We start from the raw sequence: 57,671 nt of genomic DNA, 5'->3' as shown, positions 1-57,671 counted from the left end.
TCCTGCGCCGGGGCGTTGAGCAGCGTCTCGTAGTCGTAGGTCCACGGCTCGTAGTAGTCGTTGATGCTCGGCATCTTGGGGTTGGAGAAGATGTTCAGCAGCTTCGTGAGCCGGCCGCCGGCCTTGAGCCTCAGCCGGCCGTTCGCGGTGACCTCCCAACCGCCCTTCCACACCTCCTGGTCCTCATAGCCGCGCGGGTAACCGAGCCCGGGCCGGGTCTCCACGTTGTTGAACCAGACGTACTCCGTGCCCTGCCGGTTGGTCCACGCCTGCTTGCAGGTGACCGAGCAGGTGTGGCACCCGATGCACTTGTCCAGGTTCATGACCATGGCCATCTGTGCCATGACGCGCATGTTCTCTCTCTTCCTCAGGTCGGTCTGTCGTGCGTCGGGCGGTTCAGTAGGTCACCGGGGCGGTGCGCCGGCGGATCACCGTGACCTCGTCACGGTTGCTGCCGATCGGCCCGATGTAGTTGAAGAAGTAGGAGAACTGGGCGTAGCCGCCGACCATGTGGCTCGGCTTGAGCAGGATCCGCGTGAGGCTGTTGTGGATGCCGCCCCGCTTGCCGTCGGTCTCGGTCAGCGGGACGTCGATGAGCCGGTCCTGGGCGTGGTGCATGAAGACCGTGCCCTCGGGCATCCGGTGGCTGACGACAGCCCGGCAGGCGACGACGCCGTTGCGGTTGACCGCCTCGATCCAGTCGTTGTCGCGCACCCCGATCTTGGCGGCGTCCACGTCGGACATCCAGATCGTCTGGCCGCCCCGGGAGAGCGAGAGCATGAACAGGTTGTCCTGGTACTCGCTGTGGATCGACCACTTGCTGTGCGGAGTGAGGTAGCGGACCGCGACCGCGACCGCGCCCTCGTGCTCGCTCTGCCGGCCGACGGGGTCCTCGCCGAAGAGCGTGGTCATGTTCAGCGGCGGACGGTAGGTCGGCAGCGACTCCCCCATCCCCTGCACCCAGTCGTGGTCGAGGTAGAAGTGCTGTCGCCCGGTCAGGGTGTGGAACGGCTTGGAGCGCTCGATGTTGATCGTGAACGGTGCGTAGCGCCGCCCACCGCTCTCCGAGCCGGACCACTCCGGGGAGGTGATGACCGGCACCGGCGCCGCCTGGGTGTCAGCAAAAGTGATCTGCTTGCCCTCGTGCTCCGCAGAGAGGTCGTGCAGCTGGGTGCCGGTCCGCTTCTCCAGGAACCGGAAACCCTGCGTCGCCAGGTGGCCGTTGCTGACACCGGACAGGTGCATGATCGCGTCGGCGACCTGGATGTCGGTCTCGATCCTCGGCTGCCCGTCGGCGACGCCCCCGTGGACGGTGCCGTTGCGCTGGCGCAGGATGTCGACCTCGCGGCCGACCTCGTACTTGACCCCCTTGGTCAGCATCCCGACCTTCTCCAGCAGCGGGCCGATCGAGGTCATCTTGTCGTAGACGGCGGTGTAGTCGCGCTCGACCTCGGCGACCACCGGCATCGTGCGGCCCGGCACGGGCTCGACCTCGCCGGTGCGCCAGTCCTGCACCCGGCCGTGCACGGTCGCCATCGCCTCGGGGGTGTCGTGCCACAGCGGCTTGGTGACCACGTCCTTGCGGGTGCCCAGGTGGTCGACCGCCAGCTCGGAGAACCGCCTGGCGATCGCCTTCCACGCCTCCCAGTCGCTCTTGGCCTGCCACGGCGGCGCGATGGCCGGGTTGAAGGAGTGGATGAAGGGGTGCATATCCGTGGTGTTGATGTCGTGCTTCTCGTACCAGGTCGCGGCCGGCAGCACGACGTCCGAGAACAGCGTCGAGCTGGTCATCCGGAAGTCGAGGGTCAGCAGCAGGTCGAGCTTGCCCTCACCGGCCCGCTCGGGCCAGACCACGTCCAGCGGCCGGTGCTCCGGTGAGGCCTCCACCGCCCGCACCGCGTTGTCGGTGCCGAGCAGGTGCTTGAGGAAGTACTCGTTGCCCTTGGCGGACGAGCCGAGGAGGTTGGACCGCCACAGCGAGAGGATCCGCGGGTAGTTATCCGGGTTCTCGGGGTCCTCGACCGCGAACCGCAGCGTGCCGTCCTTGAGCTGGCTGGCCACGTACTCACCGGCGGCCATACCGGCCTCGGCGGCCTCGTCGGCCACCTGCAGGGAGCTGCGGTCGAACTGCGGGTAGGACGGGACCCACCCCAGCCGGACGGCCTGGGCGAGCAGGTCCATGGTGGAGCGCCCGGTGAAGGCGCCGGTCGAGCCGTTGACCGCGTCGGCGTCGAAGGTGTCGTAGCGGTACTGGCTGGTGTGGACGTACCAGTAAGACGTCTGGTTCATGTGGCGCGGCGGCCGCACCCAGTCCAGCGCGAAGGCGAGGTGCTGGAACCCCATGATCGGGCGGACCTTCTCCTGGCCGACGTAGTGCGCCCAGCCACCGCCGTTGCGGCCCTGGCAGCCGGTGATCGAGGTCAGGACCAGGAGGGCGCGGTAGATCTGGTCGGAGTGGTACCAGTGGTTGATGCCCGCGCCCATGAGGATCATGCCCCGACCCTGGGTGTCGATCGCGTTCTGCGCCCACTCGCGGCCGATCCGGATGATCTGCTCGACAGGGACGCCGGTGATCTCGGCCGCCCAGGCGGGGGTGGCGGGGGCCGATGGGTCGTCGTAGCCGGACGGCCAGACACCGGGCAGCCCGTCGCGGCCCACGCCGTACTGGGCGAGCATGAGGTCCAGGACCGTGGTGACCAGCCGGTCGCCGACCCGGCGGACCGGCACGCCGCGACGCTCCAGCACCTGCTGGCCCTCAAGGTTGTCGAAGCGCGGCAGCGCCACCTCGACCGCCTCGCCGGTGTCGCTGTAGAGCGAGAGCACCGGGCGGATGTCGCCCAGGTCGAGGTTCCAGCGGCCCTCGCCCTCCTCACCGAACCGGTGGCCGATCGAGCCGTTCGGGATCGCGACCTCACCGGTCGCCCCGTCGAGGACCGCCGGTTTCCACATGGCGTTCTCGCTGCCGGACTCGGGGTGGTTCTCGAGGTCGCCGGCGACGAGGAACTTGCCGGGACGAAAAACTGCTCCGTGCTCACTCCGCTCGCCCGTTCCCTCTGTTCCGGTGAACGAGGCTCCTTCGTCGCCGTCCACCGGGTCGAGGGTCACGAGGTAGGGCAGGTCGGTGAAGTGCTGGTTGTAGTCGGTGAAGAACTCGACCTGGCGGTCCACGAAGAACTCACGCAGGACGACGTGCCCCATACCCAAGGCGAGCGCACCGTCGGTGCCGGGGGCAGAGGCGACCCACTCGTCGGCGAACTTGACGTTGTCGGCGTAGTCGGGCGCCACCGCGATGACCTTCTGGCCGCGGTAGCGCGCCTCGACCATCCAGTGGGCGTCGGGGGTGCGAGTGAGCGGGACGTTGGAGCCCCACATGATCAGGTACCCGGCGTCCCACCAGTCGCCGGACTCGGGGACGTCGGTCTGGTCGCCGAACATCTGCGGCGAGGCATTGGGCAGGTCGGCGTACCAGTCGTAGAAGGACAGCATCGGCGCGCCGATGAGCTCGTGGAAGCGGGCGCCGGAGGCGTAGGACACCGGCGACATCGCCGGGATCGGGGAGAATCCGGCGATCCGGTCCGGGCCGAAGCGCTTGACGGTGTAGACGTGCGCAGCGGCAACCAGGTCCACGACCTCCTCCCAGGTGGCCCGCACCAGACCGCCCTTGCCGCGCGCCGCCTTGTAGGCCTGTGCCTTCTCCTCGTCCTGGACGATCGAGGCCCACGCCAGCACCGGGTCGCCGTACTGCTGACGGGCGGCTCGGAACATCTCCAGCAGGGTGCCGCGCACGTAGGGGTAGCGCACCCGGGTCGGGCTGTAGGTGTACCAGGAGAAGGCCGCCCCTCGGGGGCAGCCCCGCGGCTCGTACTCGGGACGGTCCGCGCCTGCCGAGGGGTAGTCGGTCTGCTGGGCCTCCCAGGTGATGATCCCGTCCTTGACGTAGACCTTCCAGGAGCAGGAACCGGTGCAGTTGACGCCGTGCGTGGAGCGAACCACCTTGTCGTGGCTCCAGCGGTCACGGTAGAAGGAGTCGCCGCTGCGTCCGCCCTCCAGGCTCAGTGTCCGGCGATCCTCCGAGACCCGTCCCCGGGTGAAGAACCTGCGGGTACCGACCAAGGCATCGCTGAGCGGGCCGTCGAGGCGGGCAGAGGTGGTGTCGCTCATGCAGGGTCTCCTGGTGCGTCGGCGGGGATGTCGGTCGGGGTCGCGGGGTCGTCGGCCGGAACGGCGCGCGCAGAGGCCTCCCAGCGCGCGGGTCCGGGCTCGATGGGCTCGCCCGGCGGAGTACGGTCGCGCAGCAGCACCGCATGGCAGGTGGCAGAGGCCACGAACGGACGCAGGCTGACGCCAGCCTTGGCCTCACCGGCCACCTCGAGGGCACCCTTCAGCAGCCCCCGGTGCACGCCGCAGACGACCTCAGGAATCTCTCGGGCCAGGTCGAGGAAGGGGCAGTCACGTAGCGTGATGCGTACGTCCCCCTGCCGGCCGGACATCTCCAGGTCGGGGGTGTAGCCCCACTCCTGGAGCAGGTCGACCACCGCCCCCACCTTGCCCACCCACTCACCCGTGGTGCGGGCGGGCTCGGCCAACGGCTCGGCGCCGTCGGCGCCCAGGCGTTGGCGCACCCACAGCGCCCCTGCTTCTTCCGGGGTGGGGCTCTCACCCTTGGCGGGGTCCAGCGCGCTGGCCAGCACAGTCGCCAGGACCTGGTAGGGGCCCTCGATCGCCGGCTCCGGTCCCACCTGCTCTACTGCCGAGGCGACGTAGCGCTTGGCTGGACGGCCGGCACCGCCGCTGCGCACGACGTGGGTCTCCACCAGGCCGCCGTCGACGAGCTGGTCGAGATGGAAGCGCACGGTCGAGCTGTGCAGCCCCAGCTCCTGGCCGAGCTCGGCGGCCGTGAGTCCGGTGTCACGGGTGGGGCGGCCGGGCACCGCCAGCGGTGGCAGGGCCCGGAGCTGTTCGACGATCGAGCGCCGGACGGCGGACACCATCAGCGAGTCGTGCCCGCGAGACGACCAGCCGAGCTCGGTACCGGACATGAGGACTCCTTTTATCGGAGGTTGCCCGCTCAATCTAAGCCACGTGTAGCGCCCTGCGCAATCACCACCGCCGAAGACGCGATGAACCGAGAAAGTCCTGGTAGACGGGCTATTACGACATCCCGTCGTGTTCGAATTCCGTGTCACGCACGCCGCACGCCAGATCGTGCACCTGGACCTCCTACAGGGTGTAGGGTCGCCCTGTCTTCATTGTGATGAGCGCGATCCTCCAATTAGGAGAGCCCATGAGCACCACTGCTCCCCTGGCTGACCCGATGTCGGCCAAGCGGTCTGGCGCCAACCGGGTCATGTGGACCTCTACGGTGGCGTTCACGCTGATGTTCGCCGTGTGGCTGATGTTCGGGATTCTGGGCAAGCCCATCCAGGAGGAGTTCGGGCTCACGGACACCCAGCTCTCCTGGGTCAGCGCGCTGGCCGTGCTCAACGGGGCGATGTGGCGCCTGCCGGCGGGGATGCTGGCGGACCGCATCGGTGGTCGCAAGGTGATGACCGCCATTCTCGTGATCACTGCGGTGCCGGCCTTCCTGGTCAGCCGGGCCGACAGCTACGCGATGCTGCTGGTGCTGGCGTTCCTCGTCGGCTTTGCGGGCAACGCGTTCAGCGTGGGCATCGCCTGGAACGCCGCTTGGGCACCGCGCGAGCGGCAGGGCTTCGCGCTCGGGCTCTTCGGTGCCGGCAACGTGGGCGCCTCGGTGACCAAGTTCATCGGCCCCCCGATCATCGCAGCCACCGCCGGCACCACGGTGGTCCTGGGCCTGCAGGGCGGCTGGCGGCTCATCCCCGTCGTCTACGCGGTCCTGCTACTCCTGATGGCGGCGGCGCTGTGGGTCCTCACCCCCGCCCGGGACAGGATGCCCGGGGCCACTAAGCCGATGCGAGAGATGCTCGCGCCGCTGTCGCAGGTGCGCGTGTGGCGGTTCAGTCTCTACTACGTGGCGGTGTTCGGCGCCTATGTCGCGCTGTCCGCCTGGATGCCGCTCTACTACATGAACAACTTCGGCGTCTCGCTGGCCGCGGCCGGCCTGCTCACCGCGGTCTTCATCTTCCCTGCCTCCTTGCTGCGGCCCGTCGGCGGCTGGTTCTCCGACCGATGGGGTGCGCGCCGGGCGATGTACGGCACGTTCTTCCTCATGCTGCTGACCTCCGGCATCCTCATGATGCCCAACGGGCACGTCGTCATCAACCACGCGGACGGGACTCAGACGGAGCACCTGGGCTACGCGATGCATGTCGTCCCCTTCACCGCCCTCCTCTTCCTGCTCGGATGTGCCATGGGCGTGGGCAAGGCCGCGGTCTACAAGCACATCCCCGAGTACTTCCCCGGCAGCGTCGGACCCGTTGGCGGCCTCGTCGGCATGCTCGGTGGCTTGGGCGGCTTCTTCCTCCCGCCGCTGTTCGCCTACACCACGGCCTGGTCCGGCTTCCCCACGTCCACCTTCTTCGTCATCTTCCTGCTCACCGCCGTCTGCCTGGTCTGGATGCACCTGACGGTCGTGCAGATGCTGCACGAGCGCTCGCCCGAGCTGTCCGTCGACATCGAGGCACCAGCGCCCGCGCCTGAGCCTGCGCCGGCGGCAGGCCCCGCCGCCGCGCCCACCGACGCCCGTACCGGCACGACCCTGGAGGAGACCCGCGCATGAGCACCGTCGACGACCGCCGCACCGGAGGGGAGTGGCTGCAGTCCTGGGACCCCGAGAACGAGCAGACCTGGGACAAGGGCCTGGCCTGGCGCACCCTGTGGATCACCACGTTCTGCCTCACGCTCGCCTTCGTGGCCTGGTTCCTGCCCAGCGCCATCATCCCCAAGCTCAACGGCCTGGGCTATGAGTTCACCAAGGGCCAGCTCTACTGGATGGCCGCCATGCCCGGGCTGTCCGCCGGCCTGTTCCGCCTGGTGTGGATGGTCCTCCCGCCCGTCATGGGCACGCGCAAGATGGTCAGCCTCACCTCACTGCTGCTCATCGCCTCAACCCTGGGCTGGGGTGTACGGGTCCAGGAGCCCTCCGCGCCCTACTGGGAGCTGATGGTCCTGGCTTTCCTGGCCGGCATCGGCGGTGGCGCCTTCTCCGGCTTCATGCCCTCGACCTCCTACTTCTTCCCGAAGAGGATGCAGGGCACGGCTCTGGGGCTGCAGGCCGGGATCGGCAACTTCGGCGTCTCTCTCGTCCAGCTGCTGACCCCCTACCTCATCGCCATCGGCGCCCTAGCGGTGTTCGGCGGCAACCAGCAGCTTCAGGTGCCGGGTCAACCACCCACTGAGGTCTGGTACCAGAACGCGGCGTTCGTGTGGATCCCGCTCATGGTTGTCGGGGCCGCCCTCGCCTGGACGATGCTGAAGTCGGTACCGATCAAGGCCAACATCCGCCAGCAGTTCGACATCTTCTCCAACCAGGACACCTGGTGGATGACGCTGCTCTACATCATGACCTTCGGGACCTTCTCGGGACTGTCCGCGCAGTTCGGCCTGCTCATGGCCAACCTCTACGGCATCGGCAACGAGGCCATCGTGCGCGGGACCGGACCGGACGCCGAGCTGCTCGTCAGCGGCTACGACGTGCCCGACGTCGTCGCGTTCGTCTTCCTCGGCCCGCTCATCGGCGCCGGCGCCCGAGTGCTGTTCTCTCCGCTCACCGACCGGATGGGCGGCGCCGTCTGGACGCTGATCTCCGGACTGGGGCTCATCGCCTCGATCGCGGTGACCATCCCGGCGCTGACCCCGGACACCAGCTCGGCCGAGGCGCTCAGCGGCGACTTCCGGCACTTCCTCCTCGGCATGCTCGCCATCTTCCTCTTCGCCGGCATCGGCAACGCCTCGACCTTCAAGCAGATGCCGATGATCTTCGAGCGCCGGCAGGCGGGCGGGGTCATCGGGTGGACTGCCGCGATCGCCGCCTTCGGCCCGTTCCTCTTCGGGGTCGGCCTGACGATCATGAGCCCGACCCTCTTCTACCTGATCGGCATCGCCTGGGCCGTGATGTGCGTGGCGATCACCTGGATGCGCTACGCCCGCCCAGGCGCCCCCAAGCCCGGCTGACCGGCCGCCGCCCCACCTGCCTCACCCTTCCCACCACCGTCCACGCGCGAACACCGGAGGATTCCCATGACCCACACCGAGCTCCGCCTCACCCAGGTCCGCGAGGGCGGCTGCGGCTGCACCGACGAGGGAGTGGCCATCAGCTGGGACTACCGGGTCCGCGGCCCCGAGGCCTGGACGTTGCGGTTCACCCGCGCCTCCTGAGGATGTGCACCTACTGCGGTTGCGAGTCGATCGGGGTCATCGGCCGGTTCATGGCCGAGCACACCGAGATCATCAACGCCTCCGGCGAGCTGCGCCGGGCCTGCGAGGGCCGCAGCGCCCCGCAGGTCGTGGCGGCCGTCGACCGGGTCGAGGCGCTGCTGCACCCGCATACCCGCGACGAGGAGACCGGGTTGTTCGCCGTGCTGCGCCGCCAGGAGGAGTTCACCGAGCACATCGACAGCCTCTGCGCCGAGCACACGACGCTCGACGCGCAGCTCGAGGCGATCCGGCGGGCCGAAGCCGACGCCGACCCCGTGCTCGTCGACACCTTCCTGCACGACCTGCGCCACCACATCGACCGGGAGGACAACGGCCTGTTCCCCGCCGCGGCGATCGCTCTGGATTCTCCCGACTGGGCCGAGGTCGACGAGGCGACGCCGGCACCGGCGCCGCCGGAACTGGCACCGGCACCACCAGCCAGGTCATGGGAACAGGTCCCGGACCGATGATGAGCACGGGCAGTAGCCTGACCGACCGGAGCCCACGCTGGGCCCCGGTGCTCATCCTCGGCGGCGGGCTGGCCCTCGTGGCCGGCCTCGACGCCGCGCTCACCCTGTCCGGTCTGCCCGCCCCCGTCGGCAGCGCGCGGCTCGCGGTCCTGCACGGGCCACTCATGGTGCTGGGCTTCCTCGGCACCGTCATCGCCCTCGAACGGGCCGTGGCGTTGCGCACGACCTGGCCCCTGCTCGCGCCTGCCCTGCTCGGTGCCGGCGCCCTCGCCCTGATCCTGCTGCCCCAGCCCCTGCTCGGACGCCTGCTGCTCGTGCAAGGCATGCTGCTGCTCGTCGTGGTCTACCTCGCGCTGTGGCGGCGCAACTGTGACCTGCTCGTGTCGGTGCAGGCCCTCGGCGCGGTGCACGCCGCTGCGGCCGGGCTCCTGCTCACCCGCGTAGAGGTGGCGACCGTGGTGCCGCTGCTCATCGGCTTCGTCGTGCTGACCATCGGCGCGGAACGCGTCGAGCTGGCCCGTCTGGCGATGCCGGGCGGTGCCGAGGCCACCCTGATCGCCCACGCCGCAGGTCTCACCGGCGCCGCCCTTGCCGCCGTGCTGTGGCCGGCGACGGGTGGGCGCCTGCTGGGCGTGTCGCTCCTGTTCCTGACCGCCTGGCTCGTGCGGCACGACGTCGCCCGCCGGCTGGTCCGCACGAGCGGCCTCCCGCGCTTCGCGGCCGCCGCGCTCCTCACGGGCTACGCGTGGCTGGCGGTCGCCGGGCTGGGCCTGGTGCTCCTGGGGTCGCCGGCCGTCTCCGCCGCCGGCTACGACATCGTGGTCCACACCACCTTCCTCGGTTTCGCGATGTCGATGATCCTGGCCCACGCCCCGGTGATCCTGCCCGCCGTGCTCCGGGTCCGCCTGCCCTACACGGCAGCGATGTGGGGCCCGCTGGTCCTGCTGCACGTCACCCTGCTCGGCCGGGTCCTCACGGTGGGCGTCGGCACGACGGCCGGCTGGCACGCCGCGCTCGTCGGCAACGTCGCGGCCGTCCTGCTCTTCGTCGCCGTCACGGTCCTCACTGCGGCCGGCGCACGGCGCCGCCCGACCGGGCGCGCACGCCATACCAGACACCCCTCCCCCACGACCGAGGACCACGCGCCCGCATGTCCGCCCTGACCAGCCCTGCAGCCACCACCCCACGACCCACCGGTCCCGCCCGCCCGGGCGGCGCACGCGGCCGGTGGCCGCTGCGCGACTACCCCGGCGTGCTGTGGATGGTGCTGGCGGTTGCCACGACCCTGGTGCACCCCTTCGTGCCCGGCTCGCGCTGGCTCATGGTGCACCTGGTGCTGCTCGGCGCCCTGACGCACTCGATCATGGTGTGGAGCACCCACTTCACCCAAGCGCTGCTGAAGACCGCGCCCGGCCTCGACGACCGGCGCCAGCAGAACCGCCGCCTGGTGCTGCTCCTGGTCGGCACCACGACCACCCTGATCGGCGTGCCCACGGCGCAGTGGTGGGTCACCGCGACCGGGGCGGCCCTGGTCACCGCCGCCGTCGTCTGGCACGGCGTCCAGCTCTTCCGCCGGTTGCGCGCGGCGTTGCCGGGCCGGTTCCGAGTGACGGTGCGCTACTACCTCGCGGCCGCGGTCTGCCTGCCGGTCGGCGTCGCCCTGGGCGCCACCCTCGCGCTCGGACTCGACGACTCGACGCACGGGCGCATCCTGCTGGCGCACATCACCGTCAACATCCTGGGCTGGGTCGGGCTGACCGTCACCGGCACCCTGCTCACCCTGTGGCCGACGATGCTGCGTACCCCCATCGGGCCCGACGCGGAGCGGCGCGCGCGACAGGCTCTTCCCGGGCTCTCCGGAGCGATCGCGCTGCTCGTGGCGGGCGCCCTGGCCGACCTGCGCTGGGTCACCGTCGCCGCGCTCGGCCTGTATGCCGTGGCGCTGGTGTGGTGGGCCTCCGCGGTCCTCACGCCGGCCCGGACCGCACGCCCGCGCGAGTTCGCCCCTGCCTCGGTCGGTCTGTCGCTGGTCTGGTGGCTGGCCGGCATCATGGTCGTCCTCGTGCGGCTGTCGACCACGCACAGCTGGGCCGAGTTCACCGCCGGCTTCGGCACCACCACCGCGATCCTCGTCGTGGGGTTCGCGGCCCAGCTGGTGCAGGGGGCGTTGTCCTACCTTGTCCCGTCGGTGCTCGGCGGTGGCAAGACGGTCGTGCGCGCCGGTCAGGCGTGGTTCGACCGCTGGGGCACGGCGCGGCTGGTCGTCATCAACGGCGGCCTGCTTCTGTGCCTGCTGCCCGTCCCGAGCATGGTGCGGGTGATCTTGTCCGCCCTCGTCGTCCTCGCCCTCGCGGCCTTCGTCCCGCTGATGCTCGGGGGGATCCACGCCGCGGTACGCGCCAAGAAGGAGGTGGAGGCGGCCCGGGCCCGGGGGGAAAGCCCTGGCCGGGCAGCCCCGACGCCCGGGACCCCCGCCGGCGCGCCGGACCGGATGCCCTCGGTCTGGTCCGGCGGGCAGCTGGTGGCCGCGGTGTCCACGCTCGTGATGGCCGTGTCGGTCGGCGTCGCGCTCGACCCGGCCGCAGCCGGGCTGCCGGCAGGCACACCGGCCGGTGGGGCCGCCGAGGTCGTGGCGACCGGCAGCACCACCACCGTGCTGGTAGCCGCGGTCGACATGCGCTTCGAGCCCGCCCGCATCGAAGTGCCCCGCGGCGACCGCCTCGTCATCGAGCTGACCAACACCGACCCCACCAACGTGCACGACCTGCAGGTGCTCGGCGAGCGCACGCCCCGCCTGGCACCCGGAGAGTCGGCCACGCTCGACCTGGGGGTCGTCGGGGAGTCGGCGCAGGGCTGGTGCACCATCGTCGGCCACCGGCAGATGGGCATGGTCCTGGACGTCGTGGTTGCCGGGGAGGACGGGGCGCCCGTCGCCTCGGTCGACCACACAGGGCACGACGCCGAGGGTGCCGACGCCGCCGGCCCAGCCGTGGTGCACCTGAACCCCCAGGCCTCAGTGGCCGCCCCGGCCGACCCGGTCCTGTCGCCGGTGACGACGACCGCGGGCACCACGCACCGGCTCACCCTGCGGGCGACCGAGGAGGAGCTCGAGGTCGCTCCCGGTATCACCCAGGTCCGCTGGACCTTCAACGGGCAGGTGCCGGGGCCTACGTTGCGCGGCAATGTAGGCGACGTCTTCGAGGTGACCCTCGTCAACGACGGCACGATGGGTCACTCGCTCGACTTCCACGCCGGGGCACTGGCCCCCGACGAGCCGATGCGCACCATCCCACCCGGGGAGTCCCTCGTCTACACCTTCACCGCGCATCGGGCCGGAATCTGGATGTATCACTGCTCGACCATGCCTATGACCAGCCACATCTCGGCCGGCATGCACGGTGCGGTCATCATCGAACCTACTGAGGGTCTGCCGCCGGTGGATCGGGAGTACCTGATCGTCCAGTCCGAGGTGCACCTCTCCCCCGCCACGGGTCAACAGGGCGCGCCCGCGGCCGAGGTCGACGCCGTCGCGGCCGCCGCGGACCGGCCGACCTTCGTCACCTTCAACGGCATCGCCAACCAGTACGACGAGCACGTCCTGCACGCCGAGGTGGGTGACCGCGTGCGCCTGTGGGTGCTGGACGCCGGCCCGAGCCGGTCGACCTCCTTCCACGTCGTCGGCGGCCAGTTCGACACCGTCTACGCCGAAGGGACCTGGCGCCTCGGGGGCCCCGAGGGCCCGGCCGAGGGCGCAGGGGCGCAGACGCTCGGCCTGCTGGCGGCGCAGGGCGGCTTCGTCGAGCTGACCTTGCCCGAGGCGGGGTCCTACCCGTTCGTCTCCCACGCCATGGCCGACGCCGAGCGCGGTGCCCACGGGGTCATACAGGTCTCTGCGCGGACCGGGAGCTAGGGGCACCCGGCTTGGCACGACGGCTTCTCCCGCGCGGGGCAGCCGGGCACCCTCCCTCTTCTGCGACCCGCCCGCCTCCAAGTCGTCGACCGCGCCGGGATTGACGGCACCACCGGCCGCAACGACGACCTCCTGGGCCTCGACCCTGACGCAAGCCCCGCCTACCGATCGGACACACCGGTCGCGCTCTCACGACGGCAACCCACGCCACGACGCGGCTCGCGCCACGGATCGTGGCGGCTCGGGGTTGAGGTGGGACGCCTGCACAGCGTGAGACACACGTGAGTGGAGGCGGCGGAGCTCGACCTTCAGCCTCTTTACCTGTGCAGATGCTAGAGAGCATGCCGTATGACAGCACCGTGACCCACCCTGAGGAGCACGCGTTCACACTGGCACCGGCGCGAACAGCCGCCTGATGCCCGGCCCACGACGCTGGACATCAACCGACCAGGCAACCAGGTTGTGTACCTACCCCCTGTCACCGATCGGTGCGGCAGTCACAGGTGGCGCCGAGCCCCGATGCCGACCGGGTTGCCGAAGACGTCATCGAGCGCGGGCGTGGCCTTGCGGACCTTGACGACGCCGCGGCCCGGTGCCTGCCCGGTCACTCTGCGATCCGTGCGCCGAGATGCACGCAAGATGCACGCCGGACCATGAAGTAGGCGATAAAAAAAGACCCCAGACCTGCGTATTCGCAGGCCAGGGGCCTCGTGGCTCGTCAGAAGTGAGGTGGACGTGAAGGGACTCGAACCCCTGACCTCTCGCGTGTGAAGCGAACGCTCTAACCAACTGAGCTACACGTCCGGACGTGCCCGCGGGCACGAGGAGGCAGTCTAACCTCCCCGTGCCCGAGCGGCGAAATCGCCTCAGCTGGTGCTGGCGGCGGTGTAGACCTGCTGCTCGACGTCACCGAAGTAGGGGCCGTACATGACGTCCCTCTCCCCTTGGTAGCCGAAGGAGTTCACCGAGTTCAGCACGCCTCCGGTGATCCAGCCGCCGCCGCTGGAGCCCCCGGTCATCGAGCACGGCAGCCGGTGATCGGTGGTGCCCCGGGTGTCTTGCCCGGCGACTCCGGAGCAGCGCCACAGCTCCTGACCGTCGTAGGGGTTGGCGGCCGGGTAGCCGAAGGCGTCGAAGGCGAGGCCGTAGCCCTGGTTGAAGGCGATCGGGTAGTCGCCGGTGACGTCGGTCAGGCTCTGGCCACCCTGCTCGGCCATGACGGCGAAGCCCACGTCGTGGTTGAAGTCGCCGCTGTTGACCCAGGCCCCGGGGGCGACGAGCGACTCGGCCACCCAGGTGCCGTAGGGCCGGTCACCGTTGTCGTAGGCCGGGACGAAGGCGAAGTTCGTGGCGTAGGCGCCCGGGCCCTCGTTGAGGCAGTGGCCGGCCGTGGTCACCACGTCGCCGTTGACGCTGTCGGTCGCCGTGCCGGAGCACACGTAGTTGGCGCCCCCGAGGGTGAAGAACACCTTGCCGAGCTCGGCCTGGGCGGGCGCCCGCACGGCCTGCGCCGAGCTCGTCGACCCGCCCGGCTTGCCCTTGCCGCCGGGCTTGGCCATCTCGCGCGGGATGGCGTTCTTCATCCGCTCCGGGGTCCAGTAGGCCCGGACCTCGGCCTGCGCCGACCTCGTGGAGGCTGCAGCGTGCTTGGCCACGGCCTGGTCCTGACCGTCGCCCTCACCGTTGCCGGGTGCGGCTCCCGCACCGGTGGCACCGACCATGGACAGGGCCACGGCGCCGGTGCCGATGAGGGCCAGGGTGCGCTTTCCAGCAGGACGCATACGTCTACTCCTTGTGAGAGGGACGGACGCCGTCGCTGGCGTCCTCTCTCGAAAGTAGCCACGTCACGCTGAAGTTGTAACCGCTTACAGGTCAAGTCTCCGTCAAGGTTGGGTCAAGGATCGAGGGTCCGCGCCGCCCGCTCGGCGAAGACGCGGAGGGCCCGCTGCGCCATCGGGCCGGGCTGTTCCCCCAGGTCACGGGGCGCCAGCCCGGGCACGGCCAGCTCCTCCCCGCTGGTCAGCAGCACCGGGTCGTGCACGTCCAGCCGGTGCAGCGCGGTGAGGTCGCGGATGCTGCTCGACAGCCAGATCTCGTCGGCCTCGGCCAGCGCCGACAGCGGCAGCGGCTCCTCGACCACCTCGACCCCGTCCTCGCGCAGCCACTCGACGACCAGCCCGCGGGTGACCCCGGCCAGCGGCCCGGAGCCGAGGTCCGGGGTGCGCACGGTGTCGCCGGTCACGACGAAGACGTTCGTGCCGGTCCCCTCGCACAGCATCCCCGCGGTGTTGGCCAGGATCGCCTCGGAGTGCCCGCGCGCCTTCGCCGCCGCCAGCGCCACGACGTTCTCCGCGTAAGACGTCGACTTCACCCCGGTCAGCGCCCCCCGCTCGTTGCGGACCCACGGCACCACGAGCGCCGAGGTCGTCGCAGGGATGGGGTCCTGCTCGACCGCGGTGACGACATACGTCGCCGCACCCGGGACCCGGTCGCTGCCGAGCGGCCCGAGCCCGGCGGTGACGGTGTAGCGCAACCGGCCGAACGGCATACCTCCCTGCGAGAGCACCGCGGCGATCCCCTCCCCGATCCGGTCGCGGTCCAGGGGCTCCAGGCCGAGCGCCGCGAGCGAGCGGTCCATGCGGTCGTGGTGCCGGGTGAGCGCGAAGACCTCCCCGTCGACCACCTTGCACGTCTCGAACACTCCATCGCCGACGGTGATCCCGTGGTCCAGCGCCCGCACCGAGCCCTCCGGCCCGACGAGCGCGCCATCGACCCACACCCGCACCGCGGAGAGTCCACCAGCAGCGGTCAGCGAGCTCGACGTGTCCATGGACGCAGCGTAAGGCGTGGCTATCGTGGGACCCGTGAGCACCTCCCTGTATGTCGCGTCCGCCGAGCCCCGCTCCGGCAAGTCGGCGGTGGCGGTCGGGCTCCTCGCCCAGCTGTGCGCCCTCGGCGGCCGGGTCGGCGTCTTCCGTCCCGTCGTGCAGGACCGGGAGCAGGACCCGCTGCTGCACCTGCTGCACCCGCTGTCGACGTCCGCCTCGACCGTCGAGGACGCCGTCGGCGTGACGTACGACGACCTTCACCACCGGCACGACGCGGCCATCGGCGAGATCGTCGACCGCTTCCACCGGTATGCCGCCGAGCACGAGCGGGTGCTCGTCGTCGGCTCGGACTACACCGGGGTCACCGCGCCCACCGAGTTCTCCACCAACGCCGCGATCGCCGCGCACCTCGGCGCGCCGATGCTGCTCATCATCCCCGCCGCGGGCCGCAGCGTCGAGGACACGGCCACCGCGGCCGCCGTCGCCGTGCAGGAGGCACTCAGCCGGCACGCCTCGGTGGCGGGCGTCCTCGCCAACCGGGTCGACGACGACCTCGACGAGGTGTCCGCCGCGGTCCGCGACGCGGTGGCCGAGCAGATGGCCGGCACCGGGAGCGACCCTGCCGTCCTCGCGATGCCCGCCGACCCGCTGCTCGCCGCCCCCACGGTGGGCGACCTCATGGCCGCGACCGACGGCATCCTCCGGGCCGGGGACGAGTCGCTGCTCGAGCGCGAGGCCACCGGGCTCATCGTCGCCGGCATGACGATGCCCAACGTCCTGGACCGGCTGCGCGAGGGCAACGTCCTCATCTGCCCCGGCGACCGCGAGGACGTGCTGCTGGGCGCCATCCTCGCCCACCGCTCCTCGACCTTCCCCTCGCTCGGGGCGATCGTCCTCAACGGCGGCCTGCGGCCCAGCGAGCAGGTGTCCCGGCTCGTCGAGGGCCTCGCGGTGGAGCTGCCGATCATCGGCTGCGAGGGCGGGACGATGCGCACCGCGATGACGATGCACGACGTCGTCGGGCGCATCACCCCCCGCTCGCAGCGCAAGATCGAGCACGCCCGGTCCCTGGCCCAGCAGCACGTCGACATCACCCGGCTGCTGCCCGTCGGCGACGACGCCGACCGACGGTCCGCCGTGGTGACCCCGCTGATGTTCGAGCACGGGATCATGGCCCGCGCGCGGGAGACGGGTTCGCACGTCGTGCTGCCGGAGGGCGGGGAGGACCGCATCCTGCGGGCGGCCGACACCGTCCTGGCCCGCGGGGTCGCCCGGCTGACGCTGCTGGGTGACGAGGCACAGGTGCGCGAGCGGGCCGCGGCTCTGGGCCTGCGCCTGGACGCCGCCGAGGTCGTCGACCCGCTCACCAGTGACTGGCGCGAGGAGTTCGCCCGGACGTATGCCGAGCTGCGGGCGCACAAGGGCGTCACCCTGGAGCAGGCGCAGGACATCGTCACCGACCCGGCCTACTTCGGCACCCTCATGGTGAAGACCGGGCGCGCCGACGGCATGGTGTCCGGGTCGATCACCACCACCGCGCACACCATCCGGCCGGCGCTGGAGGTGATCCGCACCTCCCCCGGCGTCTCGGTCGTCAGCTCGGTCTTCTTCATGTGCCTGGCCGACAAGGTCCTCGTCTACGGCGACTGCGCCATCAACCCCGACCCGGACGCCGAGCAGCTCGCCGACATCGCGATCTCCTCCGCCGCGACGGCCGCCCAGTTCGGCGTCGAGCCACGGGTGGCGATGCTGTCCTACAGCACCGGCGGGTCGGGCAGCGGTGCCGACGTCGACAAGGTGCGCGCGGCGACCGACCTGGTCCGCGAGCGGGAGCCTTCGCTCCTGGTCGAGGGGCCGATCCAGTACGACGCCGCGGTCGACCCCGCCGTCGCCGCCACCAAGCTCCAGGACTCCCCCGTCGCCGGCCGGGCCACCGTGCTGGTCTTCCCCGACCTCAACACCGGCAACAACACCTACAAGGCGGTGCAGCGCAGCGCCGCCGCGGTGGCGGTCGGGCCGGTGCTGCAGGGCCTCAACGCCCCGGTCAACGACCTGTCCCGGGGGGCGACGGTCCGCGACATCATCAACACCGTCGCCATCACCGGGATCCAGGCGGGGGCGGACCGATGAGCGGCGACGCGGCCAGCGCCGGGAGGGGCGCCCGGAGTGGCGCCGGGGGCGGCGACCCGGTCGTGCTGGTCGTCAACGCCGGCTCCTCGTCGGTGAAGTACGAGCTGCTCGACCCCCACACCGGGGCCTCGCAGGCCAAGGGGCTGGTGGAGCGCATCGGCCTGAGGGACGGCGTGGCGCGCCACACCGTGGGCGGGACGACCCACGAGCAGGTGCTGGACGTCCCCGACCACGCGGCCGCGCTGGAGCTGGCGACCCGCGCCTTCCAGGAGCACGGGCCGACCCTCGCCGAGGTCGACCTGCTGGCGGTCGGCCACCGGGTCGTCCACGGCGGCGCGGAGTTCGCCGACCCCACGCTCATCACCCCGGAGGTGCTCGCCACGATCGAACGCCTGGTACCCCTGGCGCCGCTGCACAACCCCGGCAACCTGGCCGGCATCGCCGCCACGCAGGATGCCTTCCCCGACGTGCCGCAGGTGGCGGTCTTCGACACCGCCTTCCACCAGGGCATGCCGGAGGCGGCCGCGACCTACGCCGTGCCGCGGCAGTGGCGCGAGGAGCACCGGGTGCGGCGCTACGGCTTCCACGGCACCTCCCACGCCTATGTCTCCCGGCGGGTCGCCGAGCTCCTGGGCCGCCCGCTGGCGGACGTGCGCAGCATCGTGCTGCACCTGGGCAACGGGGCCAGCGCCACGGCGATCGACGGTGGCCGCAGCGTCGACACCTCCATGGGCATGACCCCGCTCGAAGGGCTGGTCATGGGGACCCGCGCAGGCGACCTCGACCCCGGGGTCGCCGGGCACCTGGGACGGGTGGCCGGCCTGTCGACGGAGGAGGTCGAGCGGGCGCTCTCGAGGGAGTCGGGGCTGCTCGGGCTCACCGGCTCCGCGGACTTCCGCGGGGTGATGGCCCGGCGGGCGGACGGGGACCCGGCGGCGGTGCTGGCCTTCGAGGTGGTCGTGCACCGGCTGCTGCGCTACGTCGGGGCCTTCGCCGCCGTGCTCGGCCGGCTCGACGCCCTCGTCTTCACCGCGGGGGTCGGCGAGAACAACGCCGAGCTGCGCGCGGCCGTGCTGGAGCGTCTGGCCGGGTTCGGCGTGCTCCTGGACGCACCCGCCAACGCCGCCGCCGACGGCGAGACCCTCATCACCACCGCGGACAGCCGGGTCGCGGGCTACGTCATACCGACGGCCGAGGAGTGGGAGATCGCCCGCCAGGCCGCCGCCCTGGTCACCCGCCCCTGACCCCTCCTCCCCCCTCCCCCCTCTGCCCCCTCCTCCCCTCCGACCGAGCGCCGCGAATGGTTGGCACACCACCCACCGGGCGCCGCGAATGGTTGGCACACCACCCACCGAGCGCCGCACATGGATGGCAGACCGCCTGCCGAGCACCGTCTGTGGCGGGACGTCGTCCTCGCACCACCCAGCACGGCGCCCGGTGGACGCCGGAAGAAACCATTCACGGCGCTCGGTGGCCCCAGGGACAACCATTCACGACGCTCGGTGGCACCAGGGGCAACCATTCACGGCGCTCGGTGGGTATGCCGCCGGGCCGGATCGGGTCGGGTCAGGAGATCCGGTGCGCCGGGGCGCTCGGCGTGGCTCGCAGGAGGTGCGGGGGCTCCAGCCCCTCGGCGAGGAAGGCCTCGTGCACCGCGGCAGCGACGTCCTCGACGTCGCCCCGCCGCACCAGGGCCAGCGCCGAGCCACCGAAGCCGCCGCCGGTCATCCGCGCACCGGCCGCCCCGGCCCGCCGCGCGGCATCGACCGCGAGGTCGAGCTCACGGCAGGAGACCTCGTAGTCGTCGCGCAGCGAGACGTGCGAGGCCACCATGAGGCGGCCCACCTCCTCGGCGTCTTCCGCGCCCAGGGCCGCGACGAGGTCGAGCACCCGGGTGTTCTCGGTGAGCACGTGCCGCACCCGGCGCTGCGCCTCCTCGTCCCCCTCGAGCCGGTCCAGCACCCCGTCCACGTCCGTGTCGTGCAGCTCACGCAGGCTGGAGACCCCGAGGACGCGGCAGGCGCGCTCGCAGGTGTCCCGGCGCGCGGCGTACTGCCCGTCGGCGAGGCTGTGGTGGGCCCGGGTGTCGATGACCAGCACCTCGTGATCGGGCAGCGTCCACGACACCGGGGTGAGCGAGAAGTCGTCGCAGTCGATGAGCAGGGCGTGCCCGTCCACCGCGCGCAGCGAGACGGTCTGGTCCATGCCTCCGGTGGCCGCACCGGCGTAGTCGTTCTCCGCGCGCACGCACGCCTGCGCCAGCTCGGCCCGGTCGACCGCCGCCAGGCCCGGTACCAGCTCCGCGAGGGCCAGGGCGCCGGAGCAGGACAGCGCGGCCGAGGAGGACAGGCCCGCGCCGAGCGGCACCCGGCCGTCCACGAGGATGTCGGCGCCGACCGGCCCCGCCGCCCGCTCCGCCAGGATCGCGACGACGCCCGCGACATAGGCCACCCAGCCGCCCGGGGACCCCGCCCGGATCTGCGCCACCTCGCCCTCCCAGGCCTGTCCGGGCGCCTGCCGGGACACCACCCGCAGCCGCCCGTCCGGTCGGGTCCGCACGGCGCAGTAGGTGCGGTGGGCGAGCGCGAACGGCAGGCACCACCCGCCGTTGTAGTCGGTGTGCTCGCCGATGAGGTTGATCCGCCCGGGGGCCGCCCACACCCCGTCGGGCGCACCTCCGATCTCCTCCGCGAACGCCGCCCGCAGGCCCGGCTCGACGTCCTCGTCGGCCGTCGCCGGCGACCACATCACCTCGTCCGTCACAGTCCCACCCTCTCCAGGTAGTCGTTGCGCAGCGCCCCGCGCGGATCCATGCGTGCCGCCAGCTCGAGCATCCGGCCCCGCTGCGGGTAGAGCTCCTCGATGCGTCCGGCCAGGGCGCGTTCGTCGAAGAGCTTGCCCCAGTGCGGCCGTGCCCCGAGCGGGTCCAGCCCCTCCTCGATCCGCGGGAGGAGTGCCTCGACGGCGGGCTGGTCCCGCCGCCAGGTGACGTGGAAGGCGACGCTGTCCTCCTGCGCGGGGTCGAGCCACTGCCGGCCGCACGACACGGTGCGCATCTCCGCACTCAGGGCCAGCCCGGCGAGCTCGCCCGCCATCCCCCGCAGCCGCTCGAGGGCCGGGCCGACCGAGCGGCGCGGCAGCAGCCACTCCGACTGGAGCTCCTCGCCGGCCGAGGGGGTGAACCCCATCCGGAAGTGCGGCAGCCGGTCCAGCCAGGGGCCGGGCACGCCGCCCTGCTGCGTGCAGTGCTCGGGCCGCCCGCCCCGGATCATGTGCCGCGGCCCGTCTGCCGGCCGCAGCCCGAGGGCGTCGACACCCGGGACGCCGGACCCGGTCCGGGGCTCGTCCACCCGGTCCTTCACCCATACCTGGGTCGTCCGGTCCGGGTCCCGCCAGTCGGTGAAGACCGAGACGCTCGTGCCCAGCCCGGTGACGGCGTCGAGGTCCTCCACCACCTGGTCCCAGGTCAGGCCCTCGTAGACGGTCTGCGCCACGTCGTAGGTGGGCTCGACCTCCAGCTCCACCACGGTGACGGCGCCGAGCATGCCGAGCGACACCACGGCGCCACCGAAGTCGGGGTCCCCCCGCTCCAGCCGCACCTGCTCTCCCCCGGTGGTGACGACCTCCACGGCGGCGACGCCCTCGGCCAGCGACGCCGCGCCGTCGCCCGACCCGTGGGACCCGGTCGCCACCGCCCCCCCGACGGTGATGTGCGGCAGCGAGGCCATGGCGTGCAGCGCCCACCCCTCCTCCTGGATCCGGGCCCCCACCTCGCCGTAGGTCAGGCCCGCCCCTGCGCGCACGACGCGTCGCTCGCCGTCGACCTCGAGCTCGGCCGGCAGCCGGCGCAGGCCGACCAGGGTGCCCGTCGTGTCGGCGACCCGGTTGAAGGAGTGCCGCGAACCGAGGACCCGGACGCGCCGCGCCCCGGCCATGACCTCGGCCAGCTGACCGATGCTGGTCGGCTCGACCAGCTCACCGGCCGAGTAGTCGAGGTTGCCGGCCCAGGTCCGTCCCGGTGCTGGTGCCATCCGCTCAGCCTACGCCCGGGCCGCGCGCCAGATCTGGCCGTGCTCGGGGTGCAGGGGCTGCATCGGCAGGCCCACCTCGGCGAGCACCCGGCCGGGGAGCACGACCCCGTCCACCGCCCACGGCACCACCCCGGGGCCCGCGCGCAGCGGCTCCTGGCCGGGCCGCTCCACGGTCACGCGGTAGCGCGCGTCCGGGTCGAGGCCGGGCAGCCGCACCCGGTGCGGACCGGTGGTGGCGGGCCGGGCCAGCGCGGCGATCTGGTAGAGCGCCTCGGACCGGTCCTGCGCCACCGTCCCGTGGACCCAGGTCACCTCGTCGTGGTGGTCGCCGTTGACGACCCGACCGGTATGCAGCAGCTCACGGTGCGCGCGGTGAAAGTCGACCCACGCCGCCAGCTCGGCGAGCTCGGCCTCGGTGCAGGTGGCCAGGTCCCACTCGATCCCCAGGTGGCCCCACAGCGCCGTCCCGGCGCGGAAGTCCAGGTCGTGGCGGCGGCCGGTGGTGTGCGAGCGGCCCGAGGCGATGTGCGTGCCGACGAGCTCGGGGGGCAGCAGGAGCATGGTGCCGCGCTGGATCTGCTGCCGCTCCAGCGGGTCGATGCAGTCCGAGGCCCACACCCGCACGGTCCGCTCCAGGATCCCCAGGTCGACGCGACCGCCGCCGGCCGAGCAGGACTCGATCTCCAGGCCGGGGTGGGCGGCCAGCAGCTCGTCCATGAGCCGGTAGACCGCGAGCGTGTGCGCCCGCACCCCCGGCTCCCCGCCCGGGGTGTGGCCGGCGTCGTTGAGGTAACGGTTGTGGTCCCACTTGAGGTAGGCGATGTCGTAGCGCTCCAGGAGCGCCCGCAGCTGGTCGCGGACGTGGGCGTAGGCGCCCGCGTGACCCAGGTCGAGCACGTGCTGCTGGCGCGACTCCAGCCCGCGACGGCCCCCGGCGGAGAAGATCCACTCCGGGTGCGCCCGCGCCAGGTCGGAGTCCAGGCTCACCATCTCCGGCTCCACCCAGAGGCCGAACTCCATCCCGGCGGCGTGCACGTGCTCGATCAGCGGGTCCAGCCCGTCCGGCCACACGTCCGGCGAGACCACCCAGTCGCCCAGGCTGCTCGTGTCGTCCCGGCGCCCCCCGAACCACCCGTCGTCGAGCACGAACCGCTCGGCCCCCACCCGCGCACCCCGGTCGACGAGGTCCGTCAGCCGGTCCAGGTCGTGGTCGAAGTAGGTCGCCTCCCAGTTGTTCAGGGTCACCGGGCGGGGCCGGTCGGGGTGGTGCGGCCGGCTGCGCAGCCAGGCGTGGAAGCGCCCGGCGACCTCGTCGAGCCCGGTGCCGTGCGCGGCATACAGCCACGGGGTGGCCAGCTCCCCGCCTGCGCCCAGGCGCACCTCGCCGTGCTCGAGCCGTTCCCCCGACCCCAGGACGCGCGAGCCGTTGAAGAGCCGCTCGGCGTAGGTGGTCTGGTTGCCGCTCCACCCCAGGTGCACCGCCCAGACCTGTCCGTGCCCGAAGCCGAAGCCCGGCTCCCCCGCGCACAGCAGGTGCACCGCGTCCAGGCCGGTGCGCCCGGTGCGCACCTCCCGGCTGTGCACGCCGACGTCGAACGGCTGGCGCTGCGGCACCCGCTCCATGGTGTGGCGTCCGGCGAAGTCCAGCAGCTCCCCGGCCCGCTCGGGCACCGGCAGCGCGACCCGGACGGCACCGACGTCGTACGTCTCCTCGCCGGTGTTGGTCAGGGTGGCCCGGGTGCGCAGCAGCCCGCCCGGGTGCAGCTCGAGCTCGAGGACGACGGCGAGGTATGCCGTGTCGTCCGCCGCGCGGACCCGGACCCGCTGGGTGCCGTCCGGGGCCGTCGACACCGCGGCGGGCCCCTGGGTGCGGAAGGCGGGCGACCAGTCCCGTCCCTGCCGCGACCCCTCGACCCCGGGGCGACCGAGCCAGGCGCGGGCGTGCTCGGGCAGCAGGCTGACCTGGTCGGCGAGGTCGAACGGGCTGTCGCCGCGGGCGACCCGCCCGGCCGTGGTGACCCCCGCGAGGTCCTGCTCGTCCAGGTCACCGAGGTCGGCGCCCCAGTGGCGGACCACCGGGAGCAGGTCGTCGGCGAGGTCGAGGACGAGGGAGGTGCCGGCGGCGCGCAGGTGCAGCAGGGAGGTCACCGCCCCACCCCACTGCACCGGGACCACCGGTGTCCAGTCGGACCCCGGACCCAACGTTCATGTCGCGTCCACCCACCCGCAACGTCGCGTCGTTAGCGTCGCTGCGTGGCTAGGGAGCTGGAGTTCATCAAGGGCGTCGACAAGCTGCACGCGTTCTACACCGAGCACGTGCGGATGCTGGCCCACGCCTACGACCTCAGCGACGAGGATGCCGCCCGCATCCTCGACCGCTTCGACTTCAAGAACGTCTCCCGGTCCATCCTGGCGCCGGCCCGGGTGGACCTGTTCGAGGCACCGCCCGAGCTCTGAGCCGGCACCGGCGGCGTGGTCCACCTCCCGGTCGGTGGGTGCGGCGCCACGTAGACTGGGGCTCCTGTCCTGACGGGCCCTCGCCCGCGGACCGCTCCCCGCCCTCCACCCGGGACGCCGATGACCACTGCTGAACCAGGCCCGACCCGACGGTCCGCTCGACTGCACGGGCTGGACGTCGCGCGCGGCCTGGCCATCGTCGGGATGATCGTCGTCAACGTCGGGCCGATCCAGGTCGACTCCTTCCTGCAGCGGCTCTACCTGCTCCCCTACGGCCGGGCCTCGGTCCTCTTCGTGACGATCGCCGGGATCGGCATGGGCTTCTTCCTGCGCGGCCGGACCGGGCCACGCCGGTGGCGCGAGCTGTCCTGGCGCATCGTCCTGCTCCTGGTCCTCGGCCTGGTGCTGCAGACCCTCACCAGCAGCGTGAGCGTCATCCTCACGACCTACGCGCTGCTGTTCCTCCTCGCCCCCCTGGCGTGGCGGCTGCCCTCCCGCCGGCTGCTGCTCGTGGCCGGTGTCCTCACCGTGGCCGGACCGCTGTGGATCGTCTGGCACGACCTCGAGGTCCACGGGCACGCCCAGGGAGCCGTCAGCCTGCTGACCCCCCGGGACGAGGTCGTCCACTCGCTGCTCATCGCCGGGCCCTACCCGCTGGCCAGCTGGTCGGTGCCCTTCCTCGCCGGCCTGTGGCTGTCCCGCACCGCCCTCGGCGACCCCCTCGTCCAGCGGCGGCTCATGCTGTGGGGTGCGGTGACCGCGGTCGTCAGCTTCGTCGTGGCCGACCTCACCTACTCCGCCCTCGGGCCCGAGGCGGACGTCGGCTGGACCCGCATCCTCACCGGCGTCGCGCACGGGCAGATGCCGCTGTGGATCGTCAGCGCGACCGCGGGCGCCTGCTTCGTCGTGGGCGCGTGTCTGCGCTGGGGGGTGCGGGGCCGCCTCAGCCGCTGGCTGGCGAGCGGGGGCACGATGGCCCTGACCCTCTACGTCCTGCACGTGCTCGTCCTGGCGCTCATCAAACCGGAGGAGGGGTTCCCCTTCCTCGTCGGCGTGCTCACCGCCACCGTGCTGTGGACCGGGCTGCTCGCCCTGGCCGTGGCGTGGCAGCGCGGCGGCAGGAGCGGGCCGCTGGAGCGCCTGTTGCGCACGCCGTGGCTGCGTCCGGCCACCCCCACCCACCGACCCTCGCAGGAGCGCCTGTCGTGACCCCCCGCCATACCCTTCCCGCCGCCCTCGCGGCGCTCGCGCTCACCGCCTGCAGCGGCGGCGAGCCGGCACCGGAGGCGGGGCCGACCACGGCGGCCGAGCCCCCGGCCGCCACCTCCAGCGCGCCGCCGGACGACGCCCCTGCCACCACCGAGCCCGCTCCCGCGGAGGCCGCGCCCAGCACCACCGCGCCGGAGCCGCCGCCGGAGCCTGAGCTCGGCGCCAGCGGGGTGAGCGCGGGACACCCCCTGGCCGCGGAGGCTGGGATGCAGATGCTCGAGCAGGGCGGGTCGGCGGTGGACGCCGCGATCGCGGCGGCGTTCACCGACGCGGTGACCCAGCCGTCCTCGTCGGGCATCGGCGGCGGGGGCGTCACGATCGTCGCGGCCGACGGCGAGGCGGTCAACTACGACTACCGCGAGGTGGTCAACGCCGAGGGCCAGGTCCCCGAGGACGGCCTCGGCGTGCCCGGCTTCGTCGCCGGCATGCAGCGTCTGCACGAGGAGCACGGCGAGCTCCCCTGGGCGGTGCTGCTGGAGCCGGCCATCACGGTCGCCCAGGACGGGCACCCCGTGTCGGACTTCGTCGCCGAGGCGCTGCGGACCCCCTTCGGCGAGGCGGCCACGAGCGACCTGCCGCACTTCCGGTCCGGCGGGGCTCCGTTGCAGGCCGGCGACCTCCTCGTCCAGACCGACCTGGCCGCGACCATGCGGACCCTGGCCGAGGAGGGCGCGTCGTCCTTCTACACCGGCTCCCTGTCCGAACGGGTCGCCGGCGTCCCGGGGCTGGACGCCCGCACGCTGCAGGACTACGAGGTCCAGGTGTCCGCCCCCGCGGCGGGCGGCCTGGGCGAGGACATCCTGCTGTCCGGGGCCCCGCCCCTGCCGGGCGCCGCCATCGTGCAGATGGCGCAGATCGCCGAGGCCGGTGGCATCGGTGACGTCGACCCCGACTCCGCCGAGTTCGTGGACCGGCTCTCCCAGGCCTGGCTGGTGGCCGACCGGACCGTGCAGGAGGAGCTGGGCGACCCGGCGTTCGTGGACGTGCCGGTGGAGCGCATCACCGACCAGGAGGCGAACGCCGCGCTGGCCGCCGACGTCTACGACGGGGACGGCGGCGTGGCGGCGGTCGCCGACCCCTACGACAGCGCGCCCAACACGACCCACATCTCGGTGGTCGACGAGGACGGCGTCGGGGTCTCGATGACCAACACCCTCACCAGCTTCTGGGGCAGCGGGCGCTACCTGGACGGGTACTTCCTCAACGACCAGCTGTCGCGGTTCTTCGCGATCGGCGTCTCGGACGCCAACCAGCCGGAAGCGGGCCGACGCTCGGTGTCGTGGAGCGCCCCGTCGATGGTGGTCGACGAGGACTACCGGCCGGTGCTCGTCGTCGGCACCCCGGGCGGCCGGCAGATCCCGAGCACCACCGCCTCGGTCGTGCTGCGGTGGGGCCTGCACGGCGAGCCCCTGGACGCGGCCGTCCCGGCGGGGCGCTTCCTCCTCAGCGACGGTCGGCTGCGGCTCGAGGAGCCCGCGCTCGCCGACGAGCTGCGCTCGATGGGGTATGCCGTGGACGTCGCCGACCCGGCGCAACGCTCCAGCTTCGGCTCGGTGCAGGCGCTCGCGGTCGACTGGGAGCGGGGGACCGTGGCCGGTTTCGCCGACGACCGTCGGTCGGCCGGCTTCCTCGTCGACTCCCCCTGAACGGCTGAGCCCCGGGGCGTCCCCCGGTCAGACCTGCGGGCCCGCCCGGCCGAGCCGGAGCTCCAGGACGTGCTCCGTCGGCGCCGTGAGCCGCGCCCGCGCGCTCGCCGCGTCGCCGTGGACGGCCACGACATACTCCCCGGGGCTCGGCAGGTCCAGCTCGAAGGTGCCGTCCGCACCGGTGAGCAGCGCGATGTCGGGCAGCGGGACGGGCCCCGCCTCCAGCGCCACGCGGGCGCCGGGGACGGGGCCGCCGTCGGCGTCGAGCACGACGCCACGGATCCGTGCGGTCATCCGGCCGGTCAGCCCTTCCAGAGCTTGAGGTTGTCGAACACGGGCTTGTTGATGCGCGTCCCGCTGTTGCTCCCGGACCCACCGTAGGCGTGGATCGCCACGGCGTAGCGGCCTCCCTCGTGGAACACGTAGACCCCGCTTCCGCTCTGCCCGCCGGCCGTGTCCAGGGTGTAGTACACCTTGCGCGCGCTCAGCGCGGCGACGCCGCTCCAGTGGTACCACTGGGTGCCGGAGGGCTTGTCGCCCGGGTAGCCGGACAGGTTGAGGCTCTTGGCGTTGAGCGTGGCGTCCGACCAGTTGGCGAAGCCCAGCCAGCCGGTGGCACTGCCCTTCGGCTCGGTGAGGAGCAGCGCCCCGTAGTCGAACTCGTGGTCGGGACCGGTGGTCCAGCCGTGGACGCTGCGCAGCTGGGCACGGGGCACCAGGAACCGGCCGTAGGGCAGGCTCGCGCCGTTGCGCCCGGGCATGACCTCGATGCTGCGCACCCACCCGTGCCGCTGGGTGCCGGGGGCGTGGATGAACACGCAGTGACCGGCGGTGATGATGCTGCTCGGGCCGTTGAACCACCCGGTGCCGATCCACTGCGAGCCGTCGTTGGCGGTGATGAGCAGCGAGCAGTGGACGCGCCACGGGTAGCTGCCGGTGGCGGTGATCTGGACCCGGTTGTCCGGGCCCTGGACGGTCTCCGCGTCGACCGGGGGGCCGTAGGTGGCCTCCCCGACCGGCCGCAGGCCCGACGTGTCGGGGGCCTGCTCCACCGCGCCGAGCGCCTGCGCCATGACGGCTGCGACCGGCTCGATGTCCAGCCCGGCGGCGGCCTCCTCGTGCGCGCCGTCACCGGCTCCCGGGTCCTCGGTGAGCTCCTCGGTGCCGACCTCGTCGGCCGGCTCCGCCTCCGGCGCCACCGGCTCGTGCGGGTTGATGTCGTGGTGTGACATGGGTTCTTCTCCTCCTCGGGCGCACCGGCCCCTGCGCCGGTGCATGATGAGAGGAGTCGGGTGGGCGCCGTCAGATACCCGGCGCCGCAGGCCAGGGGGCCCCGCAGGCTCCGGGCCGGTGACTCAGAGGTGCGGCTGCACCAGCTCGACGTAGCGCCGGGCCATCGTCGCGACGACGTCCGCCCCGGGGGCGGCCCACACGTCGGCGTGGAAGATCTCCACCTCGACGTCGCCCGCGTAGCCCGTCTGCGCGACCTGTCGGGTGAAGGCCGGGAAGTCGATGTGCCCGTCGCCCATCATCCCCCGGCTCAGCAGCGCGTCGGCCGGGAACGGCGTGATCCAGTCGCACACCTGGTAGCTGACGATGCGGCTGCCGGCCCGGGCGATCTGCTGCTCGACGCCGGGCTCCCACCAGAGGTGGAAGGTGTCGACGACCACGCCCACCGTCTCGGGGTCGAGCTGCTCGGCGATGTCGAGGGCCTGGCCCAGGGTGGAGACCACGCCACGGTCGGCGGCGAAGATCGGGTGCATCGGCTCGATGCCGAGCCGCACGCCGTGCTCGGCCGCGACGGGCTGCAGCGCGCCGATGGCCTCGGTCGCCCGTGCCCTGGCTCCGGGCAGGTCCGTGTCGCCGTCGGGCAGGCCTCCGGGGACGAGCACCAGGGTCGCCGCACCGAGCGCGGCGGTCTCCCGGACGGCCTCCACGTTGGCCTCGTGGGCGGCGGCGACCGTCTCGGGGTCGGCGCCGGTGAAGAAGCCACCACGGCACACCGAGGAGACGCGCAGCCCCGCGTCCCGGACCCAGCGGACGGCCGTCTCCAGACCCACCTCGGCCACCGGCTCGCGCCAGACACCGATCGAGGGCAGCCCAGCGGCCAGGCACCCGTCGATCGCCTCGCGCAGGGACCAGCCGGCGCAGGTGCGCTGGTTGAGCGAGAGCCGCGCCAGCCGCGGGTCCCCGGGCTCCGGTGTCGGCACCGAGGCCGGGCGCCCCGAGGGCACGTCGAGCGGGACGGTCCCCGTCTGCGCCGGCGTCACGGCGTCAGCCCCGCGCCGGCGAGCCACGTGCGCATCCGCTGCGCCGCCAGGTCGGGGTCCGGGAACAGCTGCGCCTCGTCGGCCAGCTGGAAGAGGGTGGAGAGGTGCACCGCGCTGCGCGCCGACTGCAGACCACCCACCATGACGAAGCCAGGCTGCTGCCCGGTCAGCCAGGAGAGGAAGGCGATGCCGGTCTTGTAGTGGAAGGTGGGACGCTCGAAGATGTGCCGGGACAGCGCGAGCGTCGGCGCCATCTCCCGGTCGTAGGTCTCGAGGTCCCCCTCGTCGAGCGCCGCCAGGGCCGCGGAGGCGGCGGGAGCGATGGCGGCGAAGGCTCCCAGGAGGGCGTCGGAGTGGTACGTGCCGTCCCCCCTGATGAGCTCGGGGTAGTTGAAGTCGTCCCCGGTGTAGAGGCGGACGCCCTCGGGCAGGGCCGCCCGCAGCCCGACCTCGTGCTCGGCCGACAGCAACGACACCTTGACCCCGTCGACCACGTCGGCCCGGTCGTGGACCAGGCGCAGGAACGCCTCCGTGGCCGCAGGCACCTCGCTGCTCCCCCAGTACCCGGACAGGGCGGGGTCGAACATCTCCCCCAGCCAGTGCAGGATCACCGGCTCCTGCGCACGGTCCAGCACCGGGTCGAGGACGCTGCGGTAGTCCGCCTCGCCCTCGGCGGCGGCCGCGAGCTGCCGCGAGGCCATGACGATGACCTGCGAGCCGGTGCCCTGGACGAAGTCCAGCTGCTCGAGGTAGGCGTCGCGCACCGCCCCCAGGGTCCTCGCGTCCGGGGCGTGGTCGGTCCCGGCGCCGCTCGCGATGCGGGCGCCCAGCTCGGCCGCCTGGGCCGCGCTGCGGGTGACCAGCTCCTGCACCGCCGCCCAGTCCAGCCCCATGTTGCGCTGGGCGGTGTCCATCGCCTCGGCGACACCGAAGCCGTAGCGGAACAGGCTCCGGCGGAAGGCGAGGGTCGACTCCCAGTCGACGCGGGCCGGTGCACCCGGGGTGTTGTCACCGTAGGGGTCGGCCACGACGTGGGCCGCCGCGAAGGCGACCCGGCTGGTGTAGGGCTCCGGGTGCTCCTGCCACTCCCTCGGGGCGTGCAGGGTGACCTCGCGCCAGCGGCCGTCGGCCCCGGGCAGCGCGACCCTGTCCGACCCCGTCGTGGTGGGCGCCCGCCGCGCGGTGGCCGTGCTCACGCCACCGGCTCCGTGGCGCGCAGCTCCTCCATCGACGCCTCGTCCGCGGGAGGCGTCGCGAGCTCGGCCAGGTCGACGCTGCGCCGCTCGGACGACGACCGCAGCCCCGCCTCGACCAGCTGGAGCCCGCGCACCCCGGCGGCGAAGTCGTAGGCGTGCGGCCGGCCGGCGTGCACGTCCATGAGGAACTGCTCCCACTGCGCCCGGAAGCCGTTGCCGAACTCGGTGTTGTCGGGGATCTGGGCCCACTGCGCCCGGAAGTCCTCCTCGGTCGGCAGGTCGGGGTTCCACACGGGCTTGGGGGTGCTGACGGCGGGTTGGATGCGGCAGCCGAACAGGCCGGCCACGGCCGACCCGCGGGTGCCGTCCACCTGGAACTCGACGAGCTCGCCGCGGTCCACACGCACCGCCCAGGAGGAGTTGACCTGGGCGATGACCCCGCCCGCCAGCTCGAAGATCGCGTATGCCGCGTCGTCCGCGGTCGCGCGGTACTCCCGGCCCTGCTCGTCCCACCGGGTCGGGATGTGGGTGACCGCGCGGGCGGTCACGGACTCCACGGCGCCGAAGAGGTTCTCCAGCACGTAGTTCCAGTGGCAGAACATGTCGAGGACCATCCCGCCGCCGTCCTCGGCGCGGTAGTTCCAGCTGGGTCGCTGGGCAGGTTGCACGTCGCCCTCGAAGACCCAGTAGCCGAACTCGCCGCGGACCGACAGGATCGTCCCGAAGAAGCCGGAGTCGATGAGGCGCTTGAGCTTGATGAGGCCGGGCAGGTACAGCTTGTCGTGGACCACGCCGTTGATGACGCCCGATGCCGCGGCGGCGTCCACCATCTCCTGACCGTCACCGACCGTCTCGGCGATGGGCTTCTCGGTGTAGATGTGCTTGCCCGCGGCGATGGCGCGCAGGATGGCGCCCTTGCGCTCGCTGGTGACCTGGGCGTCGAAGTAGACGGTGGCGCTCTCGTCGGCCAGCGCCGCGTCGAGGTCGGTCGTCCAGTCCTTCACGTCGTGCCGGCGAGCCAGCTCCTGCAGCTTCTCGGCGTTGCGCCCGACGAGGACGGGCTCGACCTGGATGCGGTCGCCGGAGGGCAGCTCGACCCCGCCGGCGTCGCGGATGGCGAGGATCGAGCGGACGAGGTGCTGCCGGTAGCCCATCCGGCCGGTCACGCCGTTCATGATGATGCGGGTGGTGTGGGTGGCCATGGTGTCAGGTCCTTTCGGGGGCGGGGCTGCTCAGCTCGGGTGAGCGCGCCCCGGAGGGGGTGGGGTCCTCGGCGGGGTCGGCGCTGCGGGCGCCCCCTCCCCCGAGGTAGAGCTCGGCGAGCTGCGGGTCCTCCAGCAGCTCGGGGGCCGGTCCGGTGATGTGGACCCGGCCCAGGTCGAGCACGCAGCCGATGTCGGCGGTCTCGAGGGCGCGCCGGGCGTTCTGCTCCACGAGCAGGACCGCGATCCCGGCCTCCCGCATCCGCACGACCTGCTCGAACACCACGGAGGTGGTCTTGGGGTCCAGGCCCATGCTCGGCTCGTCGAGGAGCACGACCTTGGGGCTGACCATGAGCGAGCGGGCGAACTCGACCTGCTTCTGCTGGCCTCCGGACAGCGCGCCGGCCAGGGCCGCCCACCGGTCGGCGACGACGGGGAAGAGGTTCTTGACGAACTCCACCCGCTCCTGCACCTGGGCCTTGTCCTTGACGGTGTAGGCCCCCAGCGAGACGTTCTCGGCGACCGTCATCTCCTTGAAGACGCTGTGACCCTGGAGCACGTGCGAGAGCCCGTGCCGGATCATCGACTGCGGACCGGCCCCGGTGACGTCCTCGCCGTCGACGACGATGGAGCCCGAGCGCGGCGCCAGCATGCCGCTGGCGACCTTGAGCACGGTGGACTTGCCGGCGCCGTTGGGGCCGACGAGGCAGACGACCGAGCCGGCCGGGACCTTGACCGTCAGCCCGCGCAGCACCAGGGCGGCCCGGCCGTAGCCGGCCTCGATGTCGTTGAGCTCGAGAAGGTGGTCAGACGCCAAGGTAGGCCTCCAGCACTCGGGGGTCCTGCTGGACCTCGGACGGCGTGCCCTCCGCGATGGGGGCACCTCGGTCGAACACGACGATGTGGTCGGACAGACTCATCACCATGTCCATGTTGTGCTCGACGATGATGAAGGTCCGCCCCTCGGCGTTGAGCTCCTTCACCAGCGTGCCGATGCGGCCGATGAGGGCCGGGTTGACCCCGCCGGCCGGCTCGTCGAGCAGGATCGTGCCGGGCTCTCCCATGAGCACGCCGGCGAGCTCGAGAAGCTTCTGCTGGCCGTAGGAGATGTCCTGGGCCAGCGAGCCCTCGAGGTGGTCGATGCCGACCCGGCGGAGCAGCTCGCGCGCCCGCTCCACCTGACGGCGGTTCTGGCTCGACCCCACCAGCTGGCTCAGCCCCGCGGGGCGGACGGCGACGAGGAGGTTCTCCAGCACGGTCATCCGGGGGAAGGTGCGGCACAGCTGGAAGCTGCGCCCGATGCCGGCGGCACAGATGCGGTGCGGCGCTCGTCGGGTGATGTCCTGGCCCCGGAAGCGCACCGTGCCGGAGTCCGGCGCGATCATGCCGGTCACGATGTTGAAGAAGGTCGACTTCCCGGACCCGTTGGGGCCGATGAGGGCGTTGACCTTGCCCTCGTGGAAGGTCACCGTGGCGCCGTTCACGGCCTGCACGCCGCCGAACGCCTTGGACAGGCCCTCGGTCTGCAGGCTGGGGCGCACGTCCTGCTGCACGCTCATGATCGTCCCTTCCCGGTCGTCGCGTGGCGCGGGTCGTCGACCGCCTCGCGTTCGGTGGAGGCCTCGTTGTTGGCCCGACGCTCGGCGTCGATCGCCCGGTTGCGCTCGAGCAGCTCCGCAGCGCTCTCCTCCCGGATCGAGGTGGCCGCGGGGCGCAGCCGGTGCACGAGCCCGAGCAGGGCGGGCACCACCCCCTCGGGCATGAAGAGGACCACGACGGCCAGCAGCAGGCCCAGCGCCACGAGGTGGAACTGGCTGTCGCCGTACTGCGCCTTGAAGACCTCCATGGCGTAGCCGACGACCACCGCACCCACCACGGGGCCCACGAGCGAGCGGATGCCGCCGAAGAGGGACATGAGCACCATGTAGGAGCCGGTGAGGATGGAGAACTGGAAGACCGGGTCCAGGTTGCCGAACCAGAGCGCATACAGGCCACCGGCCAGGCTGGTGAAGAACGCGGAGATGACGAAGACGACCAGCTTGTAGCGGAACGTCGGCACCCCGAGCGCCTCGGCCTTGTCCTCGTCCTCCCGGATGGCCTTGAGCCCGGCGCCGAACTGCGAGCGGTCGATGAGCCACCACACGAGGAGGGCGATGCCGATGAGGACGAGGAAGAGGAAGTAGAACCGGGTGTGCTGCTCGGGCCGCAGCACCGAGCTGTCGAACGGCCGCGGCACGCGCAGACCCTCCGACCCGCCGGTCACCGAGGCCCAGCTCTGGAACACCAGGAGCAGGATGAGGACGAGGGCGATGGAGACGATGACGAAGGAGGCGCCGCGGACCCGCAACGAGGCGATGCCGATCGGGACCGCCAGCAGCGCGACGACGACCGCCCCCAGCACCAGCGCCACCCAGGGGTTGATCCCGGTGTGCGTGGTGAGCAGCGCCACGGCATACCCACCCAGACCCGAGTAGGAGGCGTGGCCCAGGGAGATGTAGCCGGTGAATCCCCCGACGAAGTTCCAGCCGACGGCGAACGCGGCGTAGCTGGCGATGACGACGGCCACCGACAGGATGAAGGCGTCCGGCGCGAGCCAGGGCACCATGAGCGCGAGCACGATCGCCACGACTCCCAGCCCGGCCTTGGCCAGGCCCAGCCGCCGGTCGAAACGCTCACCGGCGCTGTCGTCCGGGCGCCCGGTGGCCGGTGCCGTGGGGGTGGGGGTGGCGAGGTCAGAAGCGTTGGGCAAGGCGACCTCCGAAGAATCCCTGCGGACGGACCATCAGGGTGATGAACAGGGCGAGGTAGAACACCGTCTGGGCCCAGGTGGTGCCCAGCGGGATCTGCAGCAGGCTCTGGCTGAGGCCGAGGACCAGGGCGGCGATGGCGGCGCCCGGGATGCTCCCGAGCCCCCCGACGACGATGATCGCCATGAGCGGGCCGATCCAGTGCCAGTGCAGCGAGGGGTAGATCGTGGAGTCCAGCGCCAGGGCGGTCCCGCCGATGGCCGCGGTGGCGAGCCCCAGGCCGAAGCCGTAGCCGGCGACCTTCTCGGTGTCGATGCCCAGCAGCGCGGCGGCCTCCTTGTGCTGGATGGTCGCGCGCAGCGCCTGGCCGAAGCTGGTGGCCTTCATGAGCAGGTACAGCGCCAGCAGGCTGACCGCCGCGAGCCCGAACGCCACCAGCTTGACCACGGCGATGTTGGCCCCAAAGACCTCGAGGCTCGCGGTCGAGTAGCTGAGGCTGATCCGCCGCTGCGTCCCGGTCCAGACGAACCCGAGCATCCCCTCGATGATGAGGGCGATGGCGAAGGTCAGCAGGACCGACATCATCGTCAGGGTGGCGGGCTTGAGCCGGGACAGCAGGAAGCGCTGCATGACCACGCCCAGCAGGAAGAACAGCGGCACCGTCGCGACGAGCGAGAACAACGGGTCGATCCCGGTGGCGCGGTTGAACGCCCAGGCGAGGTAGGCGGCCAGGATGAGGAACGCCGAGTGGGCGATCATCACCACGCGCATCACCCCGAAGTAGAGGGTCAGGCCGGCGGCGAGCAGGGCGTAGAGGCCGCCGAGCAGGATCCCGAGGATCACCGCCTGGGTGATGAGGGCCGTCACGAGAGGTTCCCTTCTGAGCGGTCGTGGGCGGGGGGCAGGAGGAGGGCGGGGATCACCAGTCCTGCTTGGGGTAGGACAGCTCGGCGTCGCTGGCGTCCTCGGGCAGGACGATCTTGATCTCGCCGTCCTGCCACTGCTGGACCAGGTGGGCCGCCTGGGGGCGGCCCTCGGCGTCCCAGGACAACGGGCCCACCACGGTGTCCACGGTGTTCTCGCGCAGCCAGTCGATCATCGACTGCTGGCACTCCGGGCTCGGGTCGGCGCAGTCGTTGGCCTCGGCCGCGGCCGCGACCACCTGCATGGTGGTCCAGGCGTTGGCCTCGTCCTCGTTGGGCGGGTTGCCGTGCTGCTCGGTGTAGAAGTCGACGAACTGGGCGTTCGACTCGTAGTCCGCGTCCGGGGTGTAGCCGGTGGGCGACAGGATGCCCTCGGTCTGCCCGATGGCCTCCGGGAACTCCGGGTTGGTGGGCGCGGTGGAGAAGGCCGCCAGGCGCGGCTGGTAGTCCAGCTGCTGCAGGGCGACGATGAGGTTGACCGCGTCCTGGTACTGCGTGCCACCCACGAGGATGTCCGCGTCGGTGTTGGCGATCTTGTTGGCGATGCTGGAGAAGTCGGTGGTGTTGGGCGGGTAGACCTCGTCGGCGACGGTCTCGATGCCGCCCTCCTCCAGCTTCTCCTTCAGCCCGTAGGCGGTGCCCTGGGCGAAGGGGTCGTCCATGGACGCGTAGGCGGCCGTGGTGGGGCGCTCCCCCTCCGGCATGGCGAGGATGTGCTCGGCCAGGTAGTTGTAGTGGTCGTTGGCGATGGCGGGTGCGGCGTAGAAGAGGTTGTCGAAGCCCTGGGTGAAGACCTCCTCGGCGGCGCCGGCCGGCTCGACGAAGAGGAAGCCGTAGTCCTGCGCCACCTGCGCGGCCGGCACCACCAGCCGGGTGGAGAACGGGCCGACGACGATGTCCACCTGGTCCTGGTTGATGAGCTTCTCGTAGTCGGAGGCGACCCGGTCGGCGTTGGACTGGTCGTCGTAGATGATGAGCTCCACGTCACGCCCCAGGAGGCCGCCGTTGGCGTTGGTGTACTCGGCCCAGGCCTCGTAGCCGCGCTGCACCCCCTTCCCGGGCTCGGAGAAGTCACCGGTGAGCGGCAGCGAGATGCCGATGGTGACCGGGCCCTCGTCCCCCTCGCCCTCTTCTCCCTCGGCAGAGGACCCGCCCCCACCACCCAGGCCGCAGGCACTGAGCGTGAGGGCTCCGGCGGCGGCCACGGCGAGGGCTGCGCGACGACGGGCCGGGCGACTGACCGTGGCCGAGGTCCCCCCGGCCTGGTCGACGGACATCGGGACGGATCGGCGGGTGCTGTGCTTCATCTGGCGCTCCTTTGCGGCCCACGGGGAAGGTCAACCGATTACGCAAACGTTTGCACAAACGATTGCGTTGTACGATAACGTGCGTCTTGGGCGTTGGCAAGGAGGTACGTGCGCGGGTCTGCCGGGACGCACCAGGCCCGCCGACCAGCAGGCGCACCACGAGGACGAGGAGTCGATGATGACCGGAGCGGCGGCACCACGGTTGGTGGACATCGCGCAGTCGGCGGGTGTCTCGGTGGCCACGGCCTCCCGGGCGCTGAGCGGCCGCCAGGGCGTCAGCACCGCTGTCGCCGAGCGGGTCAAGGAGATCGCCGAGTCCCTGGGCTACATCGGCAACGTCCACGCCCGGTCGCTCGCGGGGGGCACGAGCTCCAGCGTGGGTCTGGTCGTGCACGAGGTGGCCGACCCCTACTTCTCCGAGATCGCCAGCGGCGTCATGCGGGTGGCCGGCCAGCGGGGGCTGTCGGTCCAGATGTGCCACAGCGGGCGGGACCCGCAGATCGAGCTGCGGCAGCTGCGGACCCTCATCGCGAACCGGGTCGGGGTCATCGTCGTGGCGGGGTCGGGCTACCTCGACCCCGAGGCGGAGCGCAGCATCCACCGCGAGCTGACCCGCTTCACCCAGGCGGGTGGCCGCGTCGTGGCGATCGGCCGCCACCAGCACGCCACCGACGCCGTGCTCCCCGCCAACACCGACGGCGCGCAGGCCGTCACCCGCCACCTCCTGGCGCTCGGCCACCGCCGCGTCGCCGTCATCACCGGGTCGCTGGGCCTCACCACCGTCGCCGACCGTCTGACCGGCGTGCACCGGGCGCTCGCCGAGGCGGGCATCCCCCGTGAGGACGTGCCCGTCATCGAGGCACCCTTCACCCGTGACGGCGGCAGGACGGCCACCCTGGAGATGCTGGGCGAGCACCCCGGCAGCACGGCCGTGCTCGCGCTCAACGACGACATGGCCATCGGTGCGCTGTCGGTGCTGCGGTCCCGGTCCCTGCGGGTGCCGGAGGACATGTCGGTGACCGGCTTCGACGACGTCCCGGTGGCCGCTGACCTCTCCCCCTCGCTCACCACCGTCCGGCTGCCCATGCAGCAGATGGGCGAGAAGGCGCTGGAGCTCGCGCTGCGCCCCGCGACCAAGCGGCCCCGCCGGGTCGTCATGCCGGCCACCCTGGTGGAGCGGGACTCCAGCGGCCCGCCGCGACGCTCCTGAACGGTGCCGCGCACCGCGTCGGACGTCGCGGGGGTGCCGTCAACCCCTCCTAGTGGGCGTGGTCCTCGGACAGCCGCCGGGCGCGCTCCTCGCGCACCAGCTCCCACGTCCGGACGATCCGCGGTGCCGTCATGATGACCAGGCCACCGACCATGTTGAGCAGGGTGACCCACCAGAACCACCCCAGCCACTGGCCCACCGAGATCTCCGCACCGGCCTGCATGGCGCCGAAGATGAGGACCGAGGAGAGCGCCCCGTGGTGCATCTCCAGGCCGACGACCAGGAGCCCGCCGATGAGCGAGATGACGGCCGTCATGACGTCGGAGCTGGTGCCCTGGTTCATCCGGGTCATCAGGGTGATGGTGCTCCCCGCGAGCAGCGCCAGCGCGATCGTCTCCATGGTGAACCCGGCCGTCACGTAGTCGACCGCGGAGCTGGTGAGGTCCTCGTGGAACTGCGGGAAGGCATACACCACCAGCCACATGAACAGCCATCCCCCGGCCAGGTTGGTCACCAGGGTGACCGACCACAGCCGGAAGAGCTGGGCGAAGGTGCCGTGCCCGGCCAGGACGGCGTTGACCGGGAGCATGAAGTCCTCGGTGAACAGCTCGGAGTGCGCCAGCCGCAGCGCCAGCAGGCCGATGCCGAAGGCCAGACCGGAGAGCAGCGTGCTGCCGGTGGCGTGCATCACCGCGAGCATGGCCATGATGCCGAGCCCGACGTCGATCCCGCCGAAGAGGCCGGTCACCACCAGCCCTCGGTGGGTGCGCTTGAGCCGCTCCTCGCCCTCCGAGACGGTCGCGTTGAACTCCTCGTGCAGCTCCTCCTCGAGGCGACGCTCCACTCCCCCGACCTCGACGGTCTCGTAGTGGTCGCCCTGGCCGCCGGCCTCCGGCTCGGTGCTCTGGTCCAGGTCGCCGTCCTGCGAGCTCATCGGGTGCGGGCCTGGGCAGCTGGAACGGTCATCCCCCCATCCTGCCTGCTCCACGCGGCCACCCGAGCCACCCGATGCCGGGCGCGGCGGGGCCGGCCGTGGCGCACGCGCGGAGGCCCCCGGTGGTGGTGGGCGGAGCACCACCACCGGGGGCCTCGTCAGGGCCGTTCAGGGGCGACTCAGGAGCAGCTCACCGCCTCGTGGTCGACCTCGTAGCGCTCGTAGTGGCCCACGCCGTCGTAGAACGCGTAGCCCGCGACGGTGACGGTGCCGGACTCGAGGGAGCCCTCGCCGGAGCGGAACACGTGGTAGACGGCCTTGCCGTCCTTGACGTTGGTCCACTTCTTGTCGCCGAAGGCGGTGGTCGCCCGGATGTCCACCCGGTGACCGTCCTCGTTGACGACGTGCACCGCGACCACGGCGGTCTTGTTGGAGCACTGGGCGTTGGTCGAGATCCGCAGGTCCACCTCGTCGGTGGGGGCAGCCGGAGGCACCAGCGTCAGCGCCGCGGTGTCCGACGCGTTCCCGTGACCCTTCGACCGGACCGACACCTTGATCGTGTAGTCGCCCGGGGTGAAGCCGGAGACGTCGAACGAGGTGGCGAAGGTGCCGTCGGTGACCGGGACCTCCCGCCCGACGACCTTGCGGCCCTCGGCGTCCTGGAGCTCGGCATACACCGCCTCGACGTCCTGGCGCCAGCCGGTGCTGCCCGGGGTCGCCTCACCCGTCACCTCGACGGGCTCGTCGGTCGAGACCTCGCCACCACCACCGGTGATGGTCACGCTGGGTTGCACCACCGGGACCTCGGCGCTGTCGCCGGTGACGGAGAGCCCGCGGATCCGGCCGACGTTGTCGAAGGAGCCGAAGCCGACCCGGCCGGAGCCGAAGGTGTCGTCCGTGGCGGTGAGCAGCGGCCGCTCCAGACCGTCCAGAAAGACGGCGATCCTGCCGGTGTCGGCGCAGTGCACGAGCCGGACGTCGTGCCAGGCGTCGTCGGTGACCGCGGGCGGGGCACCGATGGTGCCGTCCCACTGGTCGTCGATCCGCTCCCGGTCGGCGCCGTTCACCTTGAAGATGCCGTTGTGCGCGTAGATGGTGTTGTCCTGCGACAGGTGCGCGTAGTAGTACTCCGTGTCCGACTGGTAGCCGAACACGAGGATGACGTCCCTGTTGTTGACCGACACCGGCTCGTCGAGCCGCACCTGCGCGTCCATCACCAGCGAGCCCAGCTCGGGGCCCTCGGTGAGCACGGCGTACTCGAACGGCCGGCGGATGCCGTCGTCCGGGTTGTCGCCGGCCTCGGCCAGCACGACCGCGTCACCGGGGAACTCCCACTTCTCGGGGGTCCGCGGCGCCCAGTTCGAGGCGTCCATGACATCGGTGATGACCGTGTCGCCGGGGGTGCAGCCCGGGTCGAACACCGGCTGCTCCTCCGGCACCTCGAACAGCGCGTACTGCGCCGCCATCTGCTCGGCGGTCGGCACGGCGTCGAGGAACATCAGGTCGTCCATCCGGCAGTCGCAGGGGTTCCGCTCCTGGGTGTCCTGGGGGAAGCTGCCACCGATCTTGATCCCGGCGGGGTCGGTGTCGGACGTGGCTCCCGAGCCCCAGCGGTTGGACGCGGTGTAGTCGCCCTCGAGGGGCTCACCGTTCATGTAGAGCGCCATCTCGCCCTCGACGAAGTCGAAGGTGGCCGCCAGGTGGACCCACTCGCCCTGCTCCAGGATCTCGTCCCAGGGCAGGTCCGCCGCATAGGTCCACGAGCTCGCCCCGTCGACCCGGCGGCCGAGGGCCACCAGCTTCTGCTCGCCGCCCACGTCGATGACCTCCAGCAGCGCGCGCACGCCGTGCCCGTCGGAGTCGCCGGAGAGCACCCCCGCCAGGCCGATCGCGTTGTAACGGTCGTCCGGGTCGGCGGTGTTGGAGTTCGGGGCCGGCAGCTCCCCGGTGGGCTTGAACCAGCCCATGACGGTGGTCTGCTCGGCACCGGCGAACCGGGACAGGCTCTGGACCCCGTCCGCGTCGTAGATCCCGGCCTTCCAGTCGTCGTCGGAGGCCTGGTCCGGGCTGAGCTGCTGCGTCTGCAGCGCCTCGCCGGCACCGGGGTATGCCGCGTCGGCCACCCGCATCTCCACCCCGCCGTTGACGAGGTCGATGTCGGTCCCGGACGGGCCCTGGTCGGCCTCCTGCGTGGCATCGCCCTCGACCGGGTGGTCGAAGTCGTAGCGGGCCACGACGTCGGCGGCGATGTCCTCCAGGACGAAGGGGGAGGACAGGACGTCCTCCCGGGCGCCGGTCACCTCCCAGACCTTGCCGTCGGCCTTGGAGACCAGGTAGAGCTCGCCGTCGGCGTCCGAGCCGAAGCGCAGGTCGACCCGGCTGTCACCGACGAGCTCGGCGAAGGTGGTCTCCTCGCCGTCGGCGAAGACCTTGAGCTGCTCGATCTCGGCGAGGTCCTCGAGGTCGCCGTCGTTGCGGTTCATCTCCTCGGCCTCGGTGGAGAGCACCCAGCCCCGGACCAGGTCCGTGAAGAGGTACTTGCCCTGCAGCTCCTCGATGTCGCCGCGGTAGACGAAGCCGCCGTTGAGCGCCACGCCCGCGTCACCGGTCTGCCCGGGGTCACGGTTGTGGTCGTAGGCCGCCACCGGGTAGGTGAAGTCGAACTGCTCGGCGTCGTCCTCGGGCAGCGGGAAGATCTGCCGGTTCTGCGCCACGAAGGGTCCCTCGCGGTCGGACCAGCCGAAGTTGTCGCCCGGCTCCACGGCATACACCGACTCGACCTGCCACTCGCCGATGTGCCCGAGGTACATCGTGTTCTCGCCCTCGGGGTCCCAGCTGAGGCGGTGCGGGTCGCGCAGACCGACGGCGTAGATCTCGCCGAGCGCGCCCTCGGTGTCCACGAACGGGTTGTCGGCGGGGATGCCGTACTGCCCGTTGTCGCTGTCGTCGCCCATCGGGTCGATCCGGAAGATCTTGCCGTGCGGCGTGGCCAGGTCCTGCGGGTTGTCGTTGCCGACACCGTTGCCGCCGTCACCGGAGAGGATGTAGAGCATCCCGTAGTCGGGGTCGCCCGGGCTGACGGTCGGGTTGAAGGCGATCTGCTGCAGGGTGTGCACGCGGCCCGCGAACGGCACCCGCATGAGCTCGCGGCTGGTGCCGGAGAAGACGTCCGCGGCGGGGTCGTCGGCCGTCCACTCGGTGACGACGCTGTGGTAGCCCACACCTCCGAAGGCCGGGAAGTCCGGCTCGTCCTCGGTGAGCGCGCTGCCGGCCTCGGTGTGCACCGTGTAGAAGATGCCGTTCTCGGCATACTCCGGGTGGTGCTCGACGAAGCCGAACCCGGTGCCGAGGCCCGCGTGGTTGTGGAAGTTGTCGACGAACTGGTCGCGGACGTTGAGGTAGGGGCTGAAGTCCCCGGTCTCCTTGTCCACCAGGTAGAGCATCTCGTTCATGTCCGGGATCGCCAGGCGACCGGAGCCGTCCGGGACCTCGTCGAGGTGGGTGATCCGGTTGTGCCGGATGAGCCGCTGGTCGCTCGCGGCCGGGGTCGTGGACGACTCCGGCAGCTGCACGAGCTCCTCGACCTCGATGCCCAGGACCGACGGCTCGGGGTCCGGGAGCGGGTTCAGCAGCGGCTGCTCGGGGATCTCGCCGGCCTCGCAGTCGGCGGGGTTGCCGCTCGGGATGGCGAGGTTCTCCCCCGCGGTGTCGATGCCCACGTCATCCAGGTAGAGGTCACCGGGGCTGCGCGAGCCGTTGATCCAGAAGAAGCGGTCCAGGGCGCCGGAGACCGGGACGCGGAAGTCGAACTGCTCCTCGGCGCCGTCCGGGAGCCTGGTCTGCTCCTCGTAGGGGCCGCCCTGGCTGTAGACGGCGACCTCGTCGGCGTCGTTGTCGGCGACGATCCAGACGCACTGCCAGGAGTCCTTGCCCCAGATGCCGACCGACTCGAAGTCGCCGCCGTCGCGGGCGCGCAGGATGTCGTCGTTCTGGTTGTTTACGTAGGCGCGGCTGTCGGTGTAGGTGCCGGGGACGTCGACGTCGGTGACCCCGAAGGAGGTGTCGACCGTCTCCGTGCGCAGGAACTGGAAGAACAGCGTGCCGGTGTCACCGTCCTCGATGGCCGGGATCTCGCGGTAGGTCTTCTCCCCGGGCCCGTTGAGCTGACCCACGAAGTTGTTCTGGTTGAGCGGGTCCTGCACCACCGAGGCGGCCGCCGAGCCCACCCAGCCGTCCTGGCCGTCCAGCGGGCCGGGGGTGTAGGTCTCGAAGTCGAGCAGGGCGGTGAAGTCGGCCGCCTGCTGGTCCGTCCCCCCGGCCTCCTGCGTGGCCGGCTGGACCGCCAGGGCGGCGGGAGCGAGGCCGGTGATGCCGACCGTCGTCGCGAGCGTAAGGGCTGTCCATCTCCGGGACCGGAGTGGTCGGAGCCGTGACGTCATTGTCTCTCCTTGCGTGCGTAAACGTTTGCGTCCTTGCCCTGACAGGTATAGGTCACCGCCTCGGGGGCTCACAAGGGTTTGCGTGAATTTACGTCCGACACCGGTCGCGCCGGTGCGCTGTCAGCTCGCCGGTCGATGCCGCACGCCACCGGTCGCCAGGAGCAGCACGCCGCCGAACGCTGCGCCACCGAGCAGGACGAAGGCGCCGGGCAGCCCCAGACCCTCGGCCAGGAGGCCCAGGACGACGGGGCCGGCCCCCAGCCCGACGTCGACGAGCACCCCGAAGGTCGCGCCGACCGCCCCGGGGCGGTCGGCGGGCAGACGGTCGGTCAGCACCCGGAAGAAGGCCGGGGTCAGCAGGACCGTCCCGAGCGCGAGCACCACGGCCCCCATCCCGAACGCGACAGCGCCCCGGCCGGCGCCCAGCAGCACGAGGCCACCCCCGGTCAGGGCGAGGGCGAGCGCGGACAGCCGGGTAGCGGCATACCGGTCGGTCAGCCGGGCGAGCAGCAGCCGACCGACGACGACCACGCCACCGTAGAGGGCCAGTGGCCAGGCGGCGCCGTCCAGGCCCACCTCGCGGGCCCGCAGCGCGGCGAACCCGAGGAAGCCCGCGGAGCCCGCGACCCCCACCGCGAAGGCCAGTCCGGGCAGGCGCACCGGGTGCGGGAAGAGCGCGGTCGGGCCTGTCGGAGACAGGCCCGGGGGTCGGCCCGGCAGCGCACTGCCGATGACCGCAGCGAGCAGGCCGAACCCTGCGACGCCGAGCCAGGCGGTGCGGTACCCGCCCAGCGCGAGCAGCCCCTCACCGATGGCGGGACCCGCGGCCACACCGATGAACAGCGACAGGGAGCTGTAGCTCAGCGCCTCCCCGCGCCGCGCCGACGGGGTGATGTCGAGCAGGGCGGCCATCCCGGCGACGAAGACCACCGCCTCGGCCACGCCGGTGAGCACGCGCAGGACCAGCAGGACGGCCAACGAACCGACCAGCGAGTGTGCGAGCAGCACGCCGGAGAGCAGGAGAGCCCCCACGACGAACGGGCGGCGCGGCCCCCACCGGTCGACCAGCCGCCCCGCTACCGGTCGGAGCACGAGTGCGGTGAGGCTGAAGGCGGCGACGGTGAGGCCCACGGCGAGCGGTCCGGCGCCCAGCCGGTCTGCCGCGAAGAGAGGGACGAGCAGGATGAGCGCCCCGATACCGACGAAATACGCGAGCTCGGCGAGGACGAGGGCGACGAAGGCTCCCGTCAGGAGGCGACCACCCGACGGTGCACCCTCTGCAGGCGCCGCAGCCACCCGGGAAATCTAGCAGCGGGAGACCGGCGTCGGCCGCACCGTGGACCGGCCCGGACTGCGGGACTGCGGGTGGTCCCGCCCGGCCTGGGTAGGGTCGCCGATATGGAGAGCGCACGCCGCCTCGTCGAGGACGCCCGGACCCTGCTCGTCGACTTCGACGGGCCGCTGGCCCGGCTGTTCCCGGGGTCGTCCTGGGCCGAGCTGGGCGACCGGGTGCGGGCGGAGACGCACCGGCTCGGTGGCCCGGAGCTGGCGCAGCGGCTGGAGGGAGAGGCCGACCACGTGCAGTGCCTGCGTCTGGTGGGCGAGCACGCCCCCCGCCTGCTCGCACCCCTGGAGGAGCTGGTCACCGAGCTGGAGCTCGACGCCGCCTCCAGGGTGTCCCCCCGCCCCGGGGCACTGGCCCTCATCGACCGGACCCTCGAGCGCGGTGGCTCGCTCGCCGTCGTCACCAACAACACCCCGGACGTGGTGGCGCGCGTGCTGGACCGCGCCCGACCGGGCACCGGTGGCCGGCTGCACGTCGTCGGACGCTCCGCGGGTCGGGTGAGCGACCTCAAGCCGGAGCCGGACCTGCTGCTCCGCGCGCTGCGCCTCCTCGACGCCCGGTCCGAGGGGGCGGTCTTCCTCGGCGACTCGGTGACCGACGTGCAGGCCGGCCGGTCGGCCGGCGTGCCGGTCGTCGGGGTGGCCGAGGACGAGGGCCGGCGTCAGGAGCTCCTGGCCGAAGGGGCAGTGGGGGCGGTGGAGGGGGTCGGCGACCTGGTGCCGCCGGCCTAGCACCGGAGGCCTCAGCCGGGGGCCACCGCGATGACGGCCAGGAGCACCAGCACCGCCACCGGGATGAGGGCGGTCTCGGCCCGGTCGACCAGGAGCATCGTGCGGGCTACCGCGGGACGCAACCGCGACAGCGCGACGTCCCTCGCGGCGGTCGTCGCCCGCAGCCACCGCAGCCCGATCGCGACCGAGACGACGTGCGGCAGCCCGGAGCTCATGCGTCGGCGCGCGTGGTGCAGGTCGGCACGGGCGACCGGCAGGGCCGCCACCACGCCCAGCGCGGTCGAGGCCACCCGCAGGCCGAGGGCGAGGACCACCCCCACGAACGGGCTCAGCAGGGCGGCCACGATCTCCGGCACCGTGGCGAGGTGCAGCTCGCTCGCGTCCTGGGTCGTCCCGGTCCACACCACCCACGCCACCCCGAGGACGAGGCAGGGGATCCACAGCCGCCGGACGACGCGCACCACGAGCAGTGCCCAGGCGTCGGACACACCGCCCACGGCCCGGCCCGCCAAGGACTCGACCTCGTCCGTCACGGCCGTCGGGACCGGCTGCCTGCGGCTCCGGCCCTCGGAGTTGCGACGGACCCAGCCTGTCACCTGTCTCACCTCCGTCACCTGTCGTCGACACGCTGCTCACCCCTCCGCAGGAGAAGATCACCGGTCACGACCATAATGTGGAGGATGGGTGAGCAGGCGAGGACCGCACCGCGGCGGGTCGAACGGGTGGCCGACACCCGGCTCCCGACCGACCACGCGACCTTCCGGATGACGGCATACCGCGACGACACGGGGATGGACCACGTCGTCCTCAGCCTCGGCGTGAGCGACGACGACGGCCCCGACCTCCCGCCGCCGCTCGTGCGGGTGCACTCCGAGTGCCTCACCGGGGACGCCCTCGGGTCCCGCCGCTGCGACTGCGGCGAGCAGCTCCAGCAGGCGCTGCACCTCCTGGCCCGCACCGGCCGGGGCGCCGTCGTCTACGCCCGCGGGCACGAGGGCCGGGCGATCGGCCTCGCGGAGAAGCTGCGGGCCTACGCCCTCCAGGACCGGGGGGTCGACACCGTCGACGCCAACCTCGCCCTGGGGCACCCTGCGGACGCCCGCACCTACGACCACTGCGCCGCGATGCTGCTCGACCTCGGGATGCGCCGCGTCCGGCTGCTGTCGTCCAACCCGGCCAAGGAGCTGGCCCTCAGCGCCCTCGGGATCGAGGTCGTGGAGCGGGTGCCGCTCGTCATCCCGGACCGCGAGGAGAACGCCTTCTACCTGGCCACCAAGCGGACACGGATGGGGCACGACGAGGCCGACCAGGACGAGTGGAAGCAGCTGCTCGCCGGGCGGATCCCGGCGTCCGGTGAGCTCGCCCACCGCTACGGCGACCTCAACCGGGCCGACGGTCCCCTCGTCCTGGCCCAGCTCGGCCAGAGCCTCGACGGCTTCATCGCCAGCCGCACCGGCGACGCCGCCTTCGTCACGGGTGAGGAGGACCGCGAGCACCTCCACCGGCTGCGCGCCCTCGTGGACGCCGTCGTCGTGGGCGCCGCCACCGTGGCCTGCGACGACCCCCGCCTCACCGTCCGCGCGGTGAGCGGGCCGCACCCCGTCCGCGTCGTGCTGGACCCGCGGGGCGTGACCCCGGCCGACGCCTCCGTCCTCACCGACGGCGCGGCGCCGACGCTGTGGGTCCTGGGGGGCGAGGCCCCCGTCGGCCCGGTGGGTGAGCACGTCGAGGTCGTCCGCTGGCCCGACGTCGGGCCCATGGAGCCGCGTGCCGTGCTCGACCTGCTCGCCTCCCGCGGCCTGCACCGGGTCCTCGTCGAGGGTGGTGGACGGCTGGTCTCGGCCTTCGTCCGGGCCGGGGACGTCGACCGGCTCTACCTCACCACCGCGCCGGTGCTCATCGGTGACGGGGTGCCGGGACTGCGGGTCGCCGGCGAGGACCTGCTGTCCGACGCCCTCCGTCCGCCCGCACGCCGCTATCAGCTCGGCGACGACATGGTCACCGAGCTGGACCTCCGGCGCAGTGTCGCCGGGCCCTCGGGGCTGGCCGCCGACGTCCCGGACGCCAGCTGATGTCGGCGCAGGCTCCCACGACGCGGCTCCGCGGCGGCGGGGTGCTCGAGTCGGCCGTCGTCCTCCTCCCGCTGGCGCTGTGCGTGGGCCTGGTCACCCGGGTCGGGCCCGGTGTCGGCGTGGGCGTCCTCGCGGTGGCCGTCGGCCTCGTGGTGCCGGTCGTGGCCACCGGAGCACTGGTGCGGCGTCGCCCCGCGTCGGTGAGCCCGCCCGACGTGGTCACCCTCGCCCGGGTCGCGCTGACGGGGGTGGTGGCGACCGCGACGGTCCTCGTCCTCGCCAGCCAGCTGCCCGCCCGCACCTGGGCCGTGGCGCTGGTGGTCGGGGCCGCGCTGCTGCTGGACGCGGTCGACGGGTGGCTGGCCCGAGCGACGGGTACCGCGAGCGCGGCAGGGGCGAGGCTCGACATGGAGTCCGACGCCGCCCTCCTGCTGGTGCTGTCGGTCCTGGTGGGCGCGACGCTGGGCTGGTGGGTCGTGGCGATCGGAGCCATGCGCTACGTCTTCGTGCTCGCCTCCTGGGTGCGCCCGGCCCTGCGGGAGGAGCTGACGCCGAGCCTGGCACGCCGGACGGTCGCCGCCGTCCAGGGCATCGCCCTGTGGATCGCCCTGGTGCCGGTCGTGCCTGCTCCGTGGGCCGCGGGTGGCGTCGCCCTCGCCCTCGTGGGACTCACCGCCTCGTTCGTCCGCGACGTCGTCGACCTGGAGTCGCGCGGGTGAGCGCCGGAGCCGGGACGGCCCTGGCCTACTGGGCCACGGCGCCGGGCCAGGGCGAGCTGCGCCGGGAACAGCTGCCGGAGCCGGGGCCGGGCGAGGCCCTCGTGCGGGCGTCGTTCACCGGCATCAGCCGGGGCACCGAGCTGCTGGTGCGCCGCGGCGGCGTGCCCGACTCGCAGGTCGACCGGATGCGGGCACCCTTCCAGGAGGGCGATTTCCCCTTCCCGGTGAAGTACGGCTACCTCTCCGTCGGGGTGGTCGAGCACGGGCCGCGGGAATGGGTCGGGGCGCGGGTGTTCTGCCTGCACCCGCACCAGGACCGGTATGTCGTGCCCGTGCGCGCCCTCACCCGTGTCCCGGACGAGGTGCCCTCGCCCCGCGCGGTCCTCACCGGCCCGACCGAGACGGCGCTCAACGCCCTCTGGGACGCCCCGCCCTGCGCCGGCGACCGCGTGGCCGTCGTCGGCGCCGGGCTCATCGGCGGAGCGCTCGCGCTGCTGCTGCGCCGCTTCCCGCTGGCCCGCCTGCAGGTGGTGGAGGCCGACGCCGCCCGGCGCCGGCAGCTGGCCGACGCGGGACTGGACGCGGTGCCTCCGGAGGAGGCGCGGGACGACTGCGACCTGGTCTTCCACGCCTCCGCCAGCGAGCCGGGCCTCGCGCTGGCGCTCTCGCTCGCCGGGGACGACGCGGACGTCGTCGAGCTGTCCTGGTTCGGCTCCCCCGCACCGCAGGTGCCGCTCGGCGAGGACTTCCACTCACGCCGACTCCGGCTGGTCGCCAGCCAGGTCTCGCGGGTCGGGGCGGCCCGCCGTCACCGCCGCGACCCGGCGGCCCGGCTCGGCACCGCACTCGAGCTGCTGTCCGACCCTGCCTTCGAGGTCCTCCTCGGTGGGGTCCGTCCCTTCACCGCCGTCACCAGCGCGCTCGACGAGCTCGAGCACCACGAGGACCTCGCCGGGTGCGTCCTGCTGTCCTACCCCGACGCGGACGGCACCGAGCGCGGCGCCCCCGCCCGACACACCTGACCCCCTGACACGAGGAGCACGATGTTCGGACTCACCGTCACCGACCACGTCATGATCGCCCACAGCCTGCCCGACCCGTTCTTCGGGCCGGCCCAGGGTCTGCACGGCGCCACCCTGGTCGTCGAGGCCACCTGGCGCCGCCGCGAGCTGGACGAGCACGGGGTGGTGGTGGACATCGGCGAGGCGGGAGGCCATCTCGCCGCGGTGCTCGACCCGTTGCGCTACCAGAACCTCGACGAGCACCCCGACTTCGCCGGCCGGCTCAGCACCACCGAGGCCGTCGCCGCCCACGTCGCGCACGCGCTGGCCGACCGCGCCGACCCCGCCATCGACGGCATCGGCGTCGTGGTGCGCGAGCATCCGCAGGCCTGGGTGACGTATGACCTCGACCTCCGCTCGTGAGGGCGCCCCCTCGCGGGCGCTGATCCTGCCCGGAGACCTCGCCGGACCCAGCGGGGGCAACCACTACAACGACCGGGTCGCCCGCGAGCTCGCCGCGCGCGGGCTCGCGGTGACGGTCGAGCGCCTCCCCGGGGCCTGGCCACGCCCGGCCGAGGCGGACCGATCGGCGCTGCGCGAGGTGCTACGACGGCATACCGACGTGGTCGTCGACGGGATCATCGGCTCGGCCGCGCCCGAGGAGCTCTCGTGGGCCCGTGCGCACGGCGTGCGGGTCGCGGTGCTGGTGCACCTGCCGCTGCCCGCCGAGGGCGGCACGAGCGCCGGGGAGCAGCGGCGGCTCGAGGACGTGGAACGGGCGGCGCTGCACGCCGCGGACACGGTGGTCGCGACCAGCGGCTGGGCCCGGGACGACCTGCTCCGGCGCTACGGGCTCGCCGGCGTGCGTTCCGTGCCTCCCGGCGCGGATGTCGCCGCGTCGGCGCCCGGGAGCACTCCCCCGCACCTGCTCTTCCTCGGGGCGGTCACCCCCCGCAAGAACCCTCTCGTCCTGCTCGACGCGCTCCGGACGGTGGTGGACCGCCCCTGGACCGCCTCGCTGGTCGGGCCTCCCGGCCCGGACGAGGGCTACGTCGCGACCGTGCGGGAGCGCGCGGCCGGGCTCGACGGTCGCGTCCGGCTGGTGGGCCCGTGCCGCGGCGAGGACCTCGAGCAGGTCTGGAGCGCCACCGACCTCCTGGTCCTGCCCTCCCGCGCCGAGACCTACGGGATGGTGGTGACCGAGGCTCTCGCGCACGGCATACCGGCCCTCGTCCCGGCCCGGACAGGGGCCGTCGAGGCGCTGCACGGGTCCGGCGAGCGGGACGGTCTGCCGCCGCCGGGCACCACCGTCGACGCCACCGACCCGTGGGGCTGGTCCACCGTCCTGGCCCGGTGGCTGGACGACGGCGACCTCCGGCGCGCCTGGCGGGGGGCCGCGCTGGCCCACCGGGATAGACTCCGCGGGTGGGCCACGACCGCGACGGACTTCACCCAGGCGCTGCGGTGGTAGCCCGTCCGGTGCCGGCCGACTGGCTGGCGCTGCGACGCCGCGCCGACCACCGTGCCCGCGAGGACGCCCGCGACCTGCTGGAGCTGCTGACCGACCATCTGCGGACCCGCGGGGGCGACGAGCTCGTGGTGGTCGACGTGGGGGCGGGCACCGGCTCGAACCAGGCCTGGCTCGCGCCGCGCCTGCCCGGCCGGCAGCGGTGGGTCCTGGTCGACCACGACGCCGACCTCCTCGAGCACGAGCCGGCGGCCGAGGCCGACGACCGCATCACGACCGAGCGCGCCGTCGCCACCGTGGAGGACCTGCCAGCTCTCCTCCCGCGAGACGGTGCGGTCCTGCTCACCTGCGCAGCCCTGCTCGACCTGCTGTCCGAGGCGGAGATCGAGACGCTGGCCGACGTGGTCGCACCGGATGCGGCGCCCGGTGCGGCGGCCCTGTTGAGCCTGAGCGTCACGGGCGAGGTCGCGCTCATGCCCGGCCACCCCGCCGACACGGCCGTCACGGCCGCCTTCGACGCGCACCAGCGGCGCGAGGGCCGGCCCGGGCCGGACGCCGCGGAGGTGATGGCCCGGGCCCTGCGCCGGCGCGGGGCCCGCGTGGAGCTCCGGGCGACGGACTGGGTCCTTGCGGCTCAGGACGAGCCGCTCCTGCGCCGTTATCTCGACGACCGCGCCGCGGTGGCGGTCGAGCACGACCCCGAGCTGGCTCCCGTGGTGCGGGAGTGGCTCGAGGAGCGGTCCCGCCAGCTCGAGGCGGGCTCGCTCCGGGCGCGCGTCGGTCACCTCGACCTGCTGAGCCTGCCCCCCGAGACCGTCGACGAGGGTGCCGGGGCGGCACCGCGGAGCCGGTGAGCGACAGCCTCGTCGCCAGCCGGCCACGGCCCCACCGCGGGCGCCTCGTGGTCGGGGCGACGCTGCAGGTGGTCCTCACCCTGGGTCTGCTGGGCCTCGTCGTCGCCCAGTGGGGGCTCAGCCCCTTCGTCACCGCGGCCGGCGCCCTGCCCTGGTGGGCGGTCGCGGTCGGCCTCGGCCTGGGGGGCGCAGGGGTCGTCCTGCAGGCGCTGCGCTGGCGGCTCGTCGCCCGGCACCACCGGATCTCCCTCCCTGTGGGCCCGTCCGTGGCCCGCTGCTGGCAGGCGGCCTTCCTCAACAGCGTGCTGCCCGGAGGCGTCGCCGGCGACGCGCTGCGCGCGGCGGACGACAGCAGCGACGCCCAGGCGCCGGACGGCCGGGGCGCGCTGGCCAGCGGCTTCGCCGCCGTGGCCGCCGAGCGTCTGGTAGGGACCACCGTGGTGCTGCTCGCCGCGGCGGTGGCCCTGCTGGGGCCGGTCCCCCTGGTCGGGGTCGCCTGCCTGGCCGGCGCCGCCGTCACCGCGGCCGTGGCCTGGCGGTGGCTGCGGGTCCTGCCGCTCCGGGACCTCGCCCTCGTCCTGCTGCTGTCGGTCGCCGGGTGGGCCGCCTTCGTGGCGATGTTCGTGCTGGCCGTCGTCGTCGTGGCGCCCGAGGTGGAGGTGTCCCTGGCACCGGGACTCGCCACCGTCTCCGTCGCGGCGATGTCGGTGCCCATCACCGTCGGGGGGTGGGGGACGCGCGAGGCTGCCGCGGGATGGATCTTCATGGTGCGCGGGCTCGACATGGGCACCGGGGTCACCGTCTCGATCGGCTACGGCATCCTCGCGTTGCTGTCCACGCTCCCCGGTGCCGCGATCCTGGCCGTGCGCACCGCCCCACGGCTGCGCGAGGTGGGCCGGGCCCGCAGCCGTCGCGACATCCGGTGACGCCGCGTCGGTCCGTCGCAGTGGTCAGCGCGGTGTACCCTGTCCCGAGCCTCCAACAGAGCGGGCGTGTCGCCGCACTGCCTTGGGAGCAGCATGACCACGACGACCCCCCGTCGGGACCGTCCCCGTATCGCCGTCGCCACCGTCGTCAACCGCGAGCACGAGGCCTTGTTGGGCCAGGTCGACGGACTCGCGATGAGCACCTGGCCACCCGACGTGCACGTCGTGCTCTCGGTCAGCGACCGCGAGCTGACCCGCAACCGTCTTCCAATCCGGTCCGACCGCTGGGAGACACGGGTGCCTCGGCTGAAGCTGCCGGGCGGGACCCCCGGATGGGAGGGCGACGCCCTCCTGCGCGCCATGGACACCGCCGCGGACAGTGGCGCCGAGGTGCTGGTCTTCATGGCGGTGGACAGCATCCCTACTCCTGGGCTGCTCCAGGCCTATGCCGAGCACGCCAGGGACGTCGACGGAGCCCGACCCTCCGTGGTGGAGGCCGAGGTCGTCGGTCTCGCACCACCTGGCCCCCTCGGCTACCCCGTCTCGAGCGAGCTGGAGGGGTGGGCCGCCACGGACGACGGCGCCGACGACGATCCCTGCCCGGTCCCGGCATCCTTCGCCCTGCTGGCGAGGCACTGGGGCCAGCTACGGGACTCCTGGCGCCGGCTCGCGCAGGACGGCGCAACCCCCGTCCTGCCCGCCGACGCGGCGACGGCGGCCGCCGGCTCGAGCAGTCAGCTGCGCGGGGCCACCGTCTACCGGCAGCACCCGGCCGCCACCACCGCGCGCTACCTGCACGGACGGGGAGACCGGCTCATCGACGAGGGGGACGGCACACAATCGGTGTCGGCATGAGGCGCTGGGTGGGCCGGACACCGTCCGCCGCCGGGGTCGCCCGGGTCGCCCGGGTCCGGCATACTGGCACCCCCATGAGCGCAGTCCAGAGCGACCTGCCCCGCCGCACGGCCGAGATGGCCCGGATCGTGCACGGCGAGCCGACCGTGGCGCTGACGGCCGAGGTGGTGGTGGGGCTGGCCGTCTCCCTCGTCTCGGGGTGCGACGCGGCGGGTGTCTCCCTGGTCCGCAAGGGCAGGGTCACCACCGTCGCCTCGTCCCACGACTGGTGCGCCGCCGGCGACCGGTGGCAGTACGAGGAGGGAGAAGGCCCCTGCCTCGAGGCCATGGAACGTCACGAGTTCCTCATCGAGAGCACGGACCTGCGCGCCGAGGTCCGCTGGCCCCGGTGGACGCCCAGGGTGGTGGACGAGCTGGGGGTCCGCTCCATGCTGTCCTACCGTCTGTTCACGAGCACGAGCCTCGTCGGGGCCCTCAACCTCTACTCGTTGACTCCGGACGCCTTCACCACCGAGGACCACGCGGAGGGCCTGATCCTCGCCGGCCAGGGCGCGCTCGCGCTGTCCTCGAGCGAGAAGATCGAGAATCTCCAGCTGGCGATGGACCGCCGCACGACCATCGGACAGGCGCAGGGTCTGCTCATGGAGCGCTTCGACCTGGACAGCCAGCAGGCCTTCGACGTCCTGGTCCGGCTGTCCCGCGACAGCAACAGCAAGCTCTTCGACGTCGCGCAGTCGATCGTCTCCACCCGACGGTTGCCGGCGCAGCCGGTCCCGCGGGGCTCCTGAGCCGTTACCCCTCACGCCTCGATGACCACCGGCACCACCAACGGGTTGCGGCGGTGCGTGCGGAACGCCCATCTGGAGACGGCCCGCGCGATCCGCTGCTCGAGCTCGTGCACGTCGCCGATGCCCTGGGAGGCCGCCTCGGCGAGCGCCTTCTCGATCGCCGGGATCGCGGCGTCGAACATGCGCTCGTCGGTGCCCAGACCGCGCGCCAGGAAGTCAGGCGTCTCGGTGAGCTTCCCCGTGTCCACGTCGACGAGGGCGACGACGGTCACGGTGCCCTGCTGGCTGAGGGTGAGCCGGTCGCGCAGCTCGTCCTCGGTGACGTCGCCGACGTTGCCCGCCGAGACGTAGACGTAGCCGGCGCGGACCTTGCCGCTGACCTTGGCCCGCCCCTGCACCAGGTCGACGACCATGCCGTCGTCGACGACGACCACGTTGTCCGGGTGCATCCCGGTGGCGATGGCCAGGTCGGCGTTGGCACGCAGGTGTCGCCACTCACCGTGGACCGGCATGACGTTGCGCGGCCTGATGATGTTGTAGCAGTAGACGAGCTCGCCGGCGCTGGCGTGGCCGGAGACGTGCACCTTGGCGTTGCCCTGGTGGACCACCTTGGCGCCCCAGCGGGTCAGTCCGTTGATGATGCGCGAGACGGCGTTCTCGTTGCCGGGGATCAGCGAGCTGGCCAGCAGGACGGTGTCGCCCTCGCCGATCCGGATCTGGTGGTCGCGGTTGGCCATCCGCGACAGCGCGGCCATCGGCTCGCCCTGGGAGCCGGTCGAGACGAGCGTGACCTTCTCGGGCGGGAGGTTGTCCAGCTCCTTGACGTCCACGACCAGCCCGCGCGGCACCACGAGGTATCCCAGGTCCTGGGCGATCTTCATGTTGCGCACCATCGAGCGGCCGACGAAGGCGACCTTGCGCTGGTGCGCGGCGGCCGCGTCGATGACCTGCTGGATGCGGTGGACGTGGCTGGCGAAGCTGGAGACCACGATCCGCCCCGGCGCGGTGCGGAACACGGTGTCGATGGCTGGGGACAGGTCCTTCTCCGCGGTGGTGAAGCCGGGCACCTCGGCGTTGGTGGAGTCGACCATGAACAGGTCCACGCCCTCCTCGCCCAGCCGGGCGAAGGCCCGCAGGTCGGTGATCCGGTCGTCCAGGGGGAACTGGTCCATCTTGAAGTCGCCCGTATGCAGCACCGACCCGGCCGGGGTGCGCACCATCACCGCCAACCCGTCGGGGATGGAGTGGTTGACCGCGACGAACTCGCAGTCGAAGGGACCCAGGGTCAGCCGCTCACCCTCGGCGACCTGGGTGGTCCGGGGCTTGATCCGGTGCTCCTTGAGCTTGGCGCTCACGAAGGCCAGGGTGAGGCGCGAGCCGACGACGGGGATGTCCCCCCGCTCCTTGAGCAGGTACGGCACCCCTCCGATGTGATCCTCGTGGCCGTGGGTGAGGACGACCCCGACGACGTCCTGCCACCGGCCCTCGAGGAAGGTGAAGTCGGGCAGGATCACGTCGACGCCGGGCTGGTGCTCCTCGGGGAAGAGCACGCCGCAGTCGATGATCAGCAGCTTGCCGCGGTGTTCCAGCACGGCCATGTTGCGGCCGACCTCGCCCAGGCCGCCGAGCGCCACCACCCTCAGGCCGTTGCGGGGCAGGGAGGGCGGGGCGCCCAGCTCGGGGTGCGGATGGCTCAACGGATCTCCTCGGTCTCGTGCTGCGGAAACACCGAAGCCCCTGACCGATATACCTGCTGGTCAGGGGCTTGTTGGTGGACGATACTGGGATCGAATAAGTTCCACCGCCAAAACCCGATACTGACGCTGACCTGCGGAAAGGGACTCTGACCTGCATGTACGGTGAACAGTATCGCATGACATGGGAGGACTTAAATCGACACCGATGTACTCTGATCCTGCACGTATCCTGCACGAGAGGAAGCACATGCCTGGTCGCAAGAAGCGTGGCTTCGGCCAGTTGCGCCGCCTCCCCAGTAAGCGATGGCAAGCGTTCTACACGGGGCCAGACGCTAGGTTGCACTACGCCGCGACCACCTTCGAGACCGCCGAAGACGCCGAGGCATGGCTGGCCGCCGAGCGTCGACTGACAACGGGCAATGAGTGGTCATCGCCCAAAGAGCGCGTGAGCATCCGACATCAGCGCGAGGCCACCACCCTCGCAGCTTACGTCGAGAGATGGCTGAGGCATCGCGAGCTCAAGCCACGCACCCGAGAGCACTATACGCAGCTCTTGGAGCGGCAGATCCTCCCTGCCCTTGGCGCGCTTCCACTGACGGCGATCACGCGCGAAGTGGTCGGCGACTGGTATGCCGACCTCGATCCCCAGAGACCGACGATCCGTTCACACGCCTACGGCCTGCTCCGCACCATCATGGGCACCGCGGTACTTGACGAGAAGATCGCGGCAAACCCCGTGCACATCCGGGGTGCTGGGAACGCCAAGCGCGCCACCAAGACCGAGCCTGCAACCCTCGAACAGCTCGCCAGTCTGGTGAGCGCTATGCCGGAGCGCTATAAGGTCATGACACTGCTCGCCGCGTGGTGCGGACTGAGATTCGGTGAGCTGACGGAACTGCGCCGCAAGGACGTCGACCTGACGAGCGGCGTCGTCAAGGTGCGCCGTGCCGTGACCCGCGTTGGTGGGAAGTTCGTCGTCGGCACTCCAAAGTCTCAGGCCGGCATCCGAGACGTGGCGATCCCCCCGCACCTGCTGCCCGCCGTGCGTGAGCACTTTGCCGCGAACCCGACAGGCCAGGACGGCCTGCTGTTTCCGGCTGCTAGCGACCCTTTGAAACACCTGGCCCCCGCCTCGCTCTACACGGTGTTCTACCGGGCCCGCGACGTCGCCGGCAGGCCTGATCTCCGCTGGCATGACCTGCGCCACACCGGCGCAGTGCTCGCTGCTCAAACGGGCGCGACGCTGGCCGAACTCATGGGCAGGCTAGGGCACTCCACCCCAGCCGCAGCGATGCGCTACCAACATGCTGCGAAAGGTCGCGACGCTCAGATCGCTGCAGCCCTTTCCGCCATGGCACAAGGCGACCCAGGATGATCTGGTGCGTCGACGCTGCTGGTGGGTGCCAGCGGCGAGAGGAGGGAGAAACTGCTCGCCAGTGCTCTGACCAGCATCAATACTCGCTCCACTCCCCCTGTGTCAGCCCGGTGTCAGATTGAAGCGCCCCAGGTTTGATGCCGCATCCTTGTGAGTTGGAAGGATGCAGTTCATGCCGAAGAAGATCGATCCGAAGGTCAAGGAGCGGTGCGTGCGTCTGGTGCAGGAGCACCGGGGCGAGTACTCCTCGCTGACCGCGGCCGCTGAGGCCGTCGCTCGCCGAGAAGGCCTGGGCAAGGAGACCGTGCGCCGCTGGGTGGTCCAGGCCGAGGTCGATGGTGGCCGGCGCCAGGGCGCCACGAGTGAGGAGCTGGCCGAGATCCGCAAGCTGAAAGCGGAGAACCGGCAGCTGCGCGAGGACGTCGCGATCCTGAAGGCCGCGACCAGTTTCTTCGTGTCAATGGCACGCTGATGGGGTCCGGTCGGGTTCGCTCCTTTTTTCGCTGCTGCGGCGGATCCCCGTCGTTGGCTGCT

At 72.3% G+C, this 57,671-nt stretch carries 46 protein-coding genes, 1 tRNA gene and 1 pseudogene (1 of these 48 running past the window's edge); 24 read left to right on the top strand and 24 right to left on the bottom strand.

The features are described 5' to 3' along the window. The 3 genes in view from narH to Q0795_RS02040 are tightly spaced (at most 43 nt apart) and all read right to left on the bottom strand, a layout consistent with a single transcriptional unit that may run on beyond the window. A protein-coding gene (gene narH / locus Q0795_RS02050) for a nitrate reductase subunit beta (protein WP_298885867.1) crosses the window boundary here: on the bottom strand, positions 1–353 show its beginning. The gene continues 1,426 nt to the left of window position 1, outside the view; the window shows 353 of its 1,779 coding nt (coding positions 1–353); the start codon lies at positions 351–353; its stop codon lies beyond the left edge, outside the window. Positions 354–396: 43 nt separating this feature from the next. Further along, a complete protein-coding gene (locus tag Q0795_RS02045; RefSeq protein ID WP_298885865.1) occupies positions 397–4,161 on the bottom strand; it encodes a nitrate reductase subunit alpha in 3,765 nt (1,254 codons plus the stop codon). Beyond that, positions 4,158–5,039 carry a helix-turn-helix domain-containing protein gene (locus Q0795_RS02040; RefSeq protein ID WP_298885863.1) on the bottom strand — a complete coding sequence of 294 codons (882 nt, stop codon included), beginning with the start codon at positions 5,037–5,039 and terminating at the stop codon, positions 4,158–4,160. Before Q0795_RS02040 ends, Q0795_RS02045 begins: the two co-directional genes overlap by 4 nt. A gap of 245 nt (positions 5,040–5,284) precedes the next feature. Here Q0795_RS02040 and Q0795_RS02035 point away from each other — a divergent pair, with 245 nt between their 5' ends. The 6 genes from Q0795_RS02035 to Q0795_RS02010 all read left to right on the top strand — a co-directional run bounded on the left by Q0795_RS02035 (position 5,285) and on the right by Q0795_RS02010 (position 12,717). Continuing rightward, the gene (locus tag Q0795_RS02035; protein ID WP_298885862.1) at positions 5,285–6,700 is read left to right on the top strand and encodes a nitrate/nitrite transporter; all 1,416 of its coding nucleotides are present in this window, start codon (positions 5,285–5,287) and stop codon (positions 6,698–6,700) included. Next, positions 6,697–8,094, top strand: a complete 1,398-nt coding sequence (locus Q0795_RS02030) for an MFS transporter (RefSeq protein ID WP_298885860.1) — start codon at positions 6,697–6,699, stop codon at positions 8,092–8,094. Before Q0795_RS02035 ends, Q0795_RS02030 begins: the two co-directional genes overlap by 4 nt. A 66-nt stretch (positions 8,095–8,160) precedes the next feature. Beyond that, entirely contained in the window at positions 8,161–8,298 is a 138-nt protein-coding gene (locus Q0795_RS02025; RefSeq protein WP_298885857.1) for a hypothetical protein, read from the top strand. Between the two features lie 50 nt (positions 8,299–8,348). Beyond that, positions 8,349–8,807 carry a hemerythrin domain-containing protein gene (locus Q0795_RS02020; protein ID WP_298885855.1) on the top strand — a complete coding sequence of 153 codons (459 nt, stop codon included), beginning with the start codon at positions 8,349–8,351 and terminating at the stop codon, positions 8,805–8,807. Next, positions 8,807–9,970, top strand: coding sequence for a hypothetical protein (locus Q0795_RS02015; protein ID WP_298885853.1), 1,164 nt, complete (start codon positions 8,807–8,809; stop codon positions 9,968–9,970). Before Q0795_RS02020 ends, Q0795_RS02015 begins: the two co-directional genes overlap by 1 nt. Next, positions 9,958–12,717: a multicopper oxidase domain-containing protein gene (locus Q0795_RS02010; protein ID WP_298885852.1), complete on the top strand. Its 2,760-nt coding sequence runs from the start codon at positions 9,958–9,960 to the stop codon at positions 12,715–12,717. Before Q0795_RS02015 ends, Q0795_RS02010 begins: the two co-directional genes overlap by 13 nt. Positions 12,718–13,447: 730 nt before the next feature. Here the strand turns inward: Q0795_RS02010 and Q0795_RS02005 are convergent. The 3 genes from Q0795_RS02005 to Q0795_RS01995 form a co-directional block, all read right to left on the bottom strand. Then, positions 13,448–13,521: transfer RNA gene (locus Q0795_RS02005), tRNA-Val, on the bottom strand. Between the two features lie 62 nt (positions 13,522–13,583). Beyond that, positions 13,584–14,498, bottom strand: coding sequence for a hypothetical protein (locus tag Q0795_RS02000; RefSeq protein ID WP_298885850.1), 915 nt, complete (start codon positions 14,496–14,498; stop codon positions 13,584–13,586). A 113-nt stretch (positions 14,499–14,611) separates the two neighbouring features. After that, positions 14,612–15,547 (bottom strand): aminotransferase class IV, encoded by a 936-nt coding sequence (locus Q0795_RS01995; RefSeq protein ID WP_298885848.1) that lies wholly within the window; start codon positions 15,545–15,547, stop codon positions 14,612–14,614. Between the two features lie 34 nt (positions 15,548–15,581). On the opposite strand from Q0795_RS01995, the gene pta reads away from it, so the two are divergent. After that, positions 15,582–17,675, top strand: coding sequence for a phosphate acetyltransferase (gene pta, locus Q0795_RS01990; RefSeq protein WP_298885846.1), 2,094 nt, complete (start codon positions 15,582–15,584; stop codon positions 17,673–17,675). Continuing rightward, a complete protein-coding gene (locus Q0795_RS01985) occupies positions 17,672–18,919 on the top strand; it encodes an acetate kinase (protein ID WP_298885844.1) in 1,248 nt (415 codons plus the stop codon). Before pta ends, Q0795_RS01985 begins: the two co-directional genes overlap by 4 nt. Positions 18,920–19,241: 322 nt before the next feature. Here the strand turns inward: Q0795_RS01985 and galK are convergent, their stop codons facing one another. The 3 genes from galK to Q0795_RS01970 are packed head-to-tail and all read right to left on the bottom strand — an operon-like array spanning position 19,242 to position 23,854. Continuing rightward, complete coding sequence (gene galK / locus Q0795_RS01980) at positions 19,242–20,438, bottom strand: galactokinase (RefSeq protein ID WP_298885842.1); 1,197 nt, start codon at positions 20,436–20,438, stop codon at positions 19,242–19,244. Continuing rightward, positions 20,435–21,706, bottom strand: a complete 1,272-nt coding sequence (locus tag Q0795_RS01975) for an FAD-binding protein (protein WP_298885840.1) — start codon at positions 21,704–21,706, stop codon at positions 20,435–20,437. The genes galK and Q0795_RS01975 overlap by 4 nt, the downstream gene beginning before the upstream one ends. 9 nt (positions 21,707–21,715) lie before the next feature. Beyond that, entirely contained in the window at positions 21,716–23,854 is a 2,139-nt protein-coding gene (locus Q0795_RS01970) for an alpha-galactosidase (RefSeq protein ID WP_298885838.1), read from the bottom strand. A 105-nt stretch (positions 23,855–23,959) separates the two neighbouring features. Here Q0795_RS01970 and Q0795_RS01965 point away from each other — a divergent pair, with 105 nt between their 5' ends. From Q0795_RS01965 to Q0795_RS01955, 3 genes are all read left to right on the top strand, one after another. Beyond that, a complete protein-coding gene (locus Q0795_RS01965; RefSeq protein ID WP_058890340.1) occupies positions 23,960–24,163 on the top strand; it encodes a hypothetical protein in 204 nt (67 codons plus the stop codon). Between the two features lie 120 nt (positions 24,164–24,283). Further along, complete coding sequence (locus tag Q0795_RS01960; protein ID WP_298885836.1) at positions 24,284–25,372, top strand: acyltransferase family protein; 1,089 nt, start codon at positions 24,284–24,286, stop codon at positions 25,370–25,372. Continuing rightward, positions 25,369–27,078, top strand: coding sequence for a gamma-glutamyltransferase (locus Q0795_RS01955; RefSeq protein WP_298885833.1), 1,710 nt, complete (start codon positions 25,369–25,371; stop codon positions 27,076–27,078). Before Q0795_RS01960 ends, Q0795_RS01955 begins: the two co-directional genes overlap by 4 nt. A 27-nt stretch (positions 27,079–27,105) precedes the next feature. Here the strand turns inward: Q0795_RS01955 and Q0795_RS01950 are convergent, their stop codons facing one another. The 10 genes from Q0795_RS01950 to Q0795_RS01905 all read right to left on the bottom strand — a co-directional run bounded on the left by Q0795_RS01950 (position 27,106) and on the right by Q0795_RS01905 (position 36,723). Continuing rightward, positions 27,106–27,372 carry a carboxypeptidase regulatory-like domain-containing protein gene (locus Q0795_RS01950; protein ID WP_298885831.1) on the bottom strand — a complete coding sequence of 89 codons (267 nt, stop codon included), beginning with the start codon at positions 27,370–27,372 and terminating at the stop codon, positions 27,106–27,108. An 8-nt stretch (positions 27,373–27,380) separates the two neighbouring features. Further along, positions 27,381–28,310 (bottom strand): serine protease, encoded by a 930-nt coding sequence (locus Q0795_RS01945; protein ID WP_298885829.1) that lies wholly within the window; start codon positions 28,308–28,310, stop codon positions 27,381–27,383. A gap of 123 nt (positions 28,311–28,433) precedes the next feature. Further along, entirely contained in the window at positions 28,434–29,258 is an 825-nt protein-coding gene (locus Q0795_RS01940; RefSeq protein WP_298886595.1) for a sugar phosphate isomerase/epimerase, read from the bottom strand. Positions 29,259–29,344: 86 nt separating this feature from the next. Next, positions 29,345–30,544, bottom strand: coding sequence for a dihydrodipicolinate synthase family protein (locus Q0795_RS01935; RefSeq protein WP_298885826.1), 1,200 nt, complete (start codon positions 30,542–30,544; stop codon positions 29,345–29,347). After that, the gene (locus Q0795_RS01930) at positions 30,541–31,746 is read right to left on the bottom strand and encodes a Gfo/Idh/MocA family oxidoreductase (protein WP_298885823.1); all 1,206 of its coding nucleotides are present in this window, start codon (positions 31,744–31,746) and stop codon (positions 30,541–30,543) included. Before Q0795_RS01930 ends, Q0795_RS01935 begins: the two co-directional genes overlap by 4 nt. Positions 31,747–31,750: 4 nt before the next feature. Beyond that, positions 31,751–32,563, bottom strand: a complete 813-nt coding sequence (locus tag Q0795_RS01925) for an ABC transporter ATP-binding protein (RefSeq protein ID WP_298885821.1) — start codon at positions 32,561–32,563, stop codon at positions 31,751–31,753. Further along, positions 32,553–33,305, bottom strand: a complete 753-nt coding sequence (locus Q0795_RS01920) for an ABC transporter ATP-binding protein (RefSeq protein ID WP_298885819.1) — start codon at positions 33,303–33,305, stop codon at positions 32,553–32,555. The genes Q0795_RS01925 and Q0795_RS01920 overlap by 11 nt, the downstream gene beginning before the upstream one ends. Next, positions 33,302–34,495 carry a branched-chain amino acid ABC transporter permease gene (locus tag Q0795_RS01915; RefSeq protein ID WP_298885817.1) on the bottom strand — a complete coding sequence of 398 codons (1,194 nt, stop codon included), beginning with the start codon at positions 34,493–34,495 and terminating at the stop codon, positions 33,302–33,304. The genes Q0795_RS01920 and Q0795_RS01915 overlap by 4 nt, the downstream gene beginning before the upstream one ends. Then, complete coding sequence (locus tag Q0795_RS01910; protein WP_298885815.1) at positions 34,479–35,360, bottom strand: branched-chain amino acid ABC transporter permease; 882 nt, start codon at positions 35,358–35,360, stop codon at positions 34,479–34,481. The genes Q0795_RS01915 and Q0795_RS01910 overlap by 17 nt, the downstream gene beginning before the upstream one ends. A 52-nt stretch (positions 35,361–35,412) precedes the next feature. Further along, complete coding sequence (locus Q0795_RS01905; RefSeq protein WP_298885814.1) at positions 35,413–36,723, bottom strand: amino acid ABC transporter substrate-binding protein; 1,311 nt, start codon at positions 36,721–36,723, stop codon at positions 35,413–35,415. 175 nt (positions 36,724–36,898) lie between these two features. On the opposite strand from Q0795_RS01905, the gene Q0795_RS01900 reads away from it, so the two are divergent. Further along, the gene (locus tag Q0795_RS01900) at positions 36,899–37,933 is read left to right on the top strand and encodes a LacI family DNA-binding transcriptional regulator (protein WP_298885810.1); all 1,035 of its coding nucleotides are present in this window, start codon (positions 36,899–36,901) and stop codon (positions 37,931–37,933) included. 49 nt (positions 37,934–37,982) lie between these two features. Here the strand turns inward: Q0795_RS01900 and Q0795_RS01895 are convergent, their stop codons facing one another. The 3 genes from Q0795_RS01895 to Q0795_RS01885 form a co-directional block, all read right to left on the bottom strand. Continuing rightward, positions 37,983–38,867, bottom strand: a complete 885-nt coding sequence (locus Q0795_RS01895; RefSeq protein WP_298885808.1) for a formate/nitrite transporter family protein — start codon at positions 38,865–38,867, stop codon at positions 37,983–37,985. A gap of 179 nt (positions 38,868–39,046) precedes the next feature. Continuing rightward, entirely contained in the window at positions 39,047–43,306 is a 4,260-nt protein-coding gene (locus tag Q0795_RS01890; protein WP_298885806.1) for a PQQ-dependent sugar dehydrogenase, read from the bottom strand. 120 nt (positions 43,307–43,426) lie between these two features. After that, the gene (locus tag Q0795_RS01885) at positions 43,427–44,602 is read right to left on the bottom strand and encodes an MFS transporter (protein WP_298885804.1); all 1,176 of its coding nucleotides are present in this window, start codon (positions 44,600–44,602) and stop codon (positions 43,427–43,429) included. Between the two features lie 102 nt (positions 44,603–44,704). Between Q0795_RS01885 and Q0795_RS01880 the strand changes: the two genes are divergently transcribed. Continuing rightward, on the top strand, positions 44,705–45,382 hold the full coding sequence (locus tag Q0795_RS01880) for an HAD hydrolase-like protein (protein WP_298885802.1): 678 nt from the start codon (positions 44,705–44,707) through the stop codon (positions 45,380–45,382). Positions 45,383–45,393: 11 nt separating this feature from the next. On the opposite strand, the gene Q0795_RS01875 is transcribed toward Q0795_RS01880, so the two are convergent. Beyond that, entirely contained in the window at positions 45,394–45,987 is a 594-nt protein-coding gene (locus tag Q0795_RS01875; protein ID WP_298885800.1) for a hypothetical protein, read from the bottom strand. 75 nt (positions 45,988–46,062) lie between these two features. Here Q0795_RS01875 and ribA point away from each other — a divergent pair, with 75 nt between their 5' ends. The 9 genes from ribA (at position 46,063) to Q0795_RS01830 (ending at position 54,065) form a co-directional block, all read left to right on the top strand. Next, on the top strand, positions 46,063–47,454 hold the full coding sequence (gene ribA / locus Q0795_RS01870) for a GTP cyclohydrolase II (RefSeq protein ID WP_298885797.1): 1,392 nt from the start codon (positions 46,063–46,065) through the stop codon (positions 47,452–47,454). Then, positions 47,454–48,173, top strand: a complete 720-nt coding sequence (locus Q0795_RS01865) for a CDP-alcohol phosphatidyltransferase family protein (RefSeq protein ID WP_298885795.1) — start codon at positions 47,454–47,456, stop codon at positions 48,171–48,173. Before ribA ends, Q0795_RS01865 begins: the two co-directional genes overlap by 1 nt. Then, positions 48,170–49,195 carry a zinc-binding alcohol dehydrogenase gene (locus tag Q0795_RS01860; RefSeq protein ID WP_298885793.1) on the top strand — a complete coding sequence of 342 codons (1,026 nt, stop codon included), beginning with the start codon at positions 48,170–48,172 and terminating at the stop codon, positions 49,193–49,195. Before Q0795_RS01865 ends, Q0795_RS01860 begins: the two co-directional genes overlap by 4 nt. 21 nt (positions 49,196–49,216) lie before the next feature. After that, on the top strand, positions 49,217–49,597 hold the full coding sequence (locus Q0795_RS01855) for a 6-carboxytetrahydropterin synthase (RefSeq protein WP_298885791.1): 381 nt from the start codon (positions 49,217–49,219) through the stop codon (positions 49,595–49,597). Continuing rightward, positions 49,575–50,645, top strand: a complete 1,071-nt coding sequence (locus tag Q0795_RS01850) for a glycosyltransferase family 4 protein (protein WP_298885789.1) — start codon at positions 49,575–49,577, stop codon at positions 50,643–50,645. The genes Q0795_RS01855 and Q0795_RS01850 overlap by 23 nt, the downstream gene beginning before the upstream one ends. Beyond that, on the top strand, positions 50,639–51,496 hold the full coding sequence (locus tag Q0795_RS01845) for a class I SAM-dependent methyltransferase (protein ID WP_298885787.1): 858 nt from the start codon (positions 50,639–50,641) through the stop codon (positions 51,494–51,496). Before Q0795_RS01850 ends, Q0795_RS01845 begins: the two co-directional genes overlap by 7 nt. Then, positions 51,493–52,422 (top strand): lysylphosphatidylglycerol synthase domain-containing protein, encoded by a 930-nt coding sequence (locus Q0795_RS01840; RefSeq protein ID WP_298885785.1) that lies wholly within the window; start codon positions 51,493–51,495, stop codon positions 52,420–52,422. Before Q0795_RS01845 ends, Q0795_RS01840 begins: the two co-directional genes overlap by 4 nt. Before the next feature lie 93 nt (positions 52,423–52,515). Next, positions 52,516–53,277: a hypothetical protein gene (locus Q0795_RS01835; RefSeq protein WP_298885784.1), complete on the top strand. Its 762-nt coding sequence runs from the start codon at positions 52,516–52,518 to the stop codon at positions 53,275–53,277. A 74-nt stretch (positions 53,278–53,351) separates the two neighbouring features. Continuing rightward, positions 53,352–54,065 carry a GAF and ANTAR domain-containing protein gene (locus Q0795_RS01830; RefSeq protein WP_298885782.1) on the top strand — a complete coding sequence of 238 codons (714 nt, stop codon included), beginning with the start codon at positions 53,352–53,354 and terminating at the stop codon, positions 54,063–54,065. An 11-nt stretch (positions 54,066–54,076) separates the two neighbouring features. Here Q0795_RS01830 and Q0795_RS01825 read toward each other — a convergent pair whose 3' ends face one another. Beyond that, a complete protein-coding gene (locus tag Q0795_RS01825) occupies positions 54,077–55,762 on the bottom strand; it encodes a ribonuclease J (protein ID WP_298885780.1) in 1,686 nt (561 codons plus the stop codon). Between the two features lie 247 nt (positions 55,763–56,009). On the opposite strand from Q0795_RS01825, the gene Q0795_RS01820 reads away from it, so the two are divergent. Together Q0795_RS01820 and Q0795_RS01815 are read left to right on the top strand one after the other, a co-directional pair. Next, positions 56,010–57,137, top strand: a complete 1,128-nt coding sequence (locus tag Q0795_RS01820) for a site-specific integrase (RefSeq protein WP_298885778.1) — start codon at positions 56,010–56,012, stop codon at positions 57,135–57,137. Between the two features lie 172 nt (positions 57,138–57,309). Further along, positions 57,310–57,588 (top strand): annotated as a pseudogene (locus Q0795_RS01815) (IS3 family transposase); the annotation flags it as partial. Positions 57,589–57,671 lie beyond the last annotated feature (83 nt).

The organism is uncultured Serinicoccus sp. (assembly GCF_947487915.1).
Taxonomy (GTDB): domain Bacteria; phylum Actinomycetota; class Actinomycetes; order Actinomycetales; family Dermatophilaceae; genus Ornithinicoccus.
Note: the sequence above shows the minus strand (reverse complement) of the source record. Positions and strands in the feature narration are given on the sequence as shown.

Bases quoted from the DNA above. Each gene is read 5' to 3' on its own strand.
- Q0795_RS01930 (WP_298885823.1), bottom strand. From the start codon at position 31,746: ATGGCCACCCACACCACCCGCATCATCATGAACGGCGTGACCGGCCGG.
- Q0795_RS02030 (WP_298885860.1), top strand. From the start codon at position 6,697: ATGAGCACCGTCGACGACCGCCGCACCGGAGGGGAGTGGCTGCAGTCC.
- Q0795_RS02020 (WP_298885855.1), top strand. From the start codon at position 8,349: ATGGCCGAGCACACCGAGATCATCAACGCCTCCGGCGAGCTGCGCCGG.
- Q0795_RS01905 (WP_298885814.1), bottom strand. From the start codon at position 36,723: ATGAAGCACAGCACCCGCCGATCCGTCCCGATGTCCGTCGACCAGGCC.
- Q0795_RS01895 (WP_298885808.1), bottom strand. From the start codon at position 38,867: ATGAGCTCGCAGGACGGCGACCTGGACCAGAGCACCGAGCCGGAGGCC.
- Q0795_RS01880 (WP_298885802.1), top strand. From the start codon at position 44,705: ATGGAGAGCGCACGCCGCCTCGTCGAGGACGCCCGGACCCTGCTCGTC.
- Q0795_RS02010 (WP_298885852.1), top strand. From the start codon at position 9,958: ATGTCCGCCCTGACCAGCCCTGCAGCCACCACCCCACGACCCACCGGT.
- Q0795_RS01890 (WP_298885806.1), bottom strand. From the start codon at position 43,306: ATGACGTCACGGCTCCGACCACTCCGGTCCCGGAGATGGACAGCCCTT.
- Q0795_RS01820 (WP_298885778.1), top strand. From the start codon at position 56,010: ATGCCTGGTCGCAAGAAGCGTGGCTTCGGCCAGTTGCGCCGCCTCCCC.
- Q0795_RS02045 (WP_298885865.1), bottom strand. From the start codon at position 4,161: ATGAGCGACACCACCTCTGCCCGCCTCGACGGCCCGCTCAGCGATGCC.
- Q0795_RS02040 (WP_298885863.1), bottom strand. From the start codon at position 5,039: ATGTCCGGTACCGAGCTCGGCTGGTCGTCTCGCGGGCACGACTCGCTG.
- Q0795_RS01975 (WP_298885840.1), bottom strand. From the start codon at position 21,706: ATGGCACCAGCACCGGGACGGACCTGGGCCGGCAACCTCGACTACTCG.
- Q0795_RS02025 (WP_298885857.1), top strand. From the start codon at position 8,161: ATGACCCACACCGAGCTCCGCCTCACCCAGGTCCGCGAGGGCGGCTGC.
- Q0795_RS01855 (WP_298885791.1), top strand. From the start codon at position 49,217: ATGTTCGGACTCACCGTCACCGACCACGTCATGATCGCCCACAGCCTG.
- Q0795_RS02000 (WP_298885850.1), bottom strand. From the start codon at position 14,498: ATGCGTCCTGCTGGAAAGCGCACCCTGGCCCTCATCGGCACCGGCGCC.
- ribA (WP_298885797.1), top strand. From the start codon at position 46,063: ATGGGTGAGCAGGCGAGGACCGCACCGCGGCGGGTCGAACGGGTGGCC.
- Q0795_RS02035 (WP_298885862.1), top strand. From the start codon at position 5,285: ATGAGCACCACTGCTCCCCTGGCTGACCCGATGTCGGCCAAGCGGTCT.
- Q0795_RS01985 (WP_298885844.1), top strand. From the start codon at position 17,672: ATGAGCGGCGACGCGGCCAGCGCCGGGAGGGGCGCCCGGAGTGGCGCC.
- Q0795_RS02015 (WP_298885853.1), top strand. From the start codon at position 8,807: ATGAGCACGGGCAGTAGCCTGACCGACCGGAGCCCACGCTGGGCCCCG.
- Q0795_RS01850 (WP_298885789.1), top strand. From the start codon at position 49,575: ATGACCTCGACCTCCGCTCGTGAGGGCGCCCCCTCGCGGGCGCTGATC.
- Q0795_RS01960 (WP_298885836.1), top strand. From the start codon at position 24,284: ATGACCACTGCTGAACCAGGCCCGACCCGACGGTCCGCTCGACTGCAC.
- Q0795_RS01945 (WP_298885829.1), bottom strand. From the start codon at position 28,310: ATGTCACACCACGACATCAACCCGCACGAGCCGGTGGCGCCGGAGGCG.
- Q0795_RS01995 (WP_298885848.1), bottom strand. From the start codon at position 15,547: ATGGACACGTCGAGCTCGCTGACCGCTGCTGGTGGACTCTCCGCGGTG.
- Q0795_RS01920 (WP_298885819.1), bottom strand. From the start codon at position 33,305: ATGAGCGTGCAGCAGGACGTGCGCCCCAGCCTGCAGACCGAGGGCCTG.
- Q0795_RS01835 (WP_298885784.1), top strand. From the start codon at position 52,516: ATGACCACGACGACCCCCCGTCGGGACCGTCCCCGTATCGCCGTCGCC.
- Q0795_RS01900 (WP_298885810.1), top strand. From the start codon at position 36,899: ATGATGACCGGAGCGGCGGCACCACGGTTGGTGGACATCGCGCAGTCG.
- Q0795_RS01865 (WP_298885795.1), top strand. From the start codon at position 47,454: ATGTCGGCGCAGGCTCCCACGACGCGGCTCCGCGGCGGCGGGGTGCTC.
- Q0795_RS01950 (WP_298885831.1), bottom strand. From the start codon at position 27,372: ATGACCGCACGGATCCGTGGCGTCGTGCTCGACGCCGACGGCGGCCCC.
- Q0795_RS01830 (WP_298885782.1), top strand. From the start codon at position 53,352: ATGAGCGCAGTCCAGAGCGACCTGCCCCGCCGCACGGCCGAGATGGCC.